The sequence below is a fragment of the Desemzia sp. AGC72 genome (assembly GCF_057334175.1).
Genome location: NZ_JBHFIG010000013.1, coordinates 57672 through 102661, shown reverse-complemented (window position 1 = coordinate 102661; position 44990 = coordinate 57672). Strand labels below are relative to the sequence as shown.

Annotated in this window: 33 protein-coding genes, 1 other RNA gene, 2 pseudogenes and 1 riboswitch; of the genes and pseudogenes, 29 read left to right on the top strand and 7 right to left on the bottom strand. The window is 37.8% G+C overall.

Annotation, left to right across the window (positions count from 1 at the left end):
• Nucleotides 1-1183 precede the first annotated feature (1183 nt).
• The 18 genes from clpP (at nucleotide 1184) to ACE025_RS06700 (ending at nucleotide 22269) form a co-directional block, all read left to right on the top strand.
• Nucleotides 1184-1783, top strand: coding sequence for an ATP-dependent Clp endopeptidase proteolytic subunit ClpP (gene clpP, locus ACE025_RS06785; protein ID WP_485938753.1), 600 nt, complete (start codon nucleotides 1184-1186; stop codon nucleotides 1781-1783).
• Between the two features lie 150 nt (nucleotides 1784-1933).
• A complete protein-coding gene (locus ACE025_RS06780) occupies nucleotides 1934-2473 on the top strand; it encodes a DsbA family protein (RefSeq protein WP_485938751.1) in 540 nt (179 codons plus the stop codon).
• 373 nt (nucleotides 2474-2846) lie between these two features.
• A complete protein-coding gene (locus tag ACE025_RS06775) occupies nucleotides 2847-3884 on the top strand; it encodes a sugar-binding transcriptional regulator (RefSeq protein WP_485938749.1) in 1038 nt (345 codons plus the stop codon).
• A 41-nt stretch (nucleotides 3885-3925) separates the two neighbouring features.
• Nucleotides 3926-4927 carry a type I glyceraldehyde-3-phosphate dehydrogenase gene (gene gap / locus ACE025_RS06770; RefSeq protein WP_230524476.1) on the top strand — a complete coding sequence of 334 codons (1002 nt, stop codon included), beginning with the start codon at nucleotides 3926-3928 and terminating at the stop codon, nucleotides 4925-4927.
• Nucleotides 4928-5051: 124 nt separating this feature from the next.
• Nucleotides 5052-6239 carry a phosphoglycerate kinase gene (locus tag ACE025_RS06765; protein WP_485938747.1) on the top strand — a complete coding sequence of 396 codons (1188 nt, stop codon included), beginning with the start codon at nucleotides 5052-5054 and terminating at the stop codon, nucleotides 6237-6239.
• A gap of 47 nt (nucleotides 6240-6286) precedes the next feature.
• Nucleotides 6287-7042, top strand: coding sequence for a triose-phosphate isomerase (gene tpiA, locus ACE025_RS06760; protein WP_485938757.1), 756 nt, complete (start codon nucleotides 6287-6289; stop codon nucleotides 7040-7042).
• On the top strand, nucleotides 7042-8574 hold the full coding sequence (gene gpmI, locus ACE025_RS06755) for a 2,3-bisphosphoglycerate-independent phosphoglycerate mutase (RefSeq protein ID WP_485938745.1): 1533 nt from the start codon (nucleotides 7042-7044) through the stop codon (nucleotides 8572-8574). Before tpiA ends, gpmI begins: the two co-directional genes overlap by 1 nt.
• 117 nt (nucleotides 8575-8691) lie before the next feature.
• Complete coding sequence (gene eno / locus ACE025_RS06750; RefSeq protein ID WP_485938743.1) at nucleotides 8692-9993, top strand: phosphopyruvate hydratase; 1302 nt, start codon at nucleotides 8692-8694, stop codon at nucleotides 9991-9993.
• Between the two features lie 213 nt (nucleotides 9994-10206).
• Entirely contained in the window at nucleotides 10207-11877 is a 1671-nt protein-coding gene (locus ACE025_RS06745; RefSeq protein ID WP_485938741.1) for an alpha-amylase family glycosyl hydrolase, read from the top strand.
• A gap of 114 nt (nucleotides 11878-11991) precedes the next feature.
• Nucleotides 11992-12228, top strand: a complete 237-nt coding sequence (secG, locus tag ACE025_RS06740) for a preprotein translocase subunit SecG (protein WP_092480599.1) — start codon at nucleotides 11992-11994, stop codon at nucleotides 12226-12228.
• A 153-nt stretch (nucleotides 12229-12381) separates the two neighbouring features.
• A complete protein-coding gene (locus tag ACE025_RS06735) occupies nucleotides 12382-13125 on the top strand; it encodes an alpha/beta hydrolase (RefSeq protein ID WP_485938739.1) in 744 nt (247 codons plus the stop codon).
• Between the two features lie 3 nt (nucleotides 13126-13128).
• Nucleotides 13129-15507, top strand: a complete 2379-nt coding sequence (gene rnr / locus ACE025_RS06730; RefSeq protein WP_485938737.1) for a ribonuclease R — start codon at nucleotides 13129-13131, stop codon at nucleotides 15505-15507.
• Between the two features lie 19 nt (nucleotides 15508-15526).
• Nucleotides 15527-15985 (top strand): SsrA-binding protein SmpB, encoded by a 459-nt coding sequence (gene smpB, locus ACE025_RS06725; protein ID WP_092480602.1) that lies wholly within the window; start codon nucleotides 15527-15529, stop codon nucleotides 15983-15985.
• A gap of 127 nt (nucleotides 15986-16112) precedes the next feature.
• On the top strand, nucleotides 16113-16904 hold the full coding sequence (locus tag ACE025_RS06720; RefSeq protein ID WP_485938735.1) for an SIR2 family protein: 792 nt from the start codon (nucleotides 16113-16115) through the stop codon (nucleotides 16902-16904).
• Nucleotides 16905-17000: 96 nt separating this feature from the next.
• Entirely contained in the window at nucleotides 17001-18263 is a 1263-nt protein-coding gene (locus ACE025_RS06715; RefSeq protein WP_485938733.1) for an extracellular solute-binding protein, read from the top strand.
• A 380-nt stretch (nucleotides 18264-18643) separates the two neighbouring features.
• Nucleotides 18644-20623, top strand: a complete 1980-nt coding sequence (locus tag ACE025_RS06710; RefSeq protein WP_485938731.1) for a fructose-1,6-bisphosphatase — start codon at nucleotides 18644-18646, stop codon at nucleotides 20621-20623.
• Nucleotides 20624-20775: 152 nt separating this feature from the next.
• Nucleotides 20776-21453 carry a histidine phosphatase family protein gene (locus ACE025_RS06705; RefSeq protein WP_485938729.1) on the top strand — a complete coding sequence of 226 codons (678 nt, stop codon included), beginning with the start codon at nucleotides 20776-20778 and terminating at the stop codon, nucleotides 21451-21453.
• Nucleotides 21454-21489: 36 nt separating this feature from the next.
• Entirely contained in the window at nucleotides 21490-22269 is a 780-nt protein-coding gene (locus tag ACE025_RS06700) for a Cof-type HAD-IIB family hydrolase (protein WP_485938727.1), read from the top strand.
• 208 nt (nucleotides 22270-22477) lie between these two features.
• Here the strand turns inward: ACE025_RS06700 and ACE025_RS06695 are convergent.
• The 3 genes and pseudogenes from ACE025_RS06695 to mgtA form a co-directional block, all read right to left on the bottom strand.
• Nucleotides 22478-23039 (bottom strand): annotated as a pseudogene (locus tag ACE025_RS06695) (Sir2 family NAD-dependent protein deacetylase).
• Between the two features lie 229 nt (nucleotides 23040-23268).
• Nucleotides 23269-23635, bottom strand: a transfer-messenger RNA (tmRNA) gene (ssrA, locus tag ACE025_RS06690).
• 167 nt (nucleotides 23636-23802) lie between these two features.
• On the bottom strand, nucleotides 23803-26421 hold the full coding sequence (gene mgtA / locus ACE025_RS06685; protein ID WP_485938725.1) for a magnesium-translocating P-type ATPase: 2619 nt from the start codon (nucleotides 26419-26421) through the stop codon (nucleotides 23803-23805).
• Between the two features lie 338 nt (nucleotides 26422-26759).
• Nucleotides 26760-26925: riboswitch (M-box (ykoK) riboswitch) on the bottom strand.
• A 244-nt stretch (nucleotides 26926-27169) separates the two neighbouring features.
• Here mgtA and uidA point away from each other — a divergent pair.
• From uidA to ACE025_RS06645, 8 genes and pseudogenes are all read left to right on the top strand, one after another.
• Nucleotides 27170-28720 (top strand): annotated as a pseudogene (gene uidA / locus ACE025_RS06680) (beta-glucuronidase); the annotation flags it as partial.
• Nucleotides 28721-28941: 221 nt separating this feature from the next.
• Complete coding sequence (gene sufC / locus ACE025_RS06675; RefSeq protein ID WP_485938723.1) at nucleotides 28942-29715, top strand: Fe-S cluster assembly ATPase SufC; 774 nt, start codon at nucleotides 28942-28944, stop codon at nucleotides 29713-29715.
• Between the two features lie 12 nt (nucleotides 29716-29727).
• A complete protein-coding gene (gene sufD, locus ACE025_RS06670; RefSeq protein WP_485938721.1) occupies nucleotides 29728-31005 on the top strand; it encodes a Fe-S cluster assembly protein SufD in 1278 nt (425 codons plus the stop codon).
• Entirely contained in the window at nucleotides 31002-32240 is a 1239-nt protein-coding gene (locus tag ACE025_RS06665; protein WP_485938719.1) for a cysteine desulfurase, read from the top strand. Before sufD ends, ACE025_RS06665 begins: the two co-directional genes overlap by 4 nt.
• Nucleotides 32227-32655, top strand: a complete 429-nt coding sequence (gene sufU, locus ACE025_RS06660) for a Fe-S cluster assembly sulfur transfer protein SufU (RefSeq protein WP_485938717.1) — start codon at nucleotides 32227-32229, stop codon at nucleotides 32653-32655. Before ACE025_RS06665 ends, sufU begins: the two co-directional genes overlap by 14 nt.
• Before the next feature lie 23 nt (nucleotides 32656-32678).
• A complete protein-coding gene (gene sufB, locus ACE025_RS06655; protein WP_485938715.1) occupies nucleotides 32679-34070 on the top strand; it encodes a Fe-S cluster assembly protein SufB in 1392 nt (463 codons plus the stop codon).
• 404 nt (nucleotides 34071-34474) lie between these two features.
• Entirely contained in the window at nucleotides 34475-35689 is a 1215-nt protein-coding gene (locus tag ACE025_RS06650) for an L-lactate MFS transporter (RefSeq protein WP_485938713.1), read from the top strand.
• Nucleotides 35690-35840: 151 nt separating this feature from the next.
• A complete protein-coding gene (locus ACE025_RS06645; RefSeq protein WP_485938711.1) occupies nucleotides 35841-36452 on the top strand; it encodes a GNAT family N-acetyltransferase in 612 nt (203 codons plus the stop codon).
• Nucleotides 36453-36525: 73 nt separating this feature from the next.
• Here the strand turns inward: ACE025_RS06645 and ACE025_RS06640 are convergent, their stop codons facing one another.
• The 3 genes from ACE025_RS06640 to ACE025_RS06630 form a co-directional block, all read right to left on the bottom strand.
• On the bottom strand, nucleotides 36526-37989 hold the full coding sequence (locus ACE025_RS06640; protein WP_485938709.1) for a WD40/YVTN/BNR-like repeat-containing protein: 1464 nt from the start codon (nucleotides 37987-37989) through the stop codon (nucleotides 36526-36528).
• Between the two features lie 154 nt (nucleotides 37990-38143).
• Nucleotides 38144-39454: a branched-chain amino acid transport system II carrier protein gene (gene brnQ / locus ACE025_RS06635; RefSeq protein WP_485938707.1), complete on the bottom strand. Its 1311-nt coding sequence runs from the start codon at nucleotides 39452-39454 to the stop codon at nucleotides 38144-38146.
• Nucleotides 39455-39601: 147 nt separating this feature from the next.
• Complete coding sequence (locus tag ACE025_RS06630) at nucleotides 39602-40042, bottom strand: YtoQ family protein (protein ID WP_485938705.1); 441 nt, start codon at nucleotides 40040-40042, stop codon at nucleotides 39602-39604.
• Nucleotides 40043-40196: 154 nt separating this feature from the next.
• Here ACE025_RS06630 and ACE025_RS06625 point away from each other — a divergent pair, with 154 nt between their 5' ends.
• The 3 genes from ACE025_RS06625 (at nucleotide 40197) to ACE025_RS06615 (ending at nucleotide 43473) form a co-directional block, all read left to right on the top strand.
• Nucleotides 40197-40904, top strand: coding sequence for a DsbA family oxidoreductase (locus ACE025_RS06625; protein ID WP_485938703.1), 708 nt, complete (start codon nucleotides 40197-40199; stop codon nucleotides 40902-40904).
• A gap of 296 nt (nucleotides 40905-41200) precedes the next feature.
• Nucleotides 41201-42979 (top strand): DUF2207 domain-containing protein, encoded by a 1779-nt coding sequence (locus ACE025_RS06620; RefSeq protein ID WP_485938701.1) that lies wholly within the window; start codon nucleotides 41201-41203, stop codon nucleotides 42977-42979.
• A gap of 59 nt (nucleotides 42980-43038) precedes the next feature.
• Nucleotides 43039-43473: a GNAT family N-acetyltransferase gene (locus ACE025_RS06615; protein WP_485938699.1), complete on the top strand. Its 435-nt coding sequence runs from the start codon at nucleotides 43039-43041 to the stop codon at nucleotides 43471-43473.
• A 101-nt stretch (nucleotides 43474-43574) separates the two neighbouring features.
• On the opposite strand, the gene ACE025_RS06610 is transcribed toward ACE025_RS06615, so the two are convergent.
• Nucleotides 43575-44765 (bottom strand): ROK family transcriptional regulator, encoded by a 1191-nt coding sequence (locus ACE025_RS06610; protein WP_485938697.1) that lies wholly within the window; start codon nucleotides 44763-44765, stop codon nucleotides 43575-43577.
• Between the last annotated feature and the right edge of the window lie 225 nt (nucleotides 44766-44990).

The following is a 44990-nucleotide window of genomic DNA, read 5'->3' as shown; positions in this document are numbered from 1 at the left end:
TAAAATCGGAAGTGCTCCTGGAGCTGCAGTTGCAAAAAAATGGTTGGGTAGGATTTTATATGAGCAAAGGATATAATGTAACCGGAAAGCATGTTGCTACTAAATACAAAATAAAATAGCTATAGCTATTTAGGCCAGAGGTGAAATTGTGTACAATAAAGTTAAAGAACTAAAAAAAAAGCACCCATATATTTTTATCATACTATTAATGACTTTTTCCAGTTTTATTGGTATTTCAATAGAATATATAGTAAATAGAAACTTTATTGGTGGATCACTATACACTGCTATTGCACTCACTTTAATTGAAATTTTTAGATTTAGTAGAGATAATAAAGAAAAAAATTAACTTTTCTTTATTATCTCAAATTTCCAGTACAGATTGGTATGAAATGAACAAAAGACCGTTACTGGAAAAAATGGCAGTTTTTTTGTCCTTATTTATAAAAAAAGATTAAGACGAGAAAATTAAATCTGTAGATATATCGAGAGTAACACATACTTCGACTGGGTAAAATCACCTCTCTTTCCAATTCTTTTAATTTTTTTAGTGTTGCATTCTCTATGTATTCATTACGTGCCTTCAAAGCCGTATTTTCAGTTCGTATTCTTTTTTTTATTATTTTTAACTTTTCATTGTATACACCTTATCTTCTGGAGTACAATTCCTAATTTTTTCCCCTTTCAGTATACTTTATTATCCAATTTCTGATAGTTTCATATGAGGAACATTATATTTTCAAGCTGATTGGTTGATGGCTATTCTTGCTTTAAGATATTCTCGAATAAAAGCGTTTTGAATTCTTTATTGATTTTTTCGAACCTTTAATTTAATTCCCAAAAGGTTGAGTCCGCTAATAATGTGTCGTATTCTTCACTTCACTTTTTAGAAATTATCCCTTCCCAGTGTACATTAAATATATTTTCAGAATTTTTAATGGTTTATTTACTGTTAAAACGCAAAAAAAGTCTTCCTGAAGTAATTTAATTTATTAATATCTATACTTAGGGGATTATAGTGCGTTGTGACTGGCTTTTTTGCTTTTATGTTACAAGAATAGCAAAAACAGTTTGACCTTTATTGACCATTGGAGTAGAATAAACTTATAGAAACTTATTCAAATGATTCTTGAGAATGAGTGTGATACAATCTTATGGAAACACATTAGAGGAGGAATACTTCATGAACTTAGTACCTACAGTTATTGAACAATCATCAAGAGGAGAACGTGCTTATGATATTTATTCACGTTTATTAAAAGACCGTATTATCATGTTGAGCGGCCCGATAGATGACAACGTAGCAAATTCAGTTATTGCACAGTTGCTCTTTTTAGATGCTCAAGATCCAGAAAAAGATATCTACATTTACATCAACTCTCCAGGTGGTAGTGTAACAGCAGGTTTTGCTATTTACGATACAATGAACTTTATCAAAGCGGATGTTCAAACGATCGCAATGGGAATGGCTGCTTCAATGGGAAGTTTCTTGTTAGCTGCTGGAACAAAAGGCAAACGTTTTGCTTTACCAAATGCAGAAATCATGATTCACCAACCATTAGGTGGAGCGCAAGGACAAGCAACAGAAATCGAAATCGCTGCTCGTCATATTTTGAAAACGCGTGAACGCTTAAATAAAATTTTGTCTGATAAAACTGGACAACCGATCGAAGTTATCGAACGCGACACAGACCGTGATAACTACATGTCAGCTCAAGATGCAAAAGAGTATGGCTTGATCGATGAAGTAATGGAAAACAACACTGAATTACCAAATAAATAATTTTTGCAAAAGACTTCCTGCTCAAAGCAGGAAGTCTTTTTTCTTCTATAAGACTCATAGCATAAGGATGGGAGTTGTCTTGAACGGCATTGGTTTTCATTTGAAGAATTAGGAGGTATACTAATAAGTAACATTAAGAGGAGGTACGATATGGATACGAGTAATATGAACGCAGATAAAGTTAATTTAACATATGGTTTTAAAATTGGGGCCGAAAGTGCGCCTGTCAAGGTGATTGAGTTTATCAACTTGGCTTGCCCTTATTGTAAAAAGTGGTACTTTGATACCAAAGATCTATTAAATGAGTATGTACAAGAAGGGAAAGTTCAACGTGTTATCAAACTTTTCGATAAAGAGAAACCAAGTTTAAAAAGAGGGAATGTCCTTCATCATCACTTGGATTATAAAAAACCAGAAGAAGCTTTGATGGAGATCGATTACTTATTAGCGCATCAAAATGAGTGGGGAATGTTGGGAAGTCATGAAGAGATTGCTGAGTACGCGGTCGAAAAGCGTGGATTGACTCATCAACCGAACGAGATTGAGATCAACGGTATCCTCAATGAAACTAAAGAAGCAAATGTCTTTTTTGTTCCTTCTGTCTTTATTGGAGACAATATTTTTGATGAAAACATTTCATTAGAAGAGCTGAAGAGTATAATCGATTCTGAATACGAAAAAAATAAATAGGGTTGTTTTAATCGTTGTTTAGTAACAACTTTGACAAAAAGCAAGAGGGAGTTTGGTTTTTTATAGGCTTTTTACGCAGAGTTTAACTCCCTCGGTGATGCTTTTCGACAAGGTTTAGCCATACATGAAAAAACAAACTCATTTGTTCGATGGAAACCAATGAATTAATAGGTTGCATGTTGCGGCTAGAATTGGTAGAATAGATGCTGTAAGAGATCAAACAGGCTGTAAGGTACTGTGAAAATGTAGAAATAAGCGTATGATTTAAAATCAATTGTCTTTTTCCATTTTAATCTCTTTGTTTTTTTCGACAACGAGGGTCGCTAAACGGCTTACGTGGACAAAAAACGACCCAGTAAGAAAGAGGTGGCTCATGGAAGAGGTTCTGTCTGTGATAGAAAAAGTGGCTCCTGACGTAATGGACACTCTGAAAGAGAGACACCAAATTTTAAGAAACATCTATTTGTTAGGACCAATAGGAAGACGTATCTTAGCAGATAAAGTGGGTATTTCAGAAAGAAGCTTACGAACAGAAGTGGATGTTTTAAAAAAACAACATTTAGTGCACTCTACTAAATCCGGTATGTTGCTGACACCCGTGGGAGAAGAAGTCTATCGTTCTTTCGACCAATTAATGGGACAACAGCTGGGCATGGGAAATCGTGAGAAAAACTTAGCTGCCTATTTCCAGATCGAGCAATGCATCATCGTTCCCGGAAATTTGGACAAACAATCTAGAGTCATTGCTGATTTAAGCAGAGCGACTTATGAAACATTGGATTTTTTGCTTCCAGATGGAAAGAATATCGTTGCTGTAATGGGTGGGACAACTATGGCTGCAGTAGCCAATCGCTTTGATGAAAATCTGTCAAGAAACCGTGAATTGTTTTTTGTTCCGGCTCGAGGCGGTTTAGGAGAGTCTGTTGAAATACAAGCGAACTCTATTAGTGCTAAATTAGCCGAAGCAACTGGCGGAAAGAATCAAGCGTTGTACGTACCAGAGCAAGTAGGGAAAGAAACATATGGGTTTTTGTTAAAAGAACCTAGCGTAAAAAAAACGTTAGATTTGATAAAAAAAGCAAATTGTGTAATCTATAGTATAGGAGACGCAAATCATATGGCACAGCGACGAGGACTTGATAATGAGATACTCGCGTTGCTTGAAGATAACGCTGCGGTTGCAGAGTCTTTCGGAGAGTTTTATAATGCAGAAGGTGAAGTGGTGTATAAAATCCCGCGCATCGGTATGCAATCCAGCAAGTTGACAACGATACCTAGTGTAATCATTGTAGCTGCCGGAGAATCGAAAGCAGAAGCGATCAAAGCTTATATGAAAAACGCACCGTCTCAAACGTGGTTGATCACGGATGAAGGTGCCGCTAACCAGATTTTAAAAGGGATAACCCTTTAAAATAAATAAATTTTCGATTTTCTAAAGGAGGAAATCTAGTTATGTCAGTAAAAGTAGGTATTAATGGTTTCGGACGTATTGGTCGTCTAGCATTCCGTCGTATTCAAGAATTAGAAGGTATTGAAGTGGTTGCGGTTAACGACTTAACAGATCCAAAAATGTTAGCTCACTTATTAAAATATGATACAACTCAAGGACGTTTCAATGGAGACGTTGAAGTTAAAGATGGTGCATTTACAGTTAACGGTAAAGACGTTAAAGTATTAAGCAACCGTAACCCAGAAGAACTTCCATGGGGAGAACTTGGAGTTGAAATCGTATTAGAATGTACTGGTTTCTTCACTACTCAAGAAAAAGCTGAATTACACATCAAAGCAGGAGCTAAAAAAGTTGTTATCTCTGCACCAGCAACTGGTGACATGAAAACAATCGTTTACAATGTAAACCACGAAACTCTTGACGGTTCTGAAACAGTTATTTCAGGTGCTTCTTGTACTACTAACTGTTTAGCTCCTATGGCTCAAGTACTAAATGATAAATTTGGTATTGAATTAGGATTAATGACAACTATCCACGCTTACACAGGTGACCAAAATACATTAGATGCTCCACATCCAAAAGGCGACTTCCGTCGTGCTCGTGCTGCAGCAGCTAACATTATCCCTAATACAACTGGTGCTGCTAAAGCAATCGGTGAAGTATTACCAGAATTAAAAGGTAAATTAGATGGAGCTGCACAACGTGTTCCTGTTGCTGCTGGTTCTTTAACTGAATTACAATCTGTATTAAAAACTAAAGTTACTGCTGAAGAAGTAGATGCAGCAATGAAAGCAGCAGCTAACGAATCTTACGGATATACTGAAGATGCAATCGTTTCTTCTGATATCTTAGGAATGTCATATGGTTCATTATACGATGCAACTCAAACAAAAGTTATCACTGTTGGTGACAAACAAATTGTTAAAACTGTTGCTTGGTATGATAACGAAATGTCATACACTTCTCAATTGATTCGTACTTTAGAATACTTTGCAAAACTGTAATTTAACGAATAACAATTAGTTGTTAGGAGTATAAAATTACAATGATAAGCGGGGAAGCGACGCGCTTCTCCGCTTTTTTCATTGGTAAAGCATGTAAGTAAAGGATATCGAGGAGGATTTTAATATGGCAAAAAAAGCTGTTACAGATATGGATTTAAAAGATAAAGTTGTCTTAGAACGTGCCGATTTTAACGTTCCTATGAAAGACGGAAAAATCACTAACGATAACCGTATTCAAGCTGCACTTCCAACAATCAATTACATTTTGGAACAAGGCGGAAAATTGGTTCTTTTCTCTCATTTAGGAAAAATCAAAACTGAAGAAGACAAAGCTGATAAATCTTTAAAACCAGTTGCAGAACGTTTAAGTGAATTATTAGGAAAAGAAGTAACATTTGTTCCTGTAACTCGCGGAAAAGAATTAGAAGACGCTATTGCTGCTATGCAATCAGGTGATGTTCTAATGGTTGAAAACACTCGTTTTGAAGATTTAGATGGTAAAAAAGAAAGCAAAAACGATCCTGAACTTGGTAAATACTGGGCAAGCTTAGGTGATGTATTTGTTAACGATGCATTCGGAACAGCACACCGTTCTCATGCTTCTAACGTTGGGATCGCTTCTCACTTAGAAACAGCTGCTGGTTACCTAATGGACAATGAAATCAAATTTATCGGTGGTGCTGTAGATAATCCTAAACGTCCATTTGTGGCTATTTTAGGTGGAGCTAAAGTTAGTGATAAGATTGGTGTTATTGAAAACTTATTAGAAAAAGCAGATAAAGTATTGATTGGTGGAGGTATGGCATATACTTTCTACGCAGCTCAAGGCATCCAAATTGGTAAATCATTAGTTGAAGAGGACAAAATCGAATTAGCTAAAGAATTGCTTGCAAAAGCTGGAGACAAATTAGTCTTGCCAATCGATAACGTTACGGCTAAAGAATTCAGCAATGACGTACCGACAGAAGTTCATGAAGGACCAGTTCCTGAAGATCAAATGGGATTAGATATCGGTCCTAAAACAATTGAACTGTTCAAAGAAGCTTTAGAAGGCGCTCAAACGGTTGTATGGAACGGTCCAATGGGCGTGTTTGAAATGTCTAACTTTGCGAATGGAACAATTGGTGTATGTAAGGCATTAGCTGAATTAGAAAATGCTATCACTATTATCGGTGGTGGAGATTCTGCAGCAGCTGCTCAACAATTGGGATATGCTGATCAATTTACACATATTTCAACAGGTGGTGGAGCTTCATTAGAATATTTAGAAGGAAAAGAATTGCCAGGATTGGCAGCTATTTCTGATAAATAATCTTTAAAGTTATTATCGAAATAAAATAAATGAAAGAAGGTTTTATCATGCGTAAACCTATTATTGCTGGAAACTGGAAAATGAATAAAACTGCTTCTGAAGCACGCGAATTTGTAGAAGAAGTTAAAGGCAAAATCCCTTCTTCTGACGTAGTAGACTCTGTTGTAGGAGCTCCAGCACTATTCTTACAAGACTTAGTAAAAGCTGCTGAAGGAACAGATTTAAAAATCGCTGCTCAAAACTGCTACTTTGAAGAAGAAGGAGCATTTACAGGAGAAGTAAGTCCTAAAGCTTTAAGCGATATTGGAGTAAGCTATGTTATCATCGGTCACTCTGAACGTCGTGAAATCTTCCATGAAACAGATGAAGAAATCAATAAAAAAGCACATGCTATTTTCAAAAATGGTATGATCCCTATCTTCTGTTGTGGAGAAACTTTGGAACAACGTGAAGCTGGACAAACTAACGAATTAGTTAGCGACCAAGTTAAAGCTGGTTTGAAAGGCTTAACTGAAGGCCAAGTCAGCGAAATCGTTATTGCTTATGAACCAATCTGGGCGATCGGTACTGGTAAAACAGCTACTTCCGAAGAAGCAAACGAAACAATCTCTGTAATTCGTGAAACTGTAGCAAAAGAATTCTCACGTTCAGCTGCTGATGCAGTACGTATTCAATATGGTGGAAGTGTTAAACCAGCTAACATTGCTGAGTTAATGGAACAACCAGATGTTGATGGAGCATTAGTTGGAGGAGCAAGTCTAGAAGCAGATTCTTTCCTAGCACTATTGGAGGCTAATAAATAATGAGTAAATCACCAGTAGCTATCATCATTTTAGATGGTTTCGGTTGTCGTAAAGAAACTATGGGTAATGCAGTAGCTCAAGCGAAAAAACCTAATTTTGATCGCTATATGGCAACTTATCCACATGCTACTCTGAAAGCATCAGGGTTAGATGTTGGATTGCCAGAAGGACAAATGGGGAACTCAGAAGTTGGTCATACAAATATCGGCGCTGGCCGTATCGTATACCAGAGTTTAACTCGAATCGACAAAGCTATTGCAGAAGGTGAGTTTCAACAAAACGAAGTGTTGAACAGCACGATGAAACAAGCTGTTGAAATGAATTCTAGTCTTCACTTGTTTGGTTTATTATCAGACGGTGGAGTTCACAGTCATATCAATCACTTGATCTCTTTGATCAAAACAGCTAAAGAAAAAGGAGTTCCAAACGTATATGTTCATGCATTTTTGGATGGTCGTGATGTTGCTCCTGATTCTGGATTAGGCTACGTTGAGCAATTAGAAAAAGAAATGAAAGAAATCGGCATGGGTGAAATAGCAACTATTTCAGGTCGTTTCTATGCTATGGACCGTGACAAACGTTGGGAACGTGTGGAAAAAGCGTACAATGCTATCTTCCATGGTAAAGGCGACTTTGCCGACTCAGCGATTGACGCAGTAAAAAATAGCTATGCAGTAGGCAAAATGGATGAGTTTGTTGCTCCTACAGTGATCCTTAAAAATGGAAAACCTGTGGCAACTGTTGAAGATAATGATGCTATCATCTTCTTTAACTTCCGTCCAGACCGTGCTATCCAATTATCAAACGCTGTAACCAATGATGAGTGGGAATTCTTTGACCGTGGAACTCGTCCTAATAACATTAAATTAGTGACGATGACACTTTACAATCCAAGCATCAAAGCAGAAGTTGCTTTCCCGCCTATCGCATTGAAAAATGTATTAGGAGAAGTGTTGTCTCAACACGGACTGCAACAGTTGCGTATTGCTGAAACTGAAAAATATCCTCACGTTACTTTCTTTATGAATGGTGGACGTAATGAGGAATTTGAAGGAGAAAGCCGAATCTTGATTCCTTCTCCTAAAGTTGAAACATACGATTTAAAACCAGAAATGAGTGCGTATGAAGTTACAGATGCATTAGTTGCAGATATCAAAGCAGATAAACATGATGCAATCATCTTAAACTTTGCAAACCCTGATATGGTTGGTCATTCCGGAATGTTAGAACCAACTATCAAGGCTATTGAAGCAGTAGATGAAAACTTGGGACGTGTCGTTGATGCCATCATAGAAAAAGGCGGTTCTGCTGTTATTTTCGCTGATCACGGAAATGCAGATACAATGACAACGCCAACTGGAGAGCCTCATACAGCTCATACAACAGTACCAGTACCAGTAATCGTAACGAAAAAAGGCGTAACATTACGTGAGGACGGCCGTCTTGCTGATGTTGCACCAACAATGTTAGATTTACTAAACATTGAAAAACCAGCTGAAATGACTGGTGAATCATTGATTATTAAAAACTAAAAAGCAACAGGAGACAAAATGTTTCTAGTTGCAAAGCTAATCAAAATTAACTAAACTGAATTTGGGCAAACAAAGCGTCCAAGTTCCAATTTGATAAACTCAAAGGAGAGAAAACAAATGCCATACATTACAGATATTTTAGCAAGAGAAGTTTTAGATTCACGCGGTAACCCAACTATTGAAGTTGAAGTTTACACAGAAAGTGGCGCTTTTGGTCGCGGAATGGTTCCTTCAGGAGCTTCAACTGGAGAACATGAAGCAATTGAACTACGTGACGGAGACAATGACCGTTATTTAGGTAAAGGTGTTCAAAAAGCTGTAGATAACGTAAACAACATTATCTCAGAAGCAATCATCGGATTCGATGTGCGTGATCAAATGGCTATCGATAAAGCTATGATCGACTTAGATGGTACTCCAAACAAAGCTAAATTAGGAGCTAACGCTATTTTAGGTGTTTCTATTGCTGTTGCTCGTGCAGCTGCTGACTACCTAGATGTACCTTTATTCCAATATTTAGGTGGATTCAACACTAAAGTATTGCCAACACCAATGATGAACATCATCAACGGCGGATCTCACTCTGATGCTCCAATCGCATTCCAAGAGTTCATGATCTTACCTGTTGGAGCTCCAACATTCAAAGAAGCATTACGTTGGGGAGCTGAAATCTTCCACGCATTGAAATCAATCTTGAAATCTCGTGGTTTAGAAACATCTGTTGGAGATGAAGGTGGATTCGCACCTCGTTTCGAAGGTACTGAAGATGGAGTAGAAACTATCCTTGAAGCAATCAAAAAAGTTGGTTTAGAACCAGGTAAAGATGTATACCTAGGATTCGACTGTGCTTCTTCAGAATTCTACGAAGACGGCGTTTACAACTACGCTAAATTCGAAGGTGAAAACGGAGCTAAACGTACTGCTTCTGAACAAGTAGACTACTTGGAAGAATTAGTTAACAAATACCCAATCATCTCTATTGAAGATGGTATGGACGAAAATGACTGGGATGGTTGGAAACTATTGACTGAACGCTTAGGCGATAAAGTTCAATTAGTTGGTGACGACTTGTTCGTTACAAACACTGAAATCTTGTCTAAAGGTATCAAACAAGAAATCGGTAACTCAATCTTGATCAAAGTTAACCAAATCGGTACTTTAACAGAAACATTTGACGCTATCGAAATGGCTAAAAAAGCTGGTTACACTGCTGTAATCTCTCACCGTTCTGGTGAAACTGAAGATTCAACAATTGCTGATATCTCAGTAGCTACAAACGCTGGTCAAATCAAAACTGGTTCATTAAGCCGTACTGACCGTATCGCTAAATACAACCAATTGTTACGTATCGAAGACCAATTAGGCGACTTAGCTGTATACGAAGGTTTACAAGCTTTCTACAACCTAAAAAACAAATAATTTAATTCTTAGATGAACTAAAGAAAATTTAGTTCATGATATTGAATAAATTTCAAAGCCATCATTTCTACTGCAGTAAAGTAGAAATGATGGCTTTTTTTTATTCAATAAGATAAAAGTAGACGAGTTAGAATGCATGCATGATAGGGAAAAGATTGATAGAATTTAAATAAATCATGTGTGAAAAACGATAGGAGAGGAGAATGGGAAGATATGTCTGATAAAAAATGGTGGGAAGAAGCGATTATTTATCAAATTTATCCAAGAAGTTTTCAAGACACGAATGAAGACGGTGTAGGAGATATTGAAGGGATCTTGCAGCGATTAGATTATGTACAATCTTTAGGTGTGAATACATTATGGATCAATCCGTTGGCGTTGTCTCCTCAAGGTGATAACGGATATGATGTCATAGATTACAAAAAAATCGATCCTTTGTTTGGGGAACAAAGTGATGGTAAGAAATTGATTGATGAAGTTCATACACGTGGGATGAAATTGATCTATGATTTTCCTCTTCACCATACCTCTACCGAACACCCATGGTTCAAAGAAGCCATAAAGGGGAAAGACAACCCGTATCGGGATTATTACATCTGGGCAGATGCTCCAGAAGGAAAGCCTCATCCAACGAATTGGACAGCTGAACTTGGCAATTCTGTCTGGACGAAAGAAGAAAACGGCAATCAGTTTTATTTGCATTTGTTTAAGGAAAGTATGGCAGATCTAAATTGGGACAATCCCAATTTGCGTGAAGAAATGTTGAATATTTTAGATTATTTAATCGGGAAAGGGATCGATGGATTTCGCTGTGATGCGTTTATTTATATGTCTGTAGATAAAAGTTTTCCGGATCATCCTGATAAGGAAGGTCCTGGAACAGAAATGGTGGAGTACGGGGAAAGATTGATCGAGTACTTGAATGAAATAAAAACGAGGATCAAAGCTAGAAACGAAGATATTCTGGTGATCGGAGAAGCCACCAGTGCGACTGCTGATATCACGAAGAAATATACCAAACCAGAAACTGATCGAGTGGATAAAATCATTACGCTCACTCATTTTCCTGAAGATACCAGTCAGATAGAGGACAAACTACCGAAAGAATTGCAATGGGCTCCTCTTGATTTGAAGGAGTTTAAACAAATACAAAATGAATTTCAAGAAAAAACTCCATATACTGGCGGACCGATATTGTATTGGAATAACCATGATGAGCCCAGACATCAGCACAAATACGGCAATACAAAGGAATACCGAGATAACAGCCAAATGATGACGGCTGCTTTGCTGTATTTGCAAAAAGGAATACCAATCATTTATTATGGAGAGGAAATCGGAATGTTGAATTTCGAATATACTGACCCAGAACAAATGAATGATCAAGAAGCTTTGTCCTTTTATAAGGAAGCAGAAAAACTAGGTTGGAATCATGATAAAATCATGCACAGCTTAAACTTAACATCACGAGATACATCTAGAGGAATCATGCAATGGGATGATAGTAAGAAAGTTGGGTTCACTAAAAACGCGGCTCCTTGGACTCTCTACAATCAAGAAGAGATATACAACGTGAAAGATCAGCAAGAAAATCCAAATAGTATTTTGAACTTTTATAAACAGTTGATTTCTTTGAAAAAAACACCACTTTTCACGCAAGGCGATTATCAGATGCAGGAAACAAAAGATCATTTAGTTGTCTATGAACGAAAGTTGGCAGATCAAAAAGGCTGGGTCTACTGCAATTTTTCAGAAAATGAAGAAAAAATAGAGCTAAGCAAAGAATGTTCCAATGCAAAAGTCGTTCTAACGAACAGCAACAATAAAACAGAAAATACGCTAATGACTTTAAGCCCGTATGGAACGATGGTTTTGGTAAAATAAGTGTGAGGAAAAAAGATTGATAGAACGATAAAAACATGAATCTCTTCTAGTAATTTTGAACGAGGTATGTTAAAGTGAATGGTAGAAGAAAAGCTAGACGGGAGGGCAATGAAGTTGTACAATACACTTTTAATTGCTGAATTGATCGTATCTGTGTTACTGATTATTATTGTTGCCATGCAGCCAAGCAAAACAAACAGTGCTTCCAGTGCCTTAAGTGGAGGAGCAGAACAATTATTTGGAAAACAAAAAAAACGCGGTTTTGAAGCTGTGCTACAGCGTATTACATCGGTCTTAGGAACGTTGTTCATCGTATTAGCTATCGTATTGGCTTATTTATCCGCAAATTAAATACTTTAAAAAGCTGCCGAATCATTAGGGCGGCTTTTTTTATATACACACATAATAAAGTAACTGATATCCGTTCTTTTCATTGTGTATTGATAGGAAAATACTAAAATTTCGAGTAAAATATAAGTAACAGGGAAAAACAGGAGGCATTACATGAAAGACAGATCATTTTATTTTAAATCTGGAAAAAAAGCCGTTTTATTATTCCATGCCTACAGCAGTACACCTAATGACGTACGTATGTTAGGTCGTGCTTTAGAAAGAGAAAATTATACCGTATACAGTCCGACATTCAGTGGACATGGAACCCATGACTTGGAAGATATTTTAGAAGTATCTCCTATAGACTGGGTAAATGATGCTAAAAAAGCTCTTCAGTTTTTGAAAGACGAAGGACACCAAGAAGTAGCAGCTTTTGGATTGTCATTGGGCGGTATCGTTGCCACAAAATTGATGTTGGATGAAGACTTATTGGCTAGCGGGACGTTCAGTTCACCAGCTATCAATAATGATACTACTAACGTCAGAAAAGAATTTTTAGATTTTATGATCGCTAAAAAATATAAGAACGGGGATTCAAAAGAGACCGTTCAGCAACGTCTTCCAGAATTGGAAGAAAAGTTGGATAAGCAATTAGCTGGTATCCGAAACTTAGTAGATGACATGGCGCCTCAGTATAGAACAGTTGAAAAGCCTGTTTTTATTGCTCAAGGTGGTAAAGATGAATTGATCAACAGCAAAATTGCTTATGAATTGAAAGAGGCTTTTGCTAACGCGGAGGTTGAGTTACATTGGTATGAAAATAGTCCTCACTCGGTGACGGTAGGACCAGATCGCAAAGAATTGGAAAAAGATGTATTGAACTTCCTAACTGAATTACAGTGGAACGGGGGATAAACTATGACAAGCAAAGAAGTACTCAAACAAGCTATTCTTGTATATATGAATGAAAACAAAACTATCTCCTTTGAGATCAAAGATTTGAGTGAAGGGTTAAATAAAACCAGCGCTAAAGATTTCAAAGAATTGGTTACAACGGTAGCAGAGATGGAACGAGAAGGATTAGTTTTTCTGACACGCAGCGGCAAATTGAAATTGCCGAAAGAAGATCCTGTATTATCTGGTATCTTTAGAGCCAGCGATCGTGGATTTGGATTTGTGTCAATTGAAGATGAAGAACAAGATCTTTATATCCCGCCAAACAAGACTCAATTTGCATTGGATGGGGATAAAGTAACGGTAGATGTGACTCATCCAGCAGAACCTTGGAACGATAAAGGACCTGAGGGGAAAATCACCGCTATATTAGAACGGAATTTGACACAGTTAGTGGGAGAGTTCTGGGCTTATGACGATGAAGGTATCGAAGAGACAGGATTATACGGCTATATTGATCCGCGAGATAAGAAACTCTCAGATTACAGAGTCTTTATTAAAGCTGAAGGAGTCAAGCCGGTTGATGGTTCAGTTGCTGTTGTTGAGATCACGCACTACCCAGATCGCGAATATCCAAGAAGTATGCAAGGTATTGTTAAAAAAGTGATCGGACATAAAAATGATCCAGGTGTAGACATCTTATCGATCGTCTATGATAATGGGATCCCAACTGAATTCTCAGAAGCTGCTTTAAAACAAGCTGATGAGGTTCCAGATAAAATAACGGATAAAGATTTAGAAGGCCGAATTGATTTACGAGATGAGGTCGTTGTAACTATTGATAGCGCAGATGCTAAAGACTTAGATGATGCGGTAACCGTTCGTCGACTTGAAAATGGCAATTACCACTTAGGAGTCCACATCGCTGATGTATCTTACTACGTGACAGAAGACAGTCCATTAGATGGAGATGCATTTGAAAGAGCAACGAGTGTCTACTTGACAGATCGAGTGATACCTATGCTGCCGCAACGCTTGTCAAACGGTATTTGTTCATTACATCCAAATGTAGACCGTTTGACGATGAGTTGTGAAATGGAATTGAATCCACAAGGAGAGATAGTCGACCACCGTATTTTTCAAAGTGTGATTCGTTCTTACCGCCGTATGACATATTCGGATGTTAATGCGATGTTGACAGATAAAGATCCAGAAGTACGCGAGAAGCATGCTGATATATTAGATATGTTCGAATTAATGGAAGAGTTGCACCACATACTTGAGAATCGCCGCATTCATAGAGGTGCCATTGATTTTGATACAACGGAAGCTAAAATCGTTGTGGACGAATCTGGTCATCCATTAGACGTGGTCGTACGTGAAAGAGGCGTTGGGGAACGCTTGATTGAATCCTTTATGTTGGCAGCCAATGAAACAGTTTCTGAACATTACTCAAATATGAAAGTTCCATTGATCTACCGTGTGCATGAGCAGCCGGATAGTGATCGCATGCAGCGATTTATGGAGTTTGTGACAGCTTTTGGGATTACGATGAGAGGTTCTAGTTCGAACGTAACTCCAGTTGCTTTACAAAAAGTTATCAATCAAGTGAAAGACAAACCTGAAGAAGCTGTTATCTCTACTATGATGTTGCGGAGTATGAAACAAGCGAAGTATGATGTAGAACCTTTAGGACATTATGGTCTAGGTGCTCAATACTATTCTCACTTTACTTCTCCAATCCGTCGTTACCCAGATTTGATTTTACATCGCTTGATTCGCGCTTATGAACAAAATGGTACTGGTCAAGAAGAAAAGCAAAAATGGGAAGGTCTGTTGACAGATATTGCGGAGCAAAGTTCGAAGATGGAACGCCGAGCAGTAGATGCAGAACGCGAAACAGATTCTATGAAAAAAGCCGAATTCATGGCAGATAAAGTAGGAGAAGTTTATGAAGGTGTAATTGGTTCAGTTGTGAAATTTGGTTTATTCGTAGAATTGCCGAATACAGTTGAAGGATTAGTACACATTTCTAACATGAAAAATGATTACTTCAACTTCATTCCTGAACAATTGATGCTGATTGGAGAACGTACTGGTGTTGTATACAAAATTGGACAAAAAGTAAAAATAAAAGTGACAAAAGCTGATCCAGAGTTGCGAGAAATCGACTTTGAATTAATCCCAGATCCGAATTTAGAAGTCAAAGCAGATGAAAACTCTCTTAAAAAAGGCAAACGAAAAGGACGAAATGACAAGCGCCCTTCAAGAGGTTCTTCAACGAAAGATGGCAAAGGTTCTGCTGAAAAAGGGAAAAAACATTCCGGAAGCAAACCTAAAAAAGCTAAACCTTTCTATAAAGACGTTGCTAAGAAGACCGGGAAGAAAAAAAGAAAAAAATGAGTGAAGGAGGCTAAGACTTATGCCAAAAGGCAGCGGTAAAGTTCTTGCCCAAAATAGAAAAGCAAGTCATGATTATTCTATTATCGATACGATTGAAGCTGGAATCGTCCTTAAAGGAACAGAAATCAAATCGATTCGAGCTGGTCGGATAAACTTAAAAGATGGATATGCTACTATTCGAAATGGAGAGATTTTCCTGCAAAACGTGCATATCAGTCCATACGAACAAGGAAATGTCTTCAATCATGATCCTGTAAGAACACGTAAATTATTGATGCATAAAAAACAAATCGCTCGTTTGGTTGGAGAAACAAAATCCAGCGGCTATACTCTTATTCCTTTAAAAGTTTACATCAAAGACGGTTACGCAAAAGTGTTGATCGGTCTGGGTAAAGGGAAGAAGAAATACGATAAGCGAGAAGATTTGAAACGAAAAGACCAAAAACGAGAAATCGATAGAGCGATGAAAGCTCGTTAGTTTGATTTGAAAAATCCAACAGGTAAAGAGAAATCTTTTAACTGTTGGATTTTTGGTATTCAACTTCTAAAATAATGGAATAAATCAACTAACAGATAGGGGTTTAGATTAGTTATGGAGGAATGACATGAACTTAGATCAAGCATTAGAATATGTTTTAAAAGGTGAAGCACTTTTGTTTTTAGGTGCCGGCTTTTCTAAAGGAGCTGTCAACAGCAATCATGAGCAAGTCAAAGATGCGAAAGAACTGTCCCAAAAATTATTTGAAGAAATGAACATGGCATATGATCCTGAAAAGAGTTTAAATGTTATTTCAGAATATTTTCAGAAAAAAGAAGGTAGAGCTCGTTTATTGGAATTGTTAAGAGATGAATATTCTATCAAAGAAGTGACCGAGACGCATAAAACCATTATGAAGTATAATTGGAAAAGAATTTATACCACTAATTATGATGATGCAGCAGAGCAAGCTTCTATTGAAAACGGTGTTTATAGAATTCCAGTAACATTGAGCAATAAGTTGGATCAAACAAAGGATAGACGGGAAATCGTGATTCATTTGAACGGATTTATTGAAGATATGGTAGAAGACACGCTGAATAAAGAAGTGAAATTGACAAAAGTCAGTTACGCATTGGAGTCTTTAGAAGAAAATCAATGGGCGACGGTACTCAAAAAAGATATTGAGGAAGCGAAAGTGATTATTTTTATTGGTTATTCCCTCACCTATGATATCGATCTCCAAAGAATCATTATCAAGAATAGCGACAATCGAGATAAGATATTTTTCATTAACGGAGAAGTAGATGAAATAGAAAGAGTCGTCATTGAGCAGTATGGGAACATCGAACCTTTATATTCTGAAGACTTAGCTCAGTTATTAGTCAAAAAAGAAAGAGAGATGAAGTCTTCGGGCTGAACAGGTGAGGCCTAAAAATCATCAGCCCGCCTTTTTTGAAAACGGTATCATTTTTATGTATGCTGAAAGAAAGAACACAGAAGGGAATGGTTCAGCATGCAGAGCAGTTTCAAAAGAGTTTTGACAGGAATCTTGTTTATAGGAGCGGCAGTATCAGTCGGATGCGGGAATAATGAATCAGATACATCCAGAGGTAATGGAACAAATTCAGGCGAGGAAGTTTTAACCGTATCGATTGAAGAAAACTATTCAGATTATTTTGAAGCGATCAAAGGGGATTTTGAAGGAGAGCATGGAGTGGCTGTTGAGTTCGTATTCAGGGAGCAATTAGAGCAAGCTGAGGCGCTGCCGTTGGATGGTCCAGCAGATATCGGTCCAGATGTAATGATGATCCCATATGACCGTATTGGACAATTGGCACAGCAAGGACATCTTGCAACAGTCACGATTCCTGATGATGGAAGGTTCAATGACAGAGACATTCAGCAAGTAACAGTAGATGATCAGATTTATGGTATGCCTTACTTATTAGAAACGTTAGTACTTTACTACAATAAGGATTTACTCGATACTGAACCAACCTCTTTTGAAGATTTGGAAGCTTTGATGGAAGACGAGCAATACGGTTTTGAAGTTGAAAGTGGAACGAATACCGGATTTTTAGCCAATTGGCTTGATTTCTATTATTCTTATGGTCTGTTTGCCGGCTATGGCGGATATATATTTGGAGATGACCGGGCCGATCCATCCGATATTGGGTTGAATAATGATGGGTCTGTCGAGGCTTTGAACTATTTGACAGAATGGTATGCTAAATGGCCGCAAGGAATGCTGGATGAAGGAACTGTAGGCGATTTCGTAGATCAATCTTTCATTGACGAGAAGACAGCTGCTGTGATCAATGGTCCATGGGGAGCAGCCAACTATGAGGAAGGCGGAGTGAATTTTGGAGTAACGACGATTCCTACATTGCCTAACGATGAAAACTATCAACCATTTGCTGGAGGCAGAGGTTGGGTGATCAGCAATTATGCTAAAGATGTCGACCTTTCGCAAGCGTGGTTGGAATACATCACGACTAATGAGAACCAAGTGGAATTTTATGAAACGGTCCAACAAATACCAGCTAATATAGAAACAAGAAAAGTATTGTTGGAAGAAGGTACAGAAGTTGAAGCAGCAGTTGTTGAGCAGTATGAAAATGCCAATCCTATGCCAAACATTCCTCAAACAACCGAGGTGTGGGATAATGCTAAAAATATGATTTTTGACACTGTATCAGGAAACAAATCAGCGGAGCAATCTGCTGATGATGCGGTTGAAGTCATTCAACAGTTGATTGAACAAAAATACGAATAACCGAAAAAGCACTCTTAAAAGTCGACATCTTTTAAGAGTGCTTTTTGGTTTAAAGAACACAATGTTGTACTATTTTCAGAAAAATGGTAGGGTAGTAAAAATAATAAAAACAGAATGGTTGAAATCAGCACTCTTTAAGGCGCCTTTAAAAGCAGAATTGGTAGAGGTGAAAGAAGGTTGCTCGATAAATGAACACAGAGCATGATTTGGACATAATGCTTGTCATGACGTTTTGAAATCATCCATTTAGTTGTAGTTGCTGAGTCCGTTTGAATTGATGCTGAAAAACTACGCAGGTAGTTTTTTTATTTTTACCTTCATGAAATAGAATTGACCATGCTATACTAATTGGTATAGGTTTTAAGGAAGGAGATGTTGAGATGGAAATGAAAAATAAGTATTTAACGATGCTAGCTAAAGAATATCCAACGATTGGTGCAACCACTTCAGAAATCATCAACTTAGAAGCTATCATGAACTTGCCAAAAGCTACAGAACATTTTGTCAGTGACATCCATGGAGAATACGATGCCTTTCAACATGTCTTAAGAAATGGTTCAGGCAATATCAAAGAAAAAATTGGAGAAATATTTACGGATCGACTAACACAAAAAGAAATGAATGCACTAGCTACGGTTATCTACTATCCGGAAGAAAAGACGGAAGATATTGTAGAGTCTTTTGAAACCCAAGAAGAAGTACATGAGTGGTACCGTATCACTATTTCTCGTTTGATTGAATTGTGCCGTTTTGTCGGTTCTAAATATACACAATCCAAAGTGCGAAAAGCGATGCCGGAAGAATTCTCTTATATCACAGAAGAATTATTGTTCAAAGACGGCACATTTACGAATAAAGATGAATATTATAGTGAAATTATTGACAGCATCATCTCATTAGATAGAGGAAAAGAATATGTTGCGGCTTTGGCCTACTTGATTCAGCGGCTAGTCGTTGATCATTTGCATGTAGTAGGGGATATTTATGACCGGGGTCCTTATCCTGATAAAATCATAGATACGTTGATCCGTCATCATTCTGTTGATATCCAATGGGGAAACCATGATATCTTATGGATGGGAGCTGCTTCTGGTTCAGAAGTGTGTATGGCAAATGTAATCCGGATTTCTGCTCGATACAATAATCTGGATATTTTAGAAGAGAGTTATGGGATCTCGTTGCGTTATTTGTCTAATTTTGCTGAAGCAACGTATACGGGAGATCCTGATAGTTGTTTTGCGCCTAAGATCCACCCTGAAGACAGTATTCTAAAAGAAGAAATCATTCAAAATACGAAGATTCATCAAGCTATTGCGATTATTCAGTTCAAGCTGGAAGCAGCTATTATTGAAAGACATCCAGAATTTCAAATGTCGCATCGCTTGCTGTTGAATCAGATCGATTACGAAAAAGGCACAATTACTATCAAAGGAAAAGAATATCCTTTACTCAGCAATCAATTCCCGACAATTGATCCTAGTGACCCATACACGTTGACGGAGGAAGAAAAAACGATTGTCGCAAAATTGAAAGAAGGCTTTAAAAATAGCGGAAAACTGCAAAAACACATTTCTTATTTGATCAATAAAGGCAGTATGTATTTGACGTACAATGATAATTTGTTGTTCCACGGATGCATTCCACTAAACGAAGACGGCAGCTTTATGGGAATGGAAATTAGAGGAAAGTACGTCTATGGAAAATCGCTCTTGGATAAGTTTGAAGATGCCGTGAGAAAAGGTTTTTTATATCAAAATAGGACAAACAATAGTAAGTATTTAGATCTTGTTTGGTACTTGTGGACAGGACCTGTTTCTTCATTATTTGGAAAAGATCAGATGACAACTTTTGAACGCTATTATGTAGAAGACAAAACGTGTCACGAAGAAAAGAAAAATGCTTACTACCGGATGCGGAATGAAGTTGAAACATGCGAGAAGATATTGGCTGAATTTGGATTAGATCCAGCAAAAGGTCACATCATCAATGGTCATACTCCTGTCAAAGAAAAAAGAGGGGAAGACCCGATCAAAGCAGATGGCAGAATGTTGGTGATCGATGGAGGGTTTTCAAAAGCTTATCAAGGAACGACTGGTTTAGCAGGTTATACCTTGCTGTACAATTCATTTGGAATGGTATTGGTTTCGCACCAGCCTTTTACTTCTCCACAAGAAGCCATCGAAAATGAAATCGATATTGTGTCGACAAGACGAGTGGTAGACAAAGAATTGGAACGCAAAAAAGTAAAAGAAACAGACATTGGTCTGAAACTACAAAGCCAAGTATGTGATTTGAAAGAATTGTTAGAAGCTTACCGAAATGGCGATATCCCCGAAAACGGGAATACTTCATTCATTTAAAGATCAATGACTCCAAAAGTTGTCCATTGGATAAACTTTTGGAGTCATTGTTTATTTACAAAGATAAAACCTCTTTTTCATTAACTTACTAAGAGTTTCTGTTACAATAAATAAATACAGTATAGTACTAGAAAAGAAGTGGAGGAGAAAGAATGAATAAAGGATGTACATTTTATTTCGTTCGACATGGTCAAACGTATTTTAATCATTACCGCAAGATACAAGGATGGAGCAATACTCCATTGACTGAAGAAGGAGCCGAGGATGTTTACCGTAGTGCTAGAGGTTTAGCGGATGTGAAGTTCGACGCGGTCTACACGAGCGATCTAAGCAGAACGGTTCAAACAGCCAGCATTATTTTAGAAGAAAATAAGCACGCCGATGAGTTGACTATTGAAATGATGCCGGAATTCAGAGAAGTATTTTTTGGTTCATTTGAAGGAGAAGACGTGGATAAAGCTTGGGCTGCAATCAATAAAGAATTAAATTATCCGTCTGTTGCAGAGATGTATGCCCAATCCAGTATCCCTGAACGAATGAATGCGACAAAAAAAGCAGACCCTCATAATGATGCAGAGGACTTTTTGACTTTTTGGACAAGGATCGAAGAAGGGCTGATGAAACTAATCAGTAAACACCGCGATACTGGCGAAAAAATTCTTGTAGTAGCTCATGGCAATACCATTCGCTATTTATTGAATAACCTAGTAGCTGAGTTGGAAAATCCGCAACCCTTATTGAATGCCAGCGTTTCAGTAGCTACTTATCGCGATGGAGCGTATCATTTAGAAAAATACAATGAAGTAAAACATTTTAAAGACATCGAATAAAAATCATCTGTTAAATGAGACAATGGAGGAAATAGAGTGAAACCAAAAGGCTTAGTATTTTTTGATTTGGATGGAACGTTGTTGAATGCTACATCAGAGTTGGATAAAGAAATTAGTGAAGCATTGGAAAATATGAAACAAAATGGAATCATTCCTTTTGTGGCTACAGGAAGAAGTCCCTTGGAGATCCAACATGTTTTAGAAAATAGTCCAATCGACTCTTTCATCACATTAAATGGACAGTATATCGTTTATGAAGGAAAAGAAGTCTACCGTAGTGTGATCCCTCAACCTTTAATGAAAGAATTAAAGGAAGCTGCGGACGAACATGACTTCCCGTTATCCATGTATACGCACAACAAAATTCGAACGACTAAAGATTCTCAAACAATGGTTACAGCTTATAAAAATATTCATACAAATCCACCGAAAGTGGACGAGGATTTTCATTTGAAGGAAGAGGTTTTGATGGCATTGATCATAAACGATGATGCTGGTTATGATAATCATTTCTGTGAACGATTTCCAGAGTTGTCTTTTTACCGAAACACTCCTTATAGTGTAGACACCATCATCAAAAACAATTCGAAAGCCACAGGAATCAAAGAGTTGGAAAAGCTGCTTGGATTGGAAAATATTCCTACGTATGCTTTTGGAGATGGTCCGAATGATAAAGAAATGATTCAGTATGCTGACTATGGCATCGCTATGCAAAATGGTGTTGATGAAGTAAAAGAAGTTGCTGATTATGTAACCTCTGCAAGCAATGTAGACGGTGGAATCCTTGAAGGCTTAAAGAAATTCCAATTGATTTAAAAGATAAAAACGGGGCTGGGAAATAACTTCCAGCTCCTTTATTTTTACGAATATTGGGTTCGTAAAGTGGACGATGGGCTGCCTTTTTTCCCACGCTCACTTTTTGATGCGTGTACCTTTAATTTGCTGAAAGTTTCTCCGACCTGTTCAGTAATCGTCAAATCAATTTTTACATCTTTTATCTTTAAGGGCGATTGATTGATTACTACTACTTTTTTCCTGTGAAATGACGAATCATTGTTTTTGCTGGATATACAAACAGGGAAGTCCCAGCAATAATCAACAAGTCTGAGACAGCAATCAATTCTTTGGCTCGATCTAGAACACCTGGTTTTAAATTCTCGCCAAATATAATCACATCTGCACGAATGATGCCATTATCAATAGGGCAGCGGGGAACATGATTGTGATCTTTAGGGATCTCACTGTACGGATATTCCCGGCCGCATTCCATGCAGCTCCCCCACTAATTTACTGCCGGCTTTTTGGTGCAAGCCATCGGCATTTTGAGTGATGATACGTATGTCTTTTCCCTGTTTCTCCAACTCAGCCAAAAATCGATGACCGGTATTGGATTCAGGAACAAATTGCTTAGCGTTAATATCTCTAGGTTTGAAAAATTCTTGGGGATTTTCCAGCATGAAACATTTGCTCATATGTATTTTGAGATACAATTGTTTTTCTTCCATTTTTGTATAAGTACCTTCTTGTGAACGGTAATCGGGAAGACCGCTTTCAGTGGAAACACCGGCGCCACCGAAAAAAGCTATATCTTCGGCTTAATCAATGTATTACTGAAGCTGCTCTATTTTATTTTCCAACACATATACTCCTATAGTCTTTGCTGTTAGTTTAAGGGGAGCAGATAATTGATTTGCATAAAAAGTATTTGTTTTGAATCAAAGGAATCTAGTTTGCTTTGTTTCTGTAAATTTGTCCATTACCCATAAAAAAAAGCTTGTAAATACTGATTTAACAGTTTTTACAAGCTTTCTGTAATTATGGAGACGAGGGGAGTCGAACCCCTGTCCAAACATAACGACACTTAGACTTCTACGTTTATAGTTATGCTATTAAGGTTTCGCTCAGTATTAGCCACACAACCGGCATCATACGTTGCTAGTCTGATGATCTCTTCTAAAACTTCCAGACGGAAAGATTTAGCGTATCCCACTGATTATAGGACCCTTGCTCGAGTACATGGGCGATACCGAGAGGATCTACACTAGCTGGTTTTACGCAGCTAAAGCGTAAGTGTTATTATTGTTTTTAGCAGTTATATTTAACTGGTAACGTTTTAACGTAGCCGTAACCTACGAAACGCAATCCAAGCTCGACCTATGCCTGTCGAATCCGTAACGCCCCCGAAATAAAAGGGAGTACAGACTTAGTACGTAAAGTACTATAATAGTCATCTATCTAACTCTGAATACAGTATAGCACATTTGCTTATAAAAAGAAAGTTTGTTCGCTCAAAAAAACAAAAGTTCTGAGAGGTAAATATACATTTTCATCAGAACTTTTGTTAAAAAATCACAACCATTGTTGGTTTACTTTAATATAAATATTTTTGATTAACTGAGTGGTCAGGATATACAAGACCACAATAATAACCATCCATTTCCAATAGGAAGCAGGCAAAGCAACAAAATCAAAGAACGTGCCCAGAGAACTTCCTGGAATCCAAACAGCAGCTGTCACAACAGCCAGTGTAGAAAGAATCACGCTCAGACTGGCATTGCTTTGGATAAAAGGAATCTTTTTGGTCCGAATGACATGAACGACAACAGTTTGTGTAATCAGTCCAATAACAAACCATCCGGAATGGAACAAGGCTGCATCTTGGGTCGTATTAGCTTGGAACACAAACCACATGAGAAGAAAAGTCAGGATATCAAAAATTGAACTGATGGGACCGATACTAAAGGTAAATTTTAATAGATCGGATGTTCCCCAATTGGCCGGCTTCATTAAATCTTCCGTATCCATTTTATCCCATGGGATAGTCAATTGTGCCACATCGTAAATTAGATTTTGTATTAGAAGTTGAATCGAGAGCATGGGTAAGAATGGCAAGAAAGCACTGGCGACCAGCACACTGAACACATTTCCAAAATTGGAACTGATCGTCATTTTGATGTATTTCATCATATTGCCGAAAACCGTCCGTCCTTCCAAAATACCATCTTCCAATACTGTTAAACTTTTCTCAAGCAAAATGATCGAACTAGCCTCTTTAGTGATATCAGCAGCTGTATCTACAGATATTCCAACATCAGCTGTTCGTAAAGCAGGTGCGTCATTGATTCCATCACCCATGAAACCGACAGTATGTTCTTTTCGTTGCAGTAAGGTAATGATTCTGGCTTTTTGAGAGGGGGACAATTTGGCAAATAAGTTCACTTCTTCGACAGCTGACATTAAATCTTCGTCGTTCATAGTTTCCAGTTCAGTACCAAGAATATAACGAGTAACTTCGATACCCACATCTTTACAGATTTTTTGTGCCACAACTTCATTATCTCCAGTCAATACCTTGACGTTTACACCATGTTCATGAAGAGAACGAATAGCAGTCACAGAAGATTGTTTTGGCGGATCCAAGAACCCCATAAAACCGACTAAAATCATGTCTGATTCATCTTCTATAGAATAAGTGGCAGACGAGTGGACATTTTTTTTATAGGCTACACCTAAGACTCGCATACCATCTTCATTCATACGAATACTGAGGTGTTCCATTTTAGCTTGCAGTTTTGTGGTTAAAGGAACGACTTTACCATCTAACTCTGCAAATTTACAAATAGACATCATTTCTTCCATAGCACCTTTAGTGATCATGAGATCTTCATTTTCAGTTTTGACCGCTACAGTTAACCGACGTCTTGAAAAGTCAAAAGGAATCTCATCTATTTTTTCAACTGCTTCTAGACGATCTTTTTCGCGGTGTTCATTCAAGTACTCAATGACTGCATGATCCATGACATTTTTCCATCCAGTTTGGTAATTAGAGTTCATATAAGCTAATTCTAAAACCCGATTGCTTTCTTCTCCGATACAATTTATATGGCGGATCAATACGACCTTGTCTTCAGTTATCGTGCCTGTTTTATCGGTACACAAAATATCCATGGCACCTAAGTTTTGTATAGCATTCAGTTCTTTGACGATCACTTTTTTCTTAGACATAGTGATAGCACCTTTAGCTAAGTTGCTTGTAACGATCATTGGCAGCATTTCCGGTGTCAAACCTACAGCAACGGCAATGGAGAAAAAGAAAGCTTCAGACCAGTCACCTTTTAATACCCCATTGATCAAAAAGACAGCAGGGACCATTACCAACATAAAACGAATTAATAATCGACTAATGTTTTTTACACCGTGATCAAAGCTTGTTTCCCCTCTAGAAGCTGATGACTGAGCAGCAATATCACCAAAAAGAGTTTCAGGACCTGTTTTTACGATGACGAGTTGTCCTTGTCCGCTTAAGACGTCTGTTCCCATAAACAGCAAGTTTTCTAAATCTAAAGCAGTTAAAGTGTCAGTCAATTGTTCATTTTTGTTGTGCACAGACTTTTCTACAGGAATAGACTCGCCTGTTAACGAAGATTGGTTGATAAATAAATCTTTCGCCCACACTAAGCGTGCATCTGCAGGAATCATATCCCCTGTTGATAAATGAACCACATCCCCAACTACAACCTCGTCTATTGGAATTTCTTTCTGTATCCCGTCTCTGGTCACTGAACAGGTTGTTTCAATGAGCTCTTTCAAATCCAGACTGGCTTTTTGTGAACGGTATTCTTGTACGAAATGGAGACCAGCACTAAATACAATCATTAAACCCATTACGATACTGGCTTCAATATCTTTAGTGGCGGCTGAAACGAGTAACAATAATGCCAAAACATAGATAAAAGGATCTTTAAAAGCTTGCAGAAATAAAATATAGACTGGAGTTGGTTTTTGAGAAGGAATTTCATTAAGGCCGTATTTTTCCAGCCTTTGTTCAGCTTCTTCAGTGGTTAAGCCTTTTGAAGTAGTGTTGAATTTCGTGTAAAAAGATTCTTCTGTTAAATAACTGATTTCTTTTAAGTGATTGTTTTTAGTTTTTTTTTCTGTATAAACAGAATTTTTTTTTTGATTCATCATGATATTTTCCTCCTTGGGTAGCAGAAAAATAAAGATACTATAAAATCAAGCGAGTTAAAAAAAGCTTGTCAGCAACTTTTATTTTCCTTTTTAAGTTTTTGAAACAGCCATGCGACCTGTCATTCGTAGAACTTAGTTCCATATCCATCACCTCATTTTTTATGGTTATTGCTGAAATGATCCGAGAAGTATTTATACTTGTTTCTCTTATAAACAATAGTAAGAGAAACAAAAAACACGCTCTCTATCATTAGACAGAGAGCGTGCTGGAATAGTCGATTCAAATAAACAGGAATGATTCCAATACAAATAATGTTTTTTATACCTCAAAAAAGCACTATACCTTCTCCATCGTTGAGTTTTAGCACTATATGGCGTAGATTATTCATCAGCTACATTAAAAATGACCTTGCGTCGATCATTCCTGTTGACCCATTGGTGTCTCTCGACGTTTTTGGGCAGCAGCGTTTTTCCATATAGGAGCCTCACCTAACAGAAGCCTTATTCATTTCGTCTACCATGCTAATTCAAAAAAATTAATAAGTCAAGTTCAATGAAAACCTTGGTAGTAGAAAAGGAGATTTAAACAAGGTGATTTCATAGAAAAATAGAAGTTAAATATTGTTTTTGCTACAATGAGTGTAAGAAAGCTTAATGAGTCAATTGACAGTGGGAAAAATCGATGAAAAGAAATCAGAGAGACTAATTTAAAAGATGGTTAAAAAATGGTGATCCAAGAATTGCTTAGCGCTTTGGATCAGTGACCCATTATGCAACGGTATATGTCAATGAACAAAAAATAGTAGAACATAAAGGTGGGTTTACCCCTTTTGATGTTTAGATCAATAAAGAATTAGTGCCCGGGAAAAATAGAGTAACGGTATCTGCGAACAACATTCTAGATTACACGACTTTACCAGTAGTGAATGATAGTGAAACAACAGACGAAAACGGGAAAATCATCCGTAGAACCAGCGGGAATTTTGACTTCTTCAACTATGCGGGAATTCATCGTCCGGTCAAAATTTATACGACCCCTCATGACTATGTAGAAGATATTATCATCACTCATAACGTAAACGATGATTCTGCAGAAGTCTTTACAGTTGTTCAAACGGTTGGCGAATTTGATGAGATTAAAGTGACCTTATTGGATGAAGAAGGAAATGAAGTTGCACAAGTAATGGGAGCAGAAACTGCCTTGACTATTGAGAATGTTCATTTATGGCAGCCAATGAATGCTTATCACTACACTGCACGAGTAGAAGGGTATAGAGATAGGGAACTGACAGATGTCTATGAAGAACCTTTTGGGCTTCGAACAGTAGCCGTTGGGGAAAATCAATTCTTGATCAACGGTAAGCCTTTCTATTTCAAAGGTTTCGGAAAACATGAAGATGTTTATATAAATGGACGCGGAATCAATGAAGTTGCGAACGTAATGGACTTGAATTTGACGAAATGGATCGGAGCCAACTCGTTCCGGACTTCTCATTATCCTTATTCAGAACAAATGATGCGATTAGCCGATAAAGAAGGAATTGTCGTGATCGATGAGACACCTGCAGTTGGACTGTTCTCGTCATTTGATTTTGCTTTATCAGGCAGCGGGGAAACAAGAAATACCTGGCAATTGATGGACACAACAGCAGCGCATGAACAAGTGCTGCATGAATTAGTGGCTCGAGATAAAAACTTGGCTTGTGTAGTCTTGTAGTCGATCGCAAATGAACCGGCACTGCATAAAGAAGGTGCACGTGAATACTTTGAACCATTGATCAACTTGACAAGAGAGTTGGATCCGCAGAATCGCCCAGTAACAATTGTGAACATCATGATGTCTACACCGGATAAAGATTTGGTAGCAGATTTATTAGACGTGATCGCATTAAACCGTTACTACGGTTGGTATGTGCAAACAGGAGACTTAAACGCTGGAGAAAAAGCGTTGCGTGAAGAATTAGACTTATGGGAAGAAATGTACCCTGGTAAACCAGTTATGTTTACAGAATACGGTGCAGATACCGTTCCTGGGTATCATGCAATCGATGATATTCCATTTACAGAAGAATATCAGGTACGTTACTACAATATGTATCACAAAGTGTTTGATGATTATAAACAAGTTGTCGGAGAACAATTGTGGAACTTTGCGGATTTTGAAACAAAAGTCGGCATCAATCGTGTACAAGGAAATAAAAAAGGAATCTTTACTCGTGCGAGAGAACCAAAAATGATCGCACATGTATTAAGAGAACGCTGGACGTCTATGCCCGATTTTGGAAATAAAAACGAATAAGGTTTAAAACACTGGAGCAAATCTTGCTTCAGTATTTTTTTGTTGTCTTGTTGTTTGTAATTGAACAAATGATGAAAAATAAAAGGAATTGAATCGTCTGTAAATTGAATAACAATTGCTAAAAAGTTGTTGTTGTCATAAAATGGAGAGGAATAAATCAAAGAAACTTTCAAACAACTATTTGTGAAATGATTATAAAACTTTAGAGAGTAGGAAGCTTTATGGCGAGACTGGAAGTAAAAAATCTGCATGTATCCATAGAAGATAAAGAAATCTTAAAAGGTGTCGATTTAGTGATGAACACAGGAGAAATTCATGCCATCATGGGTCCAAACGGGACAGGAAAATCGACGCTTTCAGCAGCTATCATGGGACATCCCAGCTACACCGTTACTAAAGGTGAAATTTTATTGGATGGACAAGATGTATTAGAGATGGAAGTCGACGAAAGAGCTCGTGCTGGACTTTTTTTAGCTGTTCAGTACCCAAGCGAGATAGCTGGTATCACGAATGCTGAATTTATGAGGGCAGCCATCAACGCTAGACGTCCAGAAGGTAATAAAATCTCTGTAATGGAGTTCATCAGAAAATTAGATGAAAAAATGGCCGTTTTAGATATGCCTGAAGAGATGGCGGAACGTTATTTGAACGAAGGCTTTTCCGGCGGAGAGAAAAAACGAAATGAGATCTTGCAATTGATGATGATTGAACCGACATTTGCGATTTTAGATGAAATCGATTCAGGATTGGATATCGATGCACTGAAAGTCGTCTCTAAAGGGGTCAATGCAATGAGAGGAGAGAATTTCGGTTCATTGATCATTACTCATTATCAGCGATTATTGAATTACATCACTCCTGATGTTGTTCATGTGATGATGAATGGAATCATCGTCAAAACAGGCGGGGCAGAGTTGGCGAAACGATTAGAAGTCGAGGGGTATAAAGGAATCAGAGATGAATTAGGATTAGAAGTTGTGTTGGACGAAGATTAAGGAGGCAAGTCAATGCAAGAAGTGATGTATAAAGAAAATTATGGAATGGTACAGCAATTTTCTGCACAAATGGGCGAGCCTGAGTGGATGCTGAGATTGAGGAAAACGGCTTTAAAACAACTTGACGATTTAGACTGGCCTGTATTCGAACGAGTCAACTATAAACGATGGCCATTGATCGAGATTCCAGAGTTGACAACGTTTGAAGGATTCATCTTGCCGGAAGACCAAGAGTACGCACAAACTCCTCAAATCGTCCAAGTAGGTCATCAAACAATGGTCGAATTTCTGCCCCAAAAATACAAAGACCAAGGGGTAATTTTTACAGACATCTTTACAGCTTTAAGAGAATACCCGGATTTAGTAGAAGAGTGTTACATGAATAGAGCGGTCAAACCGAACGAAGACAAACTGACAGCTTTTCATGCTGCTTTTATGACAAGCGGAGTATTTTTATATGTTCCTAAACATGTGGTCATAGAAGAACCTTTAGAAGCTACTTTTGTTCAAAATAGTCAATATGAAAACAGCTGGATCAAACATGTGTTGGTGTATGCTGACAGTTATAGTTCTTTTACCTATGTGGAGAAATATGAAACGATCGGTACTGAAAAAGGCTCAGCCAATATCATAGTGGAAGTTGTTGCTAAACCAGGTGCAACAGTAAAAGTTTCTGCAGTGGATCAGTTGGGAGAGCAAACGACAGCTTATCTCAATCGGCGAGGACATACGGACAAAGATGCCTCTATCGATTGGGCAGTAGGGGTTATGAACACAGGGAATGTGATCGCAGATTTTGATACGGATCTAGTAGGCGAAGGTTCCAGCAGCGAAGTAAAAGTCGTTGCCATCAGTATGGGTAGTCAGATCCAAGGAATCGACACTCGAGTGACTAATTTTGGTCGGCATACTACTGGTCATATTTTGCAGCACGGAGTGATTTTAGACAAATCTACTCTGACGTTTAATGGTATCGGGCATATCTTAAAAGGGGCCAAAGGGGCGGATGCCCAGCAAGAAAGTCGAATCTTGATGTTGTCTGAACATGCTAGAGGAGATGCGAATCCGATTTTGCTGATTGACGAGAATGACGTTACCGCTGGGCATGCAGCTAGTGTTGGAAGAGTCGATCCCGAAGAGTTGTATTACTTGATGAGTCGAGGGATTCCTAGACAAGAAGCAGAGCGATTAGTTATCAGAGGTTTTTTAGGCGCTGTGATTACGGCGATTCCTTTAAAATCCGTGCGCACGGAATTGGTGGAGACGATTGAAAGGAAGTTGAGTGAATGAGTTTTTCTGCGGACAAGGTAAAAGCTGATTTTATGATTTTAAACCAACTCGTCAATGAAGAGCCGTTGGTGTATTTGGACAATGCCGCAACGTCTCAAAAACCAACGACCGTCTTAGCCGCCGTAGAACAGTATTACCGCCAAAACAATGCCAACGTTCATCGAGGAGTCCACACCTTAGCTGAAAGAGCTACAGCACAATACGAAGCAGCTCGCCAAAAAGCGCAGCATTTCATTCATGCAAAAGAATCAGCTGAAGTCTTGTTTACTCGAGGAACGACCACTAGTTTGAACTGGGTGGCTAAAAGTTACGGAGAAGCAGTTGTTCAACCAGGAGATGAAATAGTGATTTCCATCATGGAACATCATTCCAATATCGTCCCTTGGCAGCAATTGGCCAAAAGACAGCGAGCGGTATTGAAGTACATTGACATCACTCCTGAAGGATTACTGGATATGGACAGTCTGCGCAGCCAATTGACCAGCAAAACAAAAATCGTCTCTCTTGCCCATGTATCTAATGTATTAGGGGTAGTAAATCCGATACAAGAAATCGCTCACTTAGTACATGAAGCTGGAGCCGTATTAGTAGTGGACGGAGCTCAAGCTGTTCCGCATCAAAAAGTCGATGTGCAAGAACTAAATGTTGATTTCTACGCCTTCAGCGGGCACAAAATGCTTGGGCCAACAGGGATTGGTGTTCTATATGGAAAACGACACTTACTGGAGCAAATGGAGCCCGTTGAATTTGGAGGGGAGATGATCGATATCGTTACGGAACAAGAGAGTACTTGGAAAGAATTGCCATGGAAATTCGAAGCCGGGACACCCAATATCGCAGGGGCGATTGGACTTGGGGCAGCAATCGATTATATGGAGACTGTTGGAGTAGATAACATCCAACAACATGAACAAGAATTGATGCAGTATTTATGGCCTAAATTAACGGCTATACCTGGATTGACCATTTATGGACCGGAAAAACTGGAACAACGAACTGGAATCATCACTTTTAATTTAGAAGACATCCATCCGCATGATGTAGCTACAGCGATGGATATGGAAGGTGTAGCTATAAGAGCAGGCAACCACTGTGTTCAGCCGTTGATGACTAGACTGGGATGCGATTCTTCGGCTCGTGCCAGTTTTTATGTTTACAATACAACCGCAGATGCTGACACATTTGTTGAAGCACTAATCGCGACAAAGGAGTTTTTTAGTTATGGGATTATCTAAATTGGATCAATTGTACCGACAAGTGATCTTAGACCATTCGCAACACCCTCATCATTATGGGACGCTTGACGAATCGACTCGCACGATTGAATTGAACAATCCTACTTGCGGAGACGTGATTCAGCTTTACTTCTTGATCGAAGGCGATCGCATCACAGACATTCGTTTCAGCGGTCATGGCTGCACAATTAGTAAAGCTAGTGCCAGCATGATGACGGATCTTATGGTAGGGAAAACTCTTGAAGAAGCGTTGCAATTGGAAAAACAATTTTCGCTTTTAGTCCAAGGAGAAGAAGTGCAGGACGTGGAAAAATTAGGAGATGCGGTATTGTTGTCGGGAGTTGCCAAATTCCCAGCTCGTATCAAATGCGCGACGTTATCGTGGAAAGCGCTAGAAAAAGCATTAGCGGAATAAAAGAATCGTAAGGAGGAGAACAAATGGAAGTACCTGAACGCGAACAGTATCAATACGGTTTCCATGATGACGTGGATTCTATTTACACGACTGGAAAAGGCCTTACGGAAAAGACAGTCAGAGAAATCTCGCAACGCAAAAATGAACCGGAGTGGATGCTGGACTATCGCTTAAAAGCCTACTCGCATTTTTTGAAACGACCAATGCCTGAATGGGGAGCGGATTTATCAGCGATCGACTTCGATGAAATCACTTATTACAAGACTGTCAGCAACCAACCTGAGCGAGATTGGGAAGATGTTCCAGAAAAAGTCAAAGAAACTTTTGAACGCTTAGGAATACCAGAAGCAGAACGGAAATATTTAGCAGGTGCTGGAGCGCAATACGAATCGGAAGTCGTTTACCACAACATGAAAGAAGAATTTGAAAAACTGGGGATCGTTTTTACCGATACAGATTCAGCATTGAAAGAGTATCCGGAAATCTTTAAAGAACACTTTGGAACAGTCGTACCGGCAACGGATAATAAATTGGCTGCATTAAATGCCTCTGTCTGGTCTGGCGGAACGTTTATTTACGTGCCGAAAGGTGTCCGCTGTGATGTTCCTTTGCAAATGTATTTCCGCATCAATGATGAAGCGATGGGTCAATTTGAACGGACGCTTATTGTAGTCGATGAAGGAGCGAGTGTGCATTATGTAGAAGGGTGTACGGCGCCGACTTTTTCTTCCAGCAGTCTGCATGCGGCTATTGTAGAAATCATTGTTAAAAAAGACGCTTATTGCCGTTACACAACGATCCAAAACTGGTCGAACAATGTGTATAATTTGGTAACGAAACGGGCAGTCGCACTTGAAGGAGCGACAATGGAATGGGTCGATGGCAACCTTGGAGCCAAAACTACGATGAAGTACCCGAGTATTGCATTGAATGGACGAGGAGCCAGAGGAACGATGTTGTCTATTGCGATGGCAGGAGCTGGACAAAACCAAGATACGGGGGCCAAAATGATTCATAATGCTCCGAACACTTCCAGTTCAATCGTTTCAAAATCGATTGCTAAAGATGGCGGAGAGGTCAATTATCGCGGACAAGTAACCTTCGGAAAGAATTCTGGCGGATCCATTTCTCACATTGAATGCGACACAATCATTATGGATGACTTATCGAAATCTGATACGATTCCGTTCAATGAGATCCACAACGGAAATGTCTCTCTAGAACACGAAGCCAAAGTCTCAAAAATATCGGAAGAACAGCTCTATTACTTGATGAGCCGCGGTTTGACAGAACAAGAAGCGACTGAAATGATCGTTATGGGATTTGTCGAACCCTTCTCGAAAGAACTCCCAATGGAATATGCTGTGGAATTGAACCGATTGATCGCTTATGAGATGGAAGGGTCAGTGGGGTAGAAAAAAGTAATTATGAAAGAAGAAAGTTTATTGCTTCAGGGGATATATACTCATATTTTGTACTATTTTCACCTGAAATAGTGAAGAACAAGTGAAACTAACTGACTAAAGAACATAGATAAAACGGGCAACATTAACCATAAAATGTTGCTCATTTTATTGTAAAGATTCAACTTTTTCAAATGTCGGGTAATCGATTATTATAATCCTTCCCACTGTTTTATTGTGATGAGATGATGATGATTATATCATTAGTATGAGTATTATTTATAAGTCATAAGAAATTCTTATAGATATGTTCATTTTTACTTGGTGGTTTCTTCTATCATTCCTCTATAGAATAAGTAATTGAAAACGCTTTATAAAGCGGGGTCATATTACTTAAGATTATAGGAGGAAGGTAGATGAAACAAGAAAAGAATCGTTGGTTAATTTTGATTGCAGCTATCATAACAAATTTGGCATTAGGAGCAGGGTATGCTTGGTCAGTGTTCCAAACGGCTTTATTAGAGACGAATACAGATTGGACGTTGAGTGAAACGTCTTTAGCATTTAGTATCTCATTTGCGATGGTCCCGGTTGGGATGATCATTTGCGGACCGATCGTTGATAAACACGGCGGAAAGAAAGTCGTTCTTGCGGCTGGGTTGTTGTTTGGTTTAGGAATGTTCTTAACGGGTTTTGCAAACAGCATCATCATGTTGTATTTAACTTATGGAGTGATTTTAGGATTAGGGATCGGGGCCGGATATGGAACGGCTACAGCCTTAACTGTAAAGTGGTTTCCGGACAAAAAAGGTTTGGCTGGCGGTTTAACAGCAGCTGGATTCGGATCAGGAGCGATTTTGTTGGCTCCGATCGCTACGAATATGATTGAGAGTGTAGGAGTAAATGATACCTTTAAAATCTTAGGCGGAATCTTATTGGTGGTCATTTGTGCATCATCTTTCGTGATGGAAAACCCACCTGTACAAGAAAAAGCCGTTGGAGTAACAACTGACAAAGATAAAAATTACAAAGAAATGCTTCGCGAATCAAACTTCTGGATATTATGGGCTGTTTATACTTTCGCAGCAACAAGTGGATTAATGGTAATTGGTCACGCGGCTAACTTAGCTTCTTACTACTCATTGGGAGCTGGAGCGGTTATTGTTATGGTCGTGGGACTAGCAAATACGTTGGGGAGAATTTTCTGGGGTTCAGTTTCAGATAAAATTGGAAGATACAAAACGGTTATGATTATGTTTATTGTTTCAGGAACTGGATTGATCTTATTAAATTTTGCGAACACATTGGGAGCTATTGCCGGTATTGCAGGATTGATCTTTATTGCTTTATCATTTGGCGGATTCTTAGGTTCTTTCCCTGGAATCACAGCAGAGAACTGGGGAGCATCAAAATCAGCTTCTAACTATGGCTGGATGTTCACGGCTTATGGAATCGCATCAATTTTAGGTCCATCGCTTGCTTCAAGCATCAGAGAATCAACAGGTTCTTACTCAATGGCGTTATTGATTTCAGCAGGTATGGCTCTTGTGGGAGCTGGAATGATTTTGTTCTATATGAACAGAGCTAATAAAGCGAATAATGCGGAACAAAAAACAGCTAAACAAAATTAGAGCTATTAATGACAAAAAACTTGGCATCTTCTTTTTTGAGAGAAGATGCCATTTTTTTTATGGGTCATGGTAATCTGATTATCAAATATCTAAATGAACTTAAGTGAGATATAATATATTCTATAAAATGATGAATCTTGAGGAGGATCGCATGGAGATCAGAGAATATAGAGAAGCAGATAAGCAATCTTGGATTCGTTGTAGGGTATTATCTTTTTTAGAAAGTTCCTTTTATGATGATGTACAACGTTCTAGAGAAAAATATGAAAATCCTGTTATTCAAATAGTTGCTATCAATGAAGAAGAAGTAATTGGCTTTTTAGATTGTGAATACGAAACTAAACCTGGAGACCTTTGTTATTTTGAAGGAACAAGAGGTGGTGTCATTTGGTATCTAGGCGTTTTACCGGAATATAGAGGGATGAGATTAGCCACTAGAATGTGGGAGACAGCCAAAGGAAAACTGCAAGAACAAGGAATCCATCGGATAGAGGTCTGGACGCAAGACGACAATGCAGCCAATAATTGGTACATAAGACAAGGATTTATCTTTAAAGAAGCTTATTTGAATGCATTTGTAAAAGGAGATAAAAAAGACAAAATGATGCAACAGTTTCTCGATTTAGATCATATAGGAGAAGTATATGGAATACGCAACTTGAATTTTGAAGCGCCAATTGAACGAAAAGAAGAGTTAGCTAAAATTTGTTATCGACTTCATGAAGTCAGAGCATATGAATGGAAAGCTCATAATAATGCGTAAGTTTCAGTTAAAGACTACACACAAGAAGAACACTAGGAGTACTTTTGTCAAATTATCTCTAACGTTCTTAGATTTAGAATAGTTCTTCTGCATATTCCCAAGTTTTTCCGTCATCAGTAGACCTGTAGAGTAAGTGACTAGCTTTGTTGTAGTCTCCATCTTGTCCTTGGCCGACCGGAAGAAAGAGATCGCCATTATCTTCGTATGGCATTTCAGGAAAGTCAAACGGATTGTATTTCTCTGTTTCCGTTAAAGGAACTTGTACAGGAGGGATCTCTACTTTTTCAAATGTTGCTCCGCCATCTGTTGTGCGATACAATTCCGAGTAACTTCCTCCACTATGAGATAAAACGATGAAACCCAGTTGTTCATTGATAAAGGTGATCCCAGTAGAGACGCCCAATTCACCTAAAAAAGGATCAGGATTGATGAGCTCCCAAGTATTTCCACCATCTACTGACTGATTCAAGGTGTAAAAACGAGAACCGGCAGCGGCGTCAACGACGGTCAATTGATACCCTAACTGTTTATTAAGGAAAAAAGTTTCGCCATCATTTTGCGGCTGTGTTGCTTCAATGGTAACTTCTTCTTGAAGTGTTCCAGCAGTAGAAAAATCCATGAAACGCATAGGTGTTTTATTATCATTATCAGGTGCGTATAGAGAAATCGTATAACCTGTAATCTCATTAGAAGCATCTGTTAGTGGAAGAGTATTTCCTTCTTGATCAAAATAAACAATACCTTCTGTGTTGTATCCCCAACTTCGATAACCAGCATAATAAATGCCGACAGTTTCTTCGCCCCACTCAGCAACTGTTTCTTTTAGGGGAAGAATTTTTATGCCGTCAATCAAAGGTTGTAATTTCATCGTATCCTCAAAAGTTGGATCAGCGAACCCATTTAAGTAAACACGTATGTCCTTGCTTTTTTCACGATCATAACTCAATAAAAAGCTTTTCGTTTCTTTATTTTCATCAAGACCATAAAAGAAACTGTAGATATAAGTAATTTCACCGTCACTATTGAATGTGAAATCAAATTCATTGGAAAGATACAGGTCTTCCGGTAACTCCAATTCAGTTTGCAGATCGACAAGTAAGCCGTCTAAGCCATCTTCGTAGACATTATTGTGTACGAATGCTATATCACGGGTGTTGAAAAAATCGTGTATAACAAAAGCTAACTTTCCTTGAAAATGGATAGCACTTTGGTAAAGTTGGAAACCTGTAACAAGGGTAATGAAGATGAAAGAAAGAAGGCTTATCCTGAACCACCATTTACAAAAAAATTCCCATATAGAGGAGAGTGAACTTTTGTCAGAAGTGTTTTTTGCGCCATTACGATTTTTTCTGTATCGGTAAAAGCACCAACCAAACCAAAGCAGCAAGATGCCAAAAGTAGCCAGTATGATGGGGGCTCTTCTTGCAACACCACCATACCAAGCAAGAAAAGACAAATAATAGCAGCCAATACCATAAACGACTAAAACGATTGGGTTGAAAACCAGAGCTCTCCATTTAAAGTTTTTCTTTTTCAATTCAGTTGTCTCCTTATTAAAGTAGTGACTACTTCATGTCCATTATAGAATGTATTTTACCGTTAGATCATTCAAATTGCACATGTTTGTCAGAACAAGATTTCAGTGCATAAAAGAAGCAGTAGACATTGAGTCTACTGCATCTCTCAGGAATTTAATAGGTGACTTTGGGTTGTTTCATTCCTGCTAAATACCCAATGACATATCCACTGATCAGTAGAGGAATCCATTCCAATTGATAAGAGTAAAGCGGTAATATCTCTAACCAATCTGCTTGAAGCCAACCATTTGCATGGACCATGGAAAGTAAACTGATAAGAGAGACTACTATAACCGGTATTTGTAAACTGAGGCGTGGTGAGGGAATGAAGTACGTAAATAAAAGAAGCAAAACCGTACTCATTGCAATTGGATAAATCACATTTAAAACAGGTACACTGGTTTTGATGACTTGATCTAATCCTTGATTAGCTAATATAAATGAGACGATTGTAAATAGTACCGCAAAAGTTTTATAAGTAATCTTTGGAAACAAACTATTGAAGTATTCACTGACTGCTGAAATCAAGCCTGTTGCTGTTGTCAAACAGCTTAAGAAAACGATTGTTCCAAGCAAAATAATCCCTAAAGCACCGAAGGCTTCATTTGAGACATATTGCAATAAAAAAGTACCGAGATTTTGTTTCTCAGGAAGACCGGTATTCAACATCACCCGGTTACCCATCCAACCTAAACCGATATAAACCAGGCCAAGTAATAGAGCAGCTAGAAACGATGATTTCACAGTTCCAATCAGCAAATCCTTCCGATTCGTTACTCCTAAATTTCGTATAGAATTCAAAACGATAATAGAAAAAGCAATTGCCCCGATGGCATCCATCGTCAAGTAACCTTCAGTAAAGCCTATAATGGAAGGAGCTTGCAATTCAAATGAAACATCAGCTGCTTGAGGATCGTTTGAATAGTACATCGTTATTGTTCGAATAATAAGGATAAGAATCGTTACTAATAAAGTAGGCGTTAAATATTTTCCTATATTATCTGCTAAGCTGTTCGGGTTTAGTGCCACAAATAAAACCAATAAAAAGAAGAGCACTGAAAAGAAAAATAAACTCATGCTTGTCGATTGTTGTAAAAAAGGAACAACACCAATTTCATAAGCCGTTGTTGCTGTTCTGGGAATAGCGAAAAACGGGCCAATCGTTAAGTAAACAACGATTAAAAAAATAATGGAATATACCGGATGAATCTGTTTCAATGATTCTCTATATCCGTTTTCTGAAATAGAACCGACAATGACACTTAATAAAGGAAGACCGACACCGGTCAAAATAAAGCCTAAAATAGCTGATAAAAAATATTCTCCACTTTGAAAACCTAAAGCGGTTGGGAAAATCAGGTTTCCAGCACCAAAAAACAACGCAAAAAGCATAAAACCAACTACAAATACATCTTTTCTTTGCATTAAATTGCCTCCAATGAAAATTAAACTAATTACATGTATCAATACACAATAGTAGGAATATCTCAGAAATGGTGCGAATAGTCAATATGCATAAAAATATAACGCGCGAAATTAAATCGACAATGGACAATTAGTATAAATCATCAATCATCGAAAAACATATTCCAAGACTTGTACAGCTTGATCAATCGATTCCACTGTCACATTGGCTTTATTAGACAATTCTTTCAAGGGATGGATCAATTTTTCAGGACGAATAATAATCAAGGGTTTACCCGTGTTGATCGCTGCAGCAGCATCCATCGCCGTATTCCATTGACGGTATTCTTCTCCAAACAAAGCGATAACGATGTCCGCTTTTTGCATCAATACTTGTGTTCTGAAGTTATTTATATCACTGGCTGCTTGATCTTTAAACAAGTTGTTGGGTTGTTTTCCTAAAATTTCTTCTCCAATATTATCCGATAAGTCATGACTAGTTTGTGGACCTACAAAGGAATAAGGTAAGTTTTTTTCTTTCACTAGTTTGATGATATCATCACGCCAAGAATCGTGAATTTGTCCTGCTAAATAGACAGTCAATTCCATAATATCTCTCCTTTTAAATGTGTTGCTTCTATCATATAGTATTTGAAAATAGTTCGCTGAAAAATAAGAATTGTTGCTAAGGAGAAATATTTAAATTACAATAAGTAAGTGAATAGAAAAGGACGAAATAAAGTAAACGACTAGGAGTGTTGATATGCAAGTAGAGTTTTTCCATGATGTGATTTGCAGTTTTTGTTTCCCAATGTCTTACCGAATGAGAAAAGTAGTGAAGAAGTATCCAAAACTGGAAATTGTGCACCGGTCATTTGCTTTAGGATGGGAAAAAGAGCAATTTATTCAAATGTTTGGTTCACATGAAGCGGTAAAGCAAGAAGTCATTCATCATTGGGAAAGTGCCAACCATAATGATGATGAACACCGATTCAATATTGAAGGGATGAAAGAACAAAACTTCTTATTTCCGACATCTAAAAATGGGTTGAAAGCTGCTAAAGCTGCTGGAATTGTTGCAAATCAAGCAGCTTATTGGGATGTTTTCGACGGTTTACAACATGCGTTGTTTGTGGAAAATAAAGATATATCTGACTTAATGGTTATTGAAGAACTTATCAAACAAACTTCAGTTGACTTCAATGCATGGAAAACTCAATTTGAAGACCCTGAAACTGAACAAGCCGTTAGAGAAGATCTCCAAAGAGTTCGGGATTACGGTATTCAAGGAGCGCCTGCAGTAGTAGTGAATCAAAAATACTTGATCAGTGGAGCGCAACCACAAGAAGTCATTGAACAAACGATTGAAAAAATCGCTGAAGAAGAAGGGTTCCAATTAAAAGGATTAGAATTGATGGGAACAGACGCAGCAGCTTGCAATATGATTGATGACCAATGGATCTGTGATTAACTATTCTTGCACTAAAAGAGCTGAAGTTTATTCTGTTAGAGGTTTAAAACCTTTAAATAGAAGAATTATAGGCTCTTTTTTTATGCTCTGGCAAATAAGAACTGAATTAGTAGATAAACGTATAGGATACCATTGTACTCGGACCGATTGTTTTGTTAAAATTCAATTAGGATAACATCTGTAAAAAAAATGCTGGATCAATATTGAAGGGATTTTTTTTCAGCAAATCATTTAATACATATCAAAAGTTCCATCAAAAATAGTTCAGTTGAACTTTAGAAAGTTGGGTATAAGTTATGAGGGGTAAGATAAAAAGAATAGTAGGTATCGGTGTAGCGTTGTTGATAAGTTTAGCCTTTGGAGAAACAGTTTTTGCTGAAAATGAATTGTCAGATATAAAGATTGAAGTAGAACTGCAAGAGGATGGTTCGGGAATCGTTACAGAATTTCGTCAGATGAATATGGATGACGGCACGGAACTGTTTATTGTATTAGAAGAAATGCAAGATTCAGAGTTGCTGGATTTTTCTGTAGCAGGGTTTGAAGAAGTAACAGACTGGGATTCTGATGATTCCAGAGAAGAAAAAGCTGGGAAATACGGTGTAATTGAAACCGATGACGGATTAGAATTGGTTTGGGGAATCGGAGATTACGGGACAAATGAGTATGAAGTGACTTATACTTTATCCAATTTGGTGCGTGAATTAGAGGATGGGCAAGCTTTACTATGGAACTTTGATACTTTTTCTGACATACCGGCAGAAAATTTAACGGTGGAGATTTCTGGTCCAGAACCTTTTACAGAAGACAATGTCCGTTTTTGGGGATTTGGATTTGAAGGTGATATCGAGCTGGTAGATGATAAGATCGTTTGGCAAGCTAATGAAGAAGTGAATGATAGTAATGATGTAACTGTCTTGTTGCAATTCCAGCCAGGATTTTTCAATACTCAAGTCAGTGTGGATGATACTTTAGAAGAACAACGAGAAATGGCTATGAATGGGTCGGCGTACAATGTCCCTTCAAATGACATCCCTATAGCGATTGTAGTAGGAGCAATAGTGATTGGTGGGGGAGCCGTTTCAGCTACAGCAGCCTATTTGATGAAAGTAAGAAAAGCGAAAAAAGAAGCCGGGCAAATGAGGTCTGGTTTAGAAAGAATGAAAGAAAATAAAGGCATTTTATATGAAGAGGTTCCTTATCGTGGTGAGGATATCGCTGGGATCGCATATTTGCTCCAAGATTTTCAAAAAGGATATTTTGAAGATTACTTTTCCGCGTATTTATTAAAGTGGGTCACACAAGAACGTATTTTGATCAATACAACTACAGAAAAAACGCTCTTTAAGGAAGATTTTGATACAGAAATCACTATTCAAAATTATGCTGATGAACGTCGATTATATCCGCAGTCTTTTGAAGAATATGTAGAAACTTTGGAGTCTAACAATGAAACGTATGAAATAGGTTTATGGTTAATGTTATTGGAAGCGGCGAACAGTAATGGAATAGTTGGGGATGACCGCATCAAAAAGTGGGCTAAAAAGAATGCCAAAGAAGTGGAAACATTCGCAGATTATTTAACGGATTACTCCAAAGAGTATTTGGAAAGAGAAGGATTGGTTTCATTTAAAGAAATCGAAGTTTGGGGAACTAAACATGAAGTCGCGATCGCAACTCCAGAGGGAGATCAATTATTTGATCATTTAGTACAATTTGATAACTTTTTAGAAGAAGTCGAACTAGAAGGATTCAAGAATAAAGAGAACCCATTCAGTGTGGAAGAATTTCTGCTATGGAATATCTTATACGCCAGAAGCGAAGAAATCACAGAAGAATTTAAAGAAATGATCCCTGATCCAACGAGTGATGAATATGGATATGATAGCGGAAACTTCATTTATTACTACTGGTATTGGAATGGGATGACAGGTTTTAGAGGAAACTGGTCTGACGGATTAGCCAGCGGCGGATTTTATTCTAGTACTTCATCAGGAGCAGCGGGAACTGGCGGTTCGACTTCCTTTGGTGGAGGAGCAGGTGCTGGTGGAGGCGGCGGTGGAGGAGCTCGCTGATTTCAGCTCTGACAATAAGAATGTGTAATGTGAAAAGATTGAGATAATGGGGACAGAATATGATTAGACAAATAATTTTTTCAGATGCAGAAAAACTCAAAAAATTGAATGATGAACAATTGGGTTATGAGGTTTCCTTATCATTCACACAAACAAAATTAAAGCAGTTGATACAAGATGCAAACCACCATTATTTCTTAGTATTTGAAGAAAAAAATACTCAGGAAATGATAGGGTATGTACATGCAGAAGTGTATGAAAGTACGTATGCTGAACCGATGTTTAATGTCATGGCTCTTGCTGTAGAAAAAATGTACCAAAGACAAGGGGTTGCAAGTCTATTGATGAAGCAGTTAGAACAAGAAGCTAAGTTAAGAGGATATGCTGCTATTCGGTTGAATTCAGCTGAATACCGAAAAGAAGCACATAGATTTTATGAACGTATAGGCTATAAAGGTGATAAATTGCAGAAACGATTTCTTAAAAAATTATAAACAAACATAATAAAAACAGAAAGCCGGTCACAAACCAGCTTTCTGTTTTTATTATGTTCTGAGAAAAAAACGATTTTATTTGGTAAAATTAAGGAAACGCACTAAGCAGTCAGTAAAATTCTTTGTACGCATAATCCGCAAGCTGCCAATGCGCCATTGATAGTTGAGTACGGTTTTATATCGATTTCGAATTTTCGTTCTGTGGACAATATCGTCACATGTCTATCAGAATACTCTTTTAAGAGGGCAATCAGTTGAGGCTCATTGAATAGCTGACCATGCACAATCATAGATTTTGTGTCGATCATCATAGAAATATTGTTGATAGCAATGGATAGATATTTGATAGCATTATGGAGAATTGTTATTATACCTTCATCGCCTAAAGCATACGCACGTAAAATTGTTTCGATTGTGATGTCTAAAGGTGCGTCAGCCAATTGTCGAAGGTAGGTGCTGTCGGAATTTTGATAAAGGATTTGTGATTTTTTGATGATCCAAGCTTCGCTGGCATAAGTTTGAAGACATCCTCTTTTTCCACATTCGCATAGTTCGCCATCGGGATGAGAGATTGTATGACCAATTTCACCCACCAGTACATTGTTTTTACCATAAAGTTCTCCATCATAAATGCAAGAACAAAACATTCCTCGGCCGACATGAAGAACAGCGAAGTTCTGGTCTTTATGGTGTTCGGCAAAAATTCTTTCAGCCAACGCCATACTCTGTACATTATTTTCAAAATAAATCGGTAAAGAACTATTATCCACCAATTCTTTTAAATTGAACTGTTTCCAAAAAGAATTATTAGTTAGTATGGTGTAACTTTGCTTATTAAAGTGACCCGGTAGAGCTAACCCAATGGCTTTGGGGTTGTAGTCTTTACACAACTCTATAAAATTATTCAATTCTTTAATGAGTCTGTTTGTATTCCATATTTCTTTTTCGATAGAAGTCTGAAATGAGATGACTTTTTCTCTTTCTTTATTTCCTTTGTTGTCACTCAATACAAAAGAAAAGAATTTCTCTGATAATTCGATACCGATGTAATAACTATGAGCACCCGAAATCATCAATAATATTTTTTTGCGTCCTGATTTTGTCTCAGAAGTTACTTCTTCTCCGAGTTCATGAACCAAATTTTCTGAAATCAACTGCCCTGTAATCTCACTTACGGTAGCAGGAGTAATACCTGTTTTATGGGAAATGTCTATTCTAGATATGGGTCCTGTAGTATAAATGATATCTAAAATCTTTGTTCGTATTTGTTGTTGTCTTTTTGTAGCGACCATATACATTCTCCTTTTTTCTTCAAAAACGATTATACTATATTAATTATTTTTTACAAGCAACTATTTTAAGAAAGCGGTTTAATTATTGTTGACAAATTATAAAAAATTAATTATTATGATGATAACAAAAAGTTATTAAAAAATGATATAAAAGGGTATTTTTCTTATTAATTAATTTTTAATTATAATTAAACTATGCCGAGTTATATTAAAATAGAATTGGGG

What these genes read in the sequence shown, in the direction of transcription:
- clpP (WP_485938753.1), top strand. Translation starts at nt 1,184, where the DNA reads ATGAACTTAGTACCTACAGTTATTGAACAATCATCAAGAGGAGAACGT.
- ACE025_RS06780 (WP_485938751.1), top strand. Translation starts at nt 1,934, where the DNA reads ATGGATACGAGTAATATGAACGCAGATAAAGTTAATTTAACATATGGT.
- ACE025_RS06775 (WP_485938749.1), top strand. Translation starts at nt 2,847, where the DNA reads ATGGAAGAGGTTCTGTCTGTGATAGAAAAAGTGGCTCCTGACGTAATG.
- gap (WP_230524476.1), top strand. Translation starts at nt 3,926, where the DNA reads ATGTCAGTAAAAGTAGGTATTAATGGTTTCGGACGTATTGGTCGTCTA.
- ACE025_RS06765 (WP_485938747.1), top strand. Translation starts at nt 5,052, where the DNA reads ATGGCAAAAAAAGCTGTTACAGATATGGATTTAAAAGATAAAGTTGTC.
- tpiA (WP_485938757.1), top strand. Translation starts at nt 6,287, where the DNA reads ATGCGTAAACCTATTATTGCTGGAAACTGGAAAATGAATAAAACTGCT.
- gpmI (WP_485938745.1), top strand. Translation starts at nt 7,042, where the DNA reads ATGAGTAAATCACCAGTAGCTATCATCATTTTAGATGGTTTCGGTTGT.
- eno (WP_485938743.1), top strand. Translation starts at nt 8,692, where the DNA reads ATGCCATACATTACAGATATTTTAGCAAGAGAAGTTTTAGATTCACGC.
- ACE025_RS06745 (WP_485938741.1), top strand. Translation starts at nt 10,207, where the DNA reads ATGTCTGATAAAAAATGGTGGGAAGAAGCGATTATTTATCAAATTTAT.
- ACE025_RS06735 (WP_485938739.1), top strand. Translation starts at nt 12,382, where the DNA reads ATGAAAGACAGATCATTTTATTTTAAATCTGGAAAAAAAGCCGTTTTA.
- rnr (WP_485938737.1), top strand. Translation starts at nt 13,129, where the DNA reads ATGACAAGCAAAGAAGTACTCAAACAAGCTATTCTTGTATATATGAAT.
- smpB (WP_092480602.1), top strand. Translation starts at nt 15,527, where the DNA reads ATGCCAAAAGGCAGCGGTAAAGTTCTTGCCCAAAATAGAAAAGCAAGT.
- ACE025_RS06720 (WP_485938735.1), top strand. Translation starts at nt 16,113, where the DNA reads ATGAACTTAGATCAAGCATTAGAATATGTTTTAAAAGGTGAAGCACTT.
- ACE025_RS06715 (WP_485938733.1), top strand. Translation starts at nt 17,001, where the DNA reads ATGCAGAGCAGTTTCAAAAGAGTTTTGACAGGAATCTTGTTTATAGGA.
- ACE025_RS06710 (WP_485938731.1), top strand. Translation starts at nt 18,644, where the DNA reads ATGGAAATGAAAAATAAGTATTTAACGATGCTAGCTAAAGAATATCCA.
- ACE025_RS06705 (WP_485938729.1), top strand. Translation starts at nt 20,776, where the DNA reads ATGAATAAAGGATGTACATTTTATTTCGTTCGACATGGTCAAACGTAT.
- mgtA (WP_485938725.1), bottom strand. Translation starts at nt 26,421, where the DNA reads ATGATGAATCAAAAAAAAAATTCTGTTTATACAGAAAAAAAAACTAAA.
- sufC (WP_485938723.1), top strand. Translation starts at nt 28,942, where the DNA reads ATGGCGAGACTGGAAGTAAAAAATCTGCATGTATCCATAGAAGATAAA.
- sufD (WP_485938721.1), top strand. Translation starts at nt 29,728, where the DNA reads ATGCAAGAAGTGATGTATAAAGAAAATTATGGAATGGTACAGCAATTT.
- ACE025_RS06665 (WP_485938719.1), top strand. Translation starts at nt 31,002, where the DNA reads ATGAGTTTTTCTGCGGACAAGGTAAAAGCTGATTTTATGATTTTAAAC.
- sufU (WP_485938717.1), top strand. Translation starts at nt 32,227, where the DNA reads ATGGGATTATCTAAATTGGATCAATTGTACCGACAAGTGATCTTAGAC.
- sufB (WP_485938715.1), top strand. Translation starts at nt 32,679, where the DNA reads ATGGAAGTACCTGAACGCGAACAGTATCAATACGGTTTCCATGATGAC.
- ACE025_RS06650 (WP_485938713.1), top strand. Translation starts at nt 34,475, where the DNA reads ATGAAACAAGAAAAGAATCGTTGGTTAATTTTGATTGCAGCTATCATA.
- ACE025_RS06645 (WP_485938711.1), top strand. Translation starts at nt 35,841, where the DNA reads ATGGAGATCAGAGAATATAGAGAAGCAGATAAGCAATCTTGGATTCGT.
- brnQ (WP_485938707.1), bottom strand. Translation starts at nt 39,454, where the DNA reads ATGCAAAGAAAAGATGTATTTGTAGTTGGTTTTATGCTTTTTGCGTTG.
- ACE025_RS06630 (WP_485938705.1), bottom strand. Translation starts at nt 40,042, where the DNA reads ATGGAATTGACTGTCTATTTAGCAGGACAAATTCACGATTCTTGGCGT.
- ACE025_RS06625 (WP_485938703.1), top strand. Translation starts at nt 40,197, where the DNA reads ATGCAAGTAGAGTTTTTCCATGATGTGATTTGCAGTTTTTGTTTCCCA.
- ACE025_RS06620 (WP_485938701.1), top strand. Translation starts at nt 41,201, where the DNA reads ATGAGGGGTAAGATAAAAAGAATAGTAGGTATCGGTGTAGCGTTGTTG.
- ACE025_RS06615 (WP_485938699.1), top strand. Translation starts at nt 43,039, where the DNA reads ATGATTAGACAAATAATTTTTTCAGATGCAGAAAAACTCAAAAAATTG.
- ACE025_RS06610 (WP_485938697.1), bottom strand. Translation starts at nt 44,765, where the DNA reads ATGGTCGCTACAAAAAGACAACAACAAATACGAACAAAGATTTTAGAT.